General features: G+C 54.6%; 74 protein-coding genes (1 of these 74 cut by a window edge). 13 read left to right on the forward strand and 61 right to left on the reverse strand.

The features are described from left to right. Positions 1-242 precede the first annotated feature (242 nt). Positions 243-797 (forward strand): gamma carbonic anhydrase family protein, encoded by a 555-nt coding sequence (locus MKZ79_RS19030; protein ID WP_336144211.1) that lies wholly within the window; start codon positions 243-245, stop codon positions 795-797. On the opposite strand, the gene MKZ79_RS19035 is transcribed toward MKZ79_RS19030, so the two are convergent. The 6 genes from MKZ79_RS19035 to dprA are packed head-to-tail and all read right to left on the reverse strand — an operon-like array spanning position 773 to position 4557. Beyond that, positions 773-1024, reverse strand: a complete 252-nt coding sequence (locus MKZ79_RS19035) for a DUF1488 domain-containing protein (RefSeq protein ID WP_336144212.1) — start codon at positions 1022-1024, stop codon at positions 773-775. The two genes, MKZ79_RS19030 and MKZ79_RS19035, sit on opposite strands and share 25 nt — an antisense overlap. Continuing rightward, complete coding sequence (aroE, locus tag MKZ79_RS19040; protein WP_336144213.1) at positions 1021-1839, reverse strand: shikimate dehydrogenase; 819 nt, start codon at positions 1837-1839, stop codon at positions 1021-1023. The genes MKZ79_RS19035 and aroE overlap by 4 nt, the downstream gene beginning before the upstream one ends. A gap of 3 nt (positions 1840-1842) precedes the next feature. Beyond that, entirely contained in the window at positions 1843-2415 is a 573-nt protein-coding gene (gene tsaC / locus MKZ79_RS19045) for an L-threonylcarbamoyladenylate synthase type 1 TsaC (RefSeq protein WP_442897177.1), read from the reverse strand. Next, positions 2405-2962: a DNA topoisomerase family protein gene (locus MKZ79_RS19050; protein WP_336144214.1), complete on the reverse strand. Its 558-nt coding sequence runs from the start codon at positions 2960-2962 to the stop codon at positions 2405-2407. The genes tsaC and MKZ79_RS19050 overlap by 11 nt, the downstream gene beginning before the upstream one ends. 25 nt (positions 2963-2987) lie before the next feature. Continuing rightward, on the reverse strand, positions 2988-3461 hold the full coding sequence (smg, locus tag MKZ79_RS19055; RefSeq protein WP_336144215.1) for a DUF494 family protein Smg: 474 nt from the start codon (positions 3459-3461) through the stop codon (positions 2988-2990). Continuing rightward, a complete protein-coding gene (gene dprA, locus MKZ79_RS19060; protein ID WP_336144216.1) occupies positions 3433-4557 on the reverse strand; it encodes a DNA-protecting protein DprA in 1125 nt (374 codons plus the stop codon). Before dprA ends, smg begins: the two co-directional genes overlap by 29 nt. A 117-nt stretch (positions 4558-4674) precedes the next feature. Here dprA and def point away from each other — a divergent pair, with 117 nt between their 5' ends. From def to mscL, 5 genes are all read left to right on the forward strand, one after another. Then, positions 4675-5184, forward strand: a complete 510-nt coding sequence (gene def / locus MKZ79_RS19065) for a peptide deformylase (protein WP_336144217.1) — start codon at positions 4675-4677, stop codon at positions 5182-5184. 24 nt (positions 5185-5208) lie between these two features. Then, a complete protein-coding gene (gene fmt / locus MKZ79_RS19070) occupies positions 5209-6153 on the forward strand; it encodes a methionyl-tRNA formyltransferase (protein ID WP_336144218.1) in 945 nt (314 codons plus the stop codon). A gap of 43 nt (positions 6154-6196) precedes the next feature. Beyond that, positions 6197-7486: a 16S rRNA (cytosine(967)-C(5))-methyltransferase RsmB gene (gene rsmB / locus MKZ79_RS19075; RefSeq protein ID WP_336144219.1), complete on the forward strand. Its 1290-nt coding sequence runs from the start codon at positions 6197-6199 to the stop codon at positions 7484-7486. Between the two features lie 54 nt (positions 7487-7540). Further along, positions 7541-8917: a Trk system potassium transporter TrkA gene (gene trkA / locus MKZ79_RS19080; protein ID WP_336144220.1), complete on the forward strand. Its 1377-nt coding sequence runs from the start codon at positions 7541-7543 to the stop codon at positions 8915-8917. Positions 8918-9075: 158 nt separating this feature from the next. Further along, the gene (mscL, locus tag MKZ79_RS19085) at positions 9076-9486 is read left to right on the forward strand and encodes a large-conductance mechanosensitive channel protein MscL (RefSeq protein ID WP_336144221.1); all 411 of its coding nucleotides are present in this window, start codon (positions 9076-9078) and stop codon (positions 9484-9486) included. On the opposite strand, the gene MKZ79_RS21290 is transcribed toward mscL, so the two are convergent. From MKZ79_RS21290 to fkpA, 43 genes are all read right to left on the reverse strand, one after another. After that, a complete protein-coding gene (locus MKZ79_RS21290; protein WP_442897178.1) occupies positions 9419-9724 on the reverse strand; it encodes an alternative ribosome-rescue factor A in 306 nt (101 codons plus the stop codon). The two genes, mscL and MKZ79_RS21290, sit on opposite strands and share 68 nt — an antisense overlap. A 55-nt stretch (positions 9725-9779) precedes the next feature. Next, complete coding sequence (gene zntR / locus MKZ79_RS19095) at positions 9780-10202, reverse strand: Zn(2+)-responsive transcriptional regulator (protein WP_336144222.1); 423 nt, start codon at positions 10200-10202, stop codon at positions 9780-9782. Then, on the reverse strand, positions 10202-10573 hold the full coding sequence (locus tag MKZ79_RS19100) for a DUF1992 domain-containing protein (protein ID WP_336144223.1): 372 nt from the start codon (positions 10571-10573) through the stop codon (positions 10202-10204). The genes zntR and MKZ79_RS19100 overlap by 1 nt, the downstream gene beginning before the upstream one ends. Positions 10574-10690: 117 nt before the next feature. Then, the gene (gene rplQ, locus MKZ79_RS19105; RefSeq protein ID WP_120458461.1) at positions 10691-11074 is read right to left on the reverse strand and encodes a 50S ribosomal protein L17; all 384 of its coding nucleotides are present in this window, start codon (positions 11072-11074) and stop codon (positions 10691-10693) included. Positions 11075-11114: 40 nt separating this feature from the next. Next, positions 11115-12104, reverse strand: coding sequence for a DNA-directed RNA polymerase subunit alpha (locus MKZ79_RS19110; protein ID WP_002919219.1), 990 nt, complete (start codon positions 12102-12104; stop codon positions 11115-11117). 25 nt (positions 12105-12129) lie between these two features. Beyond that, positions 12130-12750 carry a 30S ribosomal protein S4 gene (gene rpsD / locus MKZ79_RS19115; protein WP_336144224.1) on the reverse strand — a complete coding sequence of 207 codons (621 nt, stop codon included), beginning with the start codon at positions 12748-12750 and terminating at the stop codon, positions 12130-12132. 32 nt (positions 12751-12782) lie between these two features. Further along, positions 12783-13172: a 30S ribosomal protein S11 gene (gene rpsK, locus MKZ79_RS19120; protein ID WP_034899652.1), complete on the reverse strand. Its 390-nt coding sequence runs from the start codon at positions 13170-13172 to the stop codon at positions 12783-12785. 16 nt (positions 13173-13188) lie between these two features. After that, positions 13189-13545: a 30S ribosomal protein S13 gene (gene rpsM, locus MKZ79_RS19125; RefSeq protein WP_048917626.1), complete on the reverse strand. Its 357-nt coding sequence runs from the start codon at positions 13543-13545 to the stop codon at positions 13189-13191. 135 nt (positions 13546-13680) lie between these two features. Beyond that, the gene (gene rpmJ, locus MKZ79_RS19130; RefSeq protein ID WP_004160566.1) at positions 13681-13797 is read right to left on the reverse strand and encodes a 50S ribosomal protein L36; all 117 of its coding nucleotides are present in this window, start codon (positions 13795-13797) and stop codon (positions 13681-13683) included. A gap of 32 nt (positions 13798-13829) precedes the next feature. Next, entirely contained in the window at positions 13830-15161 is a 1332-nt protein-coding gene (gene secY, locus MKZ79_RS19135) for a preprotein translocase subunit SecY (protein WP_124233601.1), read from the reverse strand. 7 nt (positions 15162-15168) lie between these two features. Further along, a complete protein-coding gene (gene rplO / locus MKZ79_RS19140) occupies positions 15169-15603 on the reverse strand; it encodes a 50S ribosomal protein L15 (protein WP_336144225.1) in 435 nt (144 codons plus the stop codon). Positions 15604-15606: 3 nt separating this feature from the next. Further along, positions 15607-15786, reverse strand: a complete 180-nt coding sequence (gene rpmD / locus MKZ79_RS19145; protein WP_004160569.1) for a 50S ribosomal protein L30 — start codon at positions 15784-15786, stop codon at positions 15607-15609. Between the two features lie 5 nt (positions 15787-15791). Further along, positions 15792-16292, reverse strand: a complete 501-nt coding sequence (gene rpsE, locus MKZ79_RS19150) for a 30S ribosomal protein S5 (protein ID WP_004160571.1) — start codon at positions 16290-16292, stop codon at positions 15792-15794. 14 nt (positions 16293-16306) lie between these two features. Next, positions 16307-16660, reverse strand: coding sequence for a 50S ribosomal protein L18 (gene rplR, locus MKZ79_RS19155; protein ID WP_004160572.1), 354 nt, complete (start codon positions 16658-16660; stop codon positions 16307-16309). A gap of 9 nt (positions 16661-16669) precedes the next feature. Beyond that, positions 16670-17203, reverse strand: coding sequence for a 50S ribosomal protein L6 (gene rplF / locus MKZ79_RS19160; RefSeq protein WP_246761067.1), 534 nt, complete (start codon positions 17201-17203; stop codon positions 16670-16672). A gap of 11 nt (positions 17204-17214) precedes the next feature. Continuing rightward, a complete protein-coding gene (gene rpsH / locus MKZ79_RS19165) occupies positions 17215-17607 on the reverse strand; it encodes a 30S ribosomal protein S8 (protein ID WP_336144227.1) in 393 nt (130 codons plus the stop codon). Between the two features lie 30 nt (positions 17608-17637). After that, on the reverse strand, positions 17638-17943 hold the full coding sequence (gene rpsN / locus MKZ79_RS19170) for a 30S ribosomal protein S14 (protein ID WP_052902737.1): 306 nt from the start codon (positions 17941-17943) through the stop codon (positions 17638-17640). Positions 17944-17957: 14 nt separating this feature from the next. After that, complete coding sequence (rplE, locus tag MKZ79_RS19175) at positions 17958-18497, reverse strand: 50S ribosomal protein L5 (protein ID WP_024966584.1); 540 nt, start codon at positions 18495-18497, stop codon at positions 17958-17960. Between the two features lie 14 nt (positions 18498-18511). Beyond that, positions 18512-18826 carry a 50S ribosomal protein L24 gene (gene rplX / locus MKZ79_RS19180; protein ID WP_024966583.1) on the reverse strand — a complete coding sequence of 105 codons (315 nt, stop codon included), beginning with the start codon at positions 18824-18826 and terminating at the stop codon, positions 18512-18514. Between the two features lie 10 nt (positions 18827-18836). Beyond that, a complete protein-coding gene (rplN, locus tag MKZ79_RS19185; RefSeq protein ID WP_004160583.1) occupies positions 18837-19208 on the reverse strand; it encodes a 50S ribosomal protein L14 in 372 nt (123 codons plus the stop codon). Positions 19209-19513: 305 nt separating this feature from the next. Next, positions 19514-20905: an 8-oxoguanine deaminase gene (locus MKZ79_RS19190; protein ID WP_336144386.1), complete on the reverse strand. Its 1392-nt coding sequence runs from the start codon at positions 20903-20905 to the stop codon at positions 19514-19516. 308 nt (positions 20906-21213) lie between these two features. Next, positions 21214-21468, reverse strand: a complete 255-nt coding sequence (gene rpsQ / locus MKZ79_RS19195) for a 30S ribosomal protein S17 (protein WP_152320863.1) — start codon at positions 21466-21468, stop codon at positions 21214-21216. Then, positions 21468-21659, reverse strand: coding sequence for a 50S ribosomal protein L29 (rpmC, locus tag MKZ79_RS19200; RefSeq protein ID WP_025902044.1), 192 nt, complete (start codon positions 21657-21659; stop codon positions 21468-21470). The genes rpsQ and rpmC overlap by 1 nt, the downstream gene beginning before the upstream one ends. Then, entirely contained in the window at positions 21659-22069 is a 411-nt protein-coding gene (gene rplP, locus MKZ79_RS19205) for a 50S ribosomal protein L16 (RefSeq protein ID WP_002438716.1), read from the reverse strand. The genes rpmC and rplP overlap by 1 nt, the downstream gene beginning before the upstream one ends. 12 nt (positions 22070-22081) lie before the next feature. Continuing rightward, a complete protein-coding gene (gene rpsC, locus MKZ79_RS19210) occupies positions 22082-22780 on the reverse strand; it encodes a 30S ribosomal protein S3 (RefSeq protein WP_002919766.1) in 699 nt (232 codons plus the stop codon). 17 nt (positions 22781-22797) lie between these two features. Then, complete coding sequence (rplV, locus tag MKZ79_RS19215) at positions 22798-23130, reverse strand: 50S ribosomal protein L22 (RefSeq protein ID WP_000447532.1); 333 nt, start codon at positions 23128-23130, stop codon at positions 22798-22800. 12 nt (positions 23131-23142) lie between these two features. Continuing rightward, complete coding sequence (rpsS, locus tag MKZ79_RS19220) at positions 23143-23421, reverse strand: 30S ribosomal protein S19 (RefSeq protein WP_013204132.1); 279 nt, start codon at positions 23419-23421, stop codon at positions 23143-23145. 16 nt (positions 23422-23437) lie between these two features. Beyond that, positions 23438-24259: a 50S ribosomal protein L2 gene (gene rplB, locus MKZ79_RS19225; protein ID WP_336144228.1), complete on the reverse strand. Its 822-nt coding sequence runs from the start codon at positions 24257-24259 to the stop codon at positions 23438-23440. A 17-nt stretch (positions 24260-24276) separates the two neighbouring features. Beyond that, the gene (gene rplW, locus MKZ79_RS19230) at positions 24277-24579 is read right to left on the reverse strand and encodes a 50S ribosomal protein L23 (RefSeq protein WP_034917494.1); all 303 of its coding nucleotides are present in this window, start codon (positions 24577-24579) and stop codon (positions 24277-24279) included. Next, positions 24576-25181 (reverse strand): 50S ribosomal protein L4, encoded by a 606-nt coding sequence (gene rplD / locus MKZ79_RS19235; protein WP_336144229.1) that lies wholly within the window; start codon positions 25179-25181, stop codon positions 24576-24578. Before rplD ends, rplW begins: the two co-directional genes overlap by 4 nt. Before the next feature lie 10 nt (positions 25182-25191). Further along, a complete protein-coding gene (gene rplC / locus MKZ79_RS19240) occupies positions 25192-25821 on the reverse strand; it encodes a 50S ribosomal protein L3 (RefSeq protein ID WP_336144230.1) in 630 nt (209 codons plus the stop codon). A 32-nt stretch (positions 25822-25853) separates the two neighbouring features. After that, the gene (gene rpsJ / locus MKZ79_RS19245; protein WP_001181005.1) at positions 25854-26165 is read right to left on the reverse strand and encodes a 30S ribosomal protein S10; all 312 of its coding nucleotides are present in this window, start codon (positions 26163-26165) and stop codon (positions 25854-25856) included. Positions 26166-26493: 328 nt separating this feature from the next. Beyond that, positions 26494-26967 (reverse strand): bacterioferritin, encoded by a 474-nt coding sequence (gene bfr / locus MKZ79_RS19250; protein ID WP_336144231.1) that lies wholly within the window; start codon positions 26965-26967, stop codon positions 26494-26496. Between the two features lie 83 nt (positions 26968-27050). Beyond that, positions 27051-27245: a bacterioferritin-associated ferredoxin gene (gene bfd / locus MKZ79_RS19255; protein WP_336144232.1), complete on the reverse strand. Its 195-nt coding sequence runs from the start codon at positions 27243-27245 to the stop codon at positions 27051-27053. Positions 27246-27399: 154 nt separating this feature from the next. Then, a complete protein-coding gene (tuf, locus tag MKZ79_RS19260; RefSeq protein WP_336144233.1) occupies positions 27400-28584 on the reverse strand; it encodes an elongation factor Tu in 1185 nt (394 codons plus the stop codon). A 70-nt stretch (positions 28585-28654) separates the two neighbouring features. Continuing rightward, complete coding sequence (fusA, locus tag MKZ79_RS19265) at positions 28655-30769, reverse strand: elongation factor G (RefSeq protein ID WP_336144234.1); 2115 nt, start codon at positions 30767-30769, stop codon at positions 28655-28657. A gap of 87 nt (positions 30770-30856) precedes the next feature. Beyond that, on the reverse strand, positions 30857-31327 hold the full coding sequence (gene rpsG, locus MKZ79_RS19270; RefSeq protein WP_125289829.1) for a 30S ribosomal protein S7: 471 nt from the start codon (positions 31325-31327) through the stop codon (positions 30857-30859). A 96-nt stretch (positions 31328-31423) separates the two neighbouring features. After that, positions 31424-31798, reverse strand: coding sequence for a 30S ribosomal protein S12 (rpsL, locus tag MKZ79_RS19275; protein ID WP_075182598.1), 375 nt, complete (start codon positions 31796-31798; stop codon positions 31424-31426). A 124-nt stretch (positions 31799-31922) separates the two neighbouring features. Next, positions 31923-32210 (reverse strand): sulfurtransferase complex subunit TusB, encoded by a 288-nt coding sequence (gene tusB / locus MKZ79_RS19280; RefSeq protein ID WP_336144235.1) that lies wholly within the window; start codon positions 32208-32210, stop codon positions 31923-31925. 7 nt (positions 32211-32217) lie between these two features. Further along, positions 32218-32577: a sulfurtransferase complex subunit TusC gene (tusC, locus tag MKZ79_RS19285; RefSeq protein ID WP_336144236.1), complete on the reverse strand. Its 360-nt coding sequence runs from the start codon at positions 32575-32577 to the stop codon at positions 32218-32220. Further along, positions 32577-32963 carry a sulfurtransferase complex subunit TusD gene (tusD, locus tag MKZ79_RS19290; protein ID WP_336144237.1) on the reverse strand — a complete coding sequence of 129 codons (387 nt, stop codon included), beginning with the start codon at positions 32961-32963 and terminating at the stop codon, positions 32577-32579. The genes tusC and tusD overlap by 1 nt, the downstream gene beginning before the upstream one ends. Beyond that, complete coding sequence (locus MKZ79_RS19295) at positions 32963-33685, reverse strand: helix-turn-helix transcriptional regulator (RefSeq protein WP_336144238.1); 723 nt, start codon at positions 33683-33685, stop codon at positions 32963-32965. Before MKZ79_RS19295 ends, tusD begins: the two co-directional genes overlap by 1 nt. A gap of 177 nt (positions 33686-33862) precedes the next feature. Next, a complete protein-coding gene (fkpA, locus tag MKZ79_RS19300) occupies positions 33863-34702 on the reverse strand; it encodes an FKBP-type peptidyl-prolyl cis-trans isomerase (protein ID WP_336144239.1) in 840 nt (279 codons plus the stop codon). A gap of 292 nt (positions 34703-34994) precedes the next feature. Between fkpA and MKZ79_RS19305 the strand changes: the two genes are divergently transcribed. Further along, positions 34995-35213, forward strand: coding sequence for a protein SlyX (locus MKZ79_RS19305; protein ID WP_336144240.1), 219 nt, complete (start codon positions 34995-34997; stop codon positions 35211-35213). A 55-nt stretch (positions 35214-35268) separates the two neighbouring features. On the opposite strand, the gene slyD is transcribed toward MKZ79_RS19305, so the two are convergent. The 4 genes from slyD to kefG all read right to left on the reverse strand — a co-directional run bounded on the left by slyD (position 35269) and on the right by kefG (position 38553). Continuing rightward, positions 35269-35817: a peptidylprolyl isomerase gene (gene slyD, locus MKZ79_RS19310; protein WP_336144241.1), complete on the reverse strand. Its 549-nt coding sequence runs from the start codon at positions 35815-35817 to the stop codon at positions 35269-35271. A 126-nt stretch (positions 35818-35943) separates the two neighbouring features. Continuing rightward, complete coding sequence (locus MKZ79_RS19315; protein ID WP_336144242.1) at positions 35944-36138, reverse strand: YheV family putative zinc ribbon protein; 195 nt, start codon at positions 36136-36138, stop codon at positions 35944-35946. 57 nt (positions 36139-36195) lie between these two features. Then, positions 36196-38001 (reverse strand): glutathione-regulated potassium-efflux system protein KefB, encoded by a 1806-nt coding sequence (gene kefB, locus MKZ79_RS19320; protein WP_336144243.1) that lies wholly within the window; start codon positions 37999-38001, stop codon positions 36196-36198. Further along, positions 38002-38553, reverse strand: a complete 552-nt coding sequence (gene kefG / locus MKZ79_RS19325; RefSeq protein WP_336144387.1) for a glutathione-regulated potassium-efflux system ancillary protein KefG — start codon at positions 38551-38553, stop codon at positions 38002-38004. It abuts the gene before it with no gap. 125 nt (positions 38554-38678) lie between these two features. Between kefG and MKZ79_RS19330 the strand changes: the two genes are divergently transcribed. Then, positions 38679-40589 (forward strand): ABC transporter ATP-binding protein, encoded by a 1911-nt coding sequence (locus MKZ79_RS19330; protein ID WP_336144244.1) that lies wholly within the window; start codon positions 38679-38681, stop codon positions 40587-40589. A gap of 6 nt (positions 40590-40595) precedes the next feature. Here MKZ79_RS19330 and tauD read toward each other — a convergent pair whose 3' ends face one another. From tauD to MKZ79_RS19355, 5 genes are all read right to left on the reverse strand, one after another. After that, positions 40596-41453, reverse strand: a complete 858-nt coding sequence (gene tauD / locus MKZ79_RS19335; protein ID WP_336144245.1) for a taurine dioxygenase — start codon at positions 41451-41453, stop codon at positions 40596-40598. Continuing rightward, positions 41450-42277 carry a taurine ABC transporter permease TauC gene (gene tauC / locus MKZ79_RS19340; protein ID WP_336144246.1) on the reverse strand — a complete coding sequence of 276 codons (828 nt, stop codon included), beginning with the start codon at positions 42275-42277 and terminating at the stop codon, positions 41450-41452. The genes tauD and tauC overlap by 4 nt, the downstream gene beginning before the upstream one ends. After that, positions 42274-43041, reverse strand: a complete 768-nt coding sequence (gene tauB, locus MKZ79_RS19345; RefSeq protein WP_336144247.1) for a taurine ABC transporter ATP-binding subunit — start codon at positions 43039-43041, stop codon at positions 42274-42276. Before tauB ends, tauC begins: the two co-directional genes overlap by 4 nt. Positions 43042-43050: 9 nt before the next feature. Beyond that, positions 43051-44028: a taurine ABC transporter substrate-binding protein gene (gene tauA, locus MKZ79_RS19350; protein WP_336144248.1), complete on the reverse strand. Its 978-nt coding sequence runs from the start codon at positions 44026-44028 to the stop codon at positions 43051-43053. 185 nt (positions 44029-44213) lie between these two features. Then, positions 44214-44816 (reverse strand): LysE family translocator, encoded by a 603-nt coding sequence (locus tag MKZ79_RS19355; protein WP_336144249.1) that lies wholly within the window; start codon positions 44814-44816, stop codon positions 44214-44216. An 83-nt stretch (positions 44817-44899) separates the two neighbouring features. On the opposite strand from MKZ79_RS19355, the gene MKZ79_RS19360 reads away from it, so the two are divergent. From MKZ79_RS19360 to MKZ79_RS19380, 5 genes are all read left to right on the forward strand, one after another. Further along, positions 44900-45934 (forward strand): hydrolase, encoded by a 1035-nt coding sequence (locus tag MKZ79_RS19360; protein ID WP_336144250.1) that lies wholly within the window; start codon positions 44900-44902, stop codon positions 45932-45934. Then, positions 45891-46106: a YheU family protein gene (locus MKZ79_RS19365; protein WP_336144251.1), complete on the forward strand. Its 216-nt coding sequence runs from the start codon at positions 45891-45893 to the stop codon at positions 46104-46106. The genes MKZ79_RS19360 and MKZ79_RS19365 overlap by 44 nt, the downstream gene beginning before the upstream one ends. A gap of 160 nt (positions 46107-46266) precedes the next feature. Continuing rightward, a complete protein-coding gene (locus MKZ79_RS19370; RefSeq protein WP_336144252.1) occupies positions 46267-47136 on the forward strand; it encodes a phosphoribulokinase in 870 nt (289 codons plus the stop codon). Positions 47137-47526: 390 nt separating this feature from the next. After that, entirely contained in the window at positions 47527-48159 is a 633-nt protein-coding gene (gene crp, locus MKZ79_RS19375; protein WP_034934863.1) for a cAMP-activated global transcriptional regulator CRP, read from the forward strand. Positions 48160-48217: 58 nt separating this feature from the next. Beyond that, positions 48218-50296 (forward strand): YccS/YhfK family putative transporter, encoded by a 2079-nt coding sequence (locus MKZ79_RS19380; RefSeq protein ID WP_336144253.1) that lies wholly within the window; start codon positions 48218-48220, stop codon positions 50294-50296. A 79-nt stretch (positions 50297-50375) separates the two neighbouring features. Here the strand turns inward: MKZ79_RS19380 and argD are convergent, their stop codons facing one another. The 3 genes from argD to MKZ79_RS19395 form a co-directional block, all read right to left on the reverse strand. After that, complete coding sequence (gene argD / locus MKZ79_RS19385; RefSeq protein WP_336144254.1) at positions 50376-51593, reverse strand: bifunctional acetylornithine/succinyldiaminopimelate transaminase; 1218 nt, start codon at positions 51591-51593, stop codon at positions 50376-50378. A gap of 85 nt (positions 51594-51678) precedes the next feature. Continuing rightward, positions 51679-52254 carry an aminodeoxychorismate synthase component II gene (locus MKZ79_RS19390; protein WP_336144255.1) on the reverse strand — a complete coding sequence of 192 codons (576 nt, stop codon included), beginning with the start codon at positions 52252-52254 and terminating at the stop codon, positions 51679-51681. A 33-nt stretch (positions 52255-52287) separates the two neighbouring features. Further along, positions 52288-52744, reverse strand: the 3' portion of a protein-coding gene (locus tag MKZ79_RS19395; RefSeq protein WP_336144256.1) for a putative adenosine monophosphate-protein transferase Fic. 104 nt of this gene lie beyond the right edge of the window; 457 of the gene's 561 nt are visible here — the last part of the coding sequence; its start codon lies off the right edge, out of view; its stop codon occupies positions 52288-52290.

Raw genomic sequence — 52744 nt, forward strand, 5'->3', positions numbered from 1 at the left:
GGCGGTTCAGCTTCCTGAACCTGCTGAGCCGCTGGTGTAAACCGTTGTGCCGTCTCAGTGGTTGCGCATTATAGGGATCCGTTTTAATTGCACAAGTCTTTTTTCGATCTTTCTTTTCGACCGTGTAATTTTCGCGCTTATCGTTTCGTTATCAAACAATGTGAGCGAAAATAGCACTATTTTACGGAAAACTACGACTGTCATAGTACGATCCAACGATCCTTCAGCAGAGAGAATTCGTTATGTCACAAAATTTACGTCCTTATAAAGATACAGTTCCGCAATGCGGCGCACGAGTGATGGTCGATCCGGCAAGTGTGGTGGTTGGCGATGTGGAGTTGGGTGATGATGTCAGCATTTGGCCGCTGGTCGCCATTCGCGGCGACGTTAATAAAGTTATCATCGGTAAACGCAGTAATATTCAGGACGGTAGCGTGTTACACGTCACTCATAAATCTGCTGCCAATCCGCAAGGCTATCCGCTGGTAATAGGCGAGGATGTTACCGTGGGCCATAAGGCCATGCTGCATGGCTGTCAGATAGGTAATCGTGTTTTAGTAGGAATGGGATCGATCTTACTGGATGGCGTCATAGTAGAAGAGGATGTGATGATTGGTGCAGGCAGTCTGGTGCCGCCCGGTAAGCGGCTGGAAAGTGGCTACCTCTATCTTGGCAGTCCGGTAAAACAGATCAGACCGCTTACCGAAGCGGAAATCAGCGGTCTGCTTTACTCTTCACATAACTATGTAAGCTGGAAAGACGATTATCTGGCTCAGGAGAGCCACATCCATCCCTGATCGTCCTCACTTTCGGCCTTGATTGCCTCTTCCGCCTCATCTTCCAAATCCCAGCGGTGCTGACGAAAGTTCTCCAGCGCCGTCTTTTCATTACCATACCGGCGAATCATAGACTCGTCGCTAATGGCGCAGAGGATCTGAAAGCCGTTAACCAGCGCCGGGAAGCAGATCGCTTTAGCCGTTTCGTCCCACCATTCCCTTTCAGGGAAAAGGATGGCCTGATTCATTGCTGCAGCTCTGCCTTTAATAAGGCAATCACCGGCTCAACGTCAGGTAGCGCGTCATGCCAAAGGAAGAAGGACCAGGCCGCCTGCCCTACCAACATGCCCAGACCGTCCGCCATTATCACGGCGCCCTGTTCACGACACCAGCGCAGGAAAGGCGTCGCGCCAGCCTGGTAGAACATATCGTAACAACGACTATGCTGATTAATTAATGAAGCAGGTATAGCAGGCACTTCGCCGCCAACGCCGCTGGAGGTCGCGTTGATAATCAGATCGAACGGCATCCCTTCCAGCTGCTCCGCAGGCAGAGCGACAATTTCACCAGCCTGCTGAAAGAGTTCAGCCAGCGTCTGAGCTTTTGCCAGCGTTCGGTTAGTAATAGTCAGACTACAGCCAGAAGAGAGCAAAGGCAGAATAACGCCACGCGCCGCCCCGCCCGCGCCCACCAGCAACACGCGATCGCCAGGCTTGATCATCGCCAGCCTTTCCAGATCGCTGAGCAGACCGATGCCATCGGTGTTGTCACCCAGCAGCCGTCCATCTTCCAACTTCTTTATAGTATTCACTGCGCCAGCCAGCGAGGCGCGCTCGCTCAATACATCCACCAGCCTGTAGGCCTGCTCTTTAAAAGGGAGCGTAACGTTAGCGCCTGCGCCGCCTTGCGCGACAAAATCCGCTATCGCCTGTGTAAAACCTTCTACTGGCGCACAGATACGACCATAAGGATGGGCGATATTCATCTGCTCCGCAAAGAGCTGGTGAATACGCGGCGACTTGCTGTGACTGACTGGATTGCCAAAAACTGCAAAATTCCGCATCGTTTATCCCTGTCGGATCAGTTCGCCGGTTAAAGCGTCGCGAATTTCGGAAGGATTGGTTCTGCCGCCCGTGTCTCCAGCCAGTACCGGGAAAGCTTCGCCGAACTGCTGATGAACCTCTGCTGCGCTGCGGCAAGGTGGAAGGCCGGTAAGATTGGCACTGGTTGAAACCAGCGGCCGGCCAAACGCCTCACACAGCTGGCGCACAAGAGGATGATCGCTGACCCGCACCGCCAGAGAATCAAAGCGCCCCGTCAGCCAGCGCGGCGTAGCGGCGTTGGCCGGCACGACCCAGGTTACCGGGCCAGGCCAAAAAGAGAACATTTTCGCTTTCTGTTCGGCACTCAGCTGCTTTTCATCAACGTATGGCTGCAGCTGCTGATAATCTGCCGCGATCAGTATCAGCCCTTTTTCAACCGGGCGCTGTTTTAACGCCAACAAGGCCATAACGGCGGCTTCGCTGTCGGGATTGCACCCAAGACCAAATACGGCCTCGGTTGGATAGGCGATCACTTCATCCTGCTGCAGATGCGTAAGGCAGGCGTTTAACGAACCTGCCGGAAAGTTATTCTTCAATGCTGTTTCCTGCTGTGACTGGCTTGCCGCAGGCTTTGCTGGCGCAGAAGCGCCTGACGCCGCGCGCGGTCTTTTTTTCAATTAAAAGAGGAAAATGGCAGAACTCGCATTCGCCCTCTACCGGCGTAAAGTTTACCGCAAACTGGCAGTCCGGATAACGCTCGCAGGCGTGAAAAGTTTTGCCATAGCGCGAGCGCCGCTGCACCAGTTTTCCCTGCCGACACTGCGGGCAGACCAGCGGAGTTTCGTCAGGTTTGTCGATCTGCTCGGTATGCGTGCATTCGGGATAGCGGCTACAGCCGATAAACATTCCGTAGCGGCCCTGACGCAAAGCCAACTCCGCCTGACAGACCGGGCAAAACTGCCCTTCAAGTATTTTAACGATGTGGCCATCGGCCTGATTTTTAAGGGGGCGAATATAATCGCATTCGGGATAAGCCGAACAGCCCAGGAAAGCGCCGTGCTTTCCTGAGCGAATGACCAGCTCCGCCCCGCACTGTGGGCAAGGTTCGTTTTTTCGCACAGCGAAAAGCGCTGTTTTATTCATAGCATTTACGACACGAAGAATTTCTTCAGTGCACTATTCCTTCATTGACGTCGAAAAGAAGTTCTTCCATTTGTTGATAGGCGTTTTCACATCCGGGAATGTTAAACAGCACCATCAATACCACCCATTTGAGATCTTCGAGATCGAACTCCAGCGTATCCAGCGCCATGATGCGCTCGATAACCATCTCCCGGGTCTCCAGATTCAGCACCTGAATTTGTTCCAGGAACAGAATGAATCCCCGACAGTTGGCATCTAACCGCTGGCTCTCTTCCTCGGTGTAGATCCGCATGGAAAGCGGATCCGCCGCCAGCATAAAAGGCGCCGTCAGCCCATCCTGATAATCCGCCAGCTTTTCCAGCCAGTTCAACGCATTATAAATATCTTCACGATGAAAACCGGCATCGGTTAAATCGTCCGTCAATTTATCCTGATCGACGCGCATCTCTGCTTCGCTATGGATATACGTTTCAAATAAATACATCAGTACGTCGAACATGGCTTGCCCTCCTCAATCGGACATAGCCGCCGGGTACAGCTGTAATCCAACCTGCTAACTCCAGCTCAAGCAGCTTAGCTACGATGACTGGCACAGGTTGGCAGGCTCGTTCAGCGACGACGTCAACAGGTGTTACCTCATCTCCTACGTTAGCCAACACCTCGGGAAATGGCAATGCACTAATGTCTTCGTCAGCAGAATATATTGTGGAATTTTCCATCAGCGGCAACCATTGCAGATCGCTTTGCAGCTGCTCCAGGATGGTATTGGGGTGGTCGGTTAGCAGCGCGCCCTGCTGGATAAGCCAGTGCGTACCTTCGCTACCGGGATTGCCGAGTGCGCCAGGCAGCGCGTAGACGTCGCGGTTTTGCTCCAGAGCCAGCCTGGCGGTGACCAGGGAGCCGCTCTTCAGAGCTGCTTCCACCACCAGCACGCCAAGGCTAAGACCGCTAATAATTCTGTTACGCCAGGGAAAATGCCAGGCAAGCGGCGCGGCGGCAAGAGGAAACTCAGAAACGAGCGCGCCGCCGGCAGCGACAATCTCTTTTGCCAGCAAGAGATGCTGACGAGGATAAATATGCTGTAAGCCGCTGCCTAATACCGCCAGCGTTTTTCCTCCCACTTCTAAAGCGGCACGATGGGCGACACCATCTATCCCCAACGCCAGGCCACTGGTAATAGTAATGCCGCTCAACGCCAGCGTCTGCGCGAAACAGGTTCCCCAGTTCCTGCCGTAAGCAGAGCAGTTACGGCTGCCGACGATAGCAATCTGCGGCGTCATAAGTAGCGACGGATCGCCCTGCACAAAAAGCGCGGCGGGAAAATCAGGGATATTTTTGAGTAAAGCAGGATAAGCGTTACTGTCGCAGGGGATATAGTGATGATTCTCTTGCTCCAGCCATGCCTGCGTCTTTTCAATGGCCGTTTTATCGAAGGCGAGAAACGCCCCGCTCTGTTCAGGCGTAAGCCCCGCCTGGAGTAACGCTTCTTTATCGAAGACTGCAGTTTGCCGCAGCCTGGCCGCGATATCTTCACGCCGCGCACCCGATAACTGTTTTACGGCTGACAGACGCAGCCAAACTTCCGTTGTCGTCATAGTGCCATCCCTGCCCTGTGCTCTGGTTACGTAGCGGGAATGCTGTCAATCACAAGGCGAAATGTCTACAATAAGAGGAATAAATCTCCTATTCCTTGAACACAAATCTGGAAAGTTATGTCCGTTTTGCAGGTATTACATTATCCCGACGATCGTCTTCGCATCGTCGCTAAGCCCGTTGCCGAAGTTAACGCCGATATTCAGCGTATCGTGGATGATATGTTTGACACCATGTACGCCGAAGAAGGCATTGGTCTGGCGGCGACGCAGGTAGATATCCACCAGCGCATTATCGTTATCGACGTTTCTGAAAACCGCGACGAGCGCCTGGTGCTGATTAATCCGGAGCTGCTGGAAAAAAGCGGCGACACCGGCATTGAAGAAGGCTGTCTTTCTATCCCGGAACAGCGGGCGCTGGTGCCGCGCGCCGAAAAAGTTAAAATTCGTGCGCTGGATCGCGAAGGCAAAAGCTATGAGCTGGAAGCAGACGGCCTGCTGGCTATCTGTATTCAACATGAAATGGATCATCTGGTCGGCAAGCTTTTCATCGATTATCTGTCGCCGCTAAAACGCGATCGCATCCGCAAAAAGCTGGAAAAGCTCTATCGCCAGAGTGCCCAGGACTGATCACCATCTGAAGAAGGGAACCCCGTGTCCGACTCTTTGAATATTATCTTTGCCGGCACGCCTGACTTTGCAGCGCGTCATCTCGACGCGCTGTTGTCTTCCAGCCACAAAGTAGTAGGCGTTTTCACTCAGCCCGATCGGCCGGCCGGCCGCGGCAATAAGCTAACGGCCAGCCCGGTTAAACAGTTGGCTGAGCAGCATGGCATTCCTGTGTTCCAGCCGAAGTCCCTGCGTCCCGAAGAGAATCAGCGACTGGTCGCCGAGCTCCAGGCTGACGTCATGGTCGTGGTGGCTTACGGTCTGATCCTGCCTGCTGCCGTGCTCGCTATGCCGCGTCTTGGCTGCATTAACGTACACGGCTCTTTGCTGCCTAAATGGCGTGGCGCGGCGCCCATTCAGCGCTCGCTCTGGGCTGGCGACGCGGAAACCGGCGTAACTATCATGCAGATGGATGTTGGGCTGGATACCGGCGATATGCTGTATAAGCTTGCCTGCCCGATTGAGCCTTCCGATACCAGCGCCAGCCTCTACCAGAAGCTTGCCGAACTTGGGCCGCAGGGGATGCTGACGACGCTTGAGCAGCTTGCCAGCGGTAGCGCGAAGCCGGAAGTGCAGGATGAAGCGCTGGTTAGCTATGCCGAAAAGCTTAGTAAAGAAGAAGCTAAACTGGACTGGACGCTCTCTGCTGCCCAACTGGAACGCTGTATCCGCGCCTTTAACCCGTGGCCAGTCAGCTATTTCACCATTGACGACCAGCCGGTGAAGGTCTGGAAAGCTTCAGTGCTGCCGCACGTCGCAAAACAGCCTGGCGAAATCGTTCAGGCGGATAAAAACGGCATCCAGGTGGCTACCGCCGATGGCGTACTGAATATCGAAGAGCTACAGCCTGCCGGCAAAAAAGCCATGAAAGCGCAGGATCTTCTTAACTCCCGCCGTGAATGGTTTAACCCCGGCACTCTTCTTGCCTGACCTTTCGCCCGGCCTCGCGTCGGGCGATTTTTAAAGCGATCCTATGAAAAAAAATACCAATCTGCGCAGCGTGGCTGCCATGACTATTGAAAAAGTAGTCGAGCAGGGAGAGTCGTTAAGCAACGTGCTCCCTGCCGCGCAAAAATCGCTGCCGGAGAAAGACGCCGCGCTGCTGCAAGAACTTTGCTACGGCGTCCTGCGCACGCTGCCGCAGCTGGAATGGGTTATCGGTCAGCTGATGGAACGTCCGCTAACCGGAAAACAGCGTGCCGTACATTTTCTGATTATGGTTGGCCTTTATCAGCTGATGTTCACCCGTATTCCTGCACATGCCGCGCTGGCGGAAACGGTGGAAGGCGCGATTGCGCTCAAACGACAGCAGCTCAAAGGGCTGATTAACGGTGTACTGCGGCAGTTCCAGCGTAAACAGGACGAGCTGACTACGGCGATGGCTGAGGGCGAACAGCGGCATCTGCATCCGAAATGGCTGCTGACAAGGCTGCAGCCCGCCTGGCCGGAGCAATGGCAGCAGATCGTGGAGGCTAATAATCAGCGTCCGCCGATGTGGCTGCGGGTAAACCGACAGCATCATAGCCGTGAAGCCTGGCTGAAGCTGCTGCAGGAAGCGGGCAAAGATGCCGAACCTCATCCGCTTCACCCCGATGCGTTGCGGTTGGAAACGCCCTGCGCCGTGTCGCAGCTGCCCGGCTTCGATCAGGGTTGGGTGACGGTACAGGATGCTTCCGCGCAGGGTTGCGTCGCGCTTCTGGGGCCGCAAAACGGCGAAAGTATTCTGGATCTTTGCGCCGCACCGGGCGGGAAAACTACGCATATACTGGAAGCGGCGCCTGAAGCCAAAGTAATGGCCGTTGATATCGACGCGAAGCGCCTGGCCAGAGTCAGCGAAAATCTGCAGCGCCTGAATATGACCGCCGAAGTGAAGATAGGCGACGGCACGACTCCCGAAAAGTGGTGCGGCGACAGGCTGTTCGACCGCATTCTGTTGGATGCGCCCTGCTCGGCGACCGGCGTGATCCGCCGCCATCCGGATATCAAATGGCTGCGCCGCGATCGCGATATTCAGGAGCTGGTCACCGTTCAGCAACGTATCCTGGAAGCTATCTGGCCGCATTTGAAATCAGGCGGTACGCTGCTCTACGCCACCTGCTCCGTGCTGCCGGAAGAGAATCATCTGCAGATCGCGGACTTCCTGACTCGCCATAGCGATGCCACGCTAACGGAAACGGGTGATGTAAAACAGCCCGGGATTCAGGTTTTTCCTGATGCTCAGGGCGGCGACGGCTTTTACTATGCGAAACTGATAAAGAAATAACGTAGCGGCCGGTTTTCCCGGCCCGATCCTTTCTCCTGAACAGACTGAAGCACAATGAAAATCATCATTCTTGGCGCCGGTCAGGTCGGCGGCACGCTTGCCGAAAACCTGGTAGGTGAAAACAACGATATTACCGTGGTGGATACGGATTCCGGCCGCCTGCGTCAGCTACAGGATAAATACGATTTACGCGTTGTGCAGGGCCACGGTTCGCATCCGCGCGTGCTGCGTGAAGCGGGCGCGGAAGATGCCGATATGCTGGTTGCGGTAACCAGCTCGGACGAGACGAATATGATCGCCTGCCAGGTGGCCTATTCGCTTTTCAATACGCCGAACCGTATCGCCCGTATTCGCGCGCCAGACTATTTGCGTGATGCGGAGAAGCTTTTTATTCCGGAAGCGGTGCCGATCGATCATCTGATCTCGCCCGAACAGCTTGTTATCGACAACATCTATCGTCTGATCGAATATCCAGGCGCGCTGCAGGTAGTTAACTTCGCCGAGGGCAAGGTCAGTCTGGCAGTGGTCAAAGCCTATTACGGCGGGCCTTTGGTAGGAAATCCACTGGCGACCATGCGTGAACATATGCCGCATATCGATACGCGCGTTGCCGCTATTTTTCGTCAGGATCGTCCTATTCGGCCGCAAGGCTCGACTATTGTGGAAGCCGGCGACGAAGTCTTTTTTATCGCTGCCAGCCAGCACATTCGCGCAGTGATGAGCGAATATCAGCGTCTGGAAAAACCTTATAAACGCATCATGATTGTAGGCGGCGGCAATATCGGTTCGGGCCTAGCGCAGCGCCTGGAGAAGAACTACAGCGTGAAGCTGATTGAACGCAATCAGCAGCGCGCCGCCGAGCTGGCCGAGCTGCTGCAAAATACGATTGTGTTCTATGGCGACGCTTCAGATCAGGAGCTGCTGGCCGAAGAGCATATCGATCAGATAGATCTTTTTATCGCGATAACCAACGATGATGAAGCGAATATCATGTCGGCCATGCTGGCGAAAAGGATGGGCGCGAAAAAAGTGATGGTGCTGATTCAGCGTAAAGCCTATGTGGATCTTGTGCAGGGCAGCGTGATCGATATTGCCATTTCGCCGCAGCAGGCCACTATTTCCGCGCTGCTGAGCCACGTTCGTAAAGCGGATATTGTTGGCGTTTCCTCACTGCGTCGCGGCGTTGCGGAAGCGATCGAAGCGATCGCCCATGGCGATGAAACCACGTCGCGCGTGGTTGGACGAACCATTGACGACATCAAGCTACCGCCGGGCACTATTATAGGTGCGGTCGTCCGCGGCGACGACGTGATGATCGCCAACGATAATCTGCGCATCGAACAAGGCGATCATGTGATCATGTTCCTGACCGATAAGAAATTTGTTCCTGACGTGGAAAGGCTGTTCCAGCCAAGCCCCTTCTTCTTATAGCCTTCCAAACAGGAATGTCTGTTCGCGGCCAGGGATTGGCGAGCTAATACTCTTACCGCTGCTGTTTTCGGCAGCCATCGCGCTTTTCTCCCTACCTGATATGGCAAAAGCCGGTTCGTTTGTTAGACTTACCAATTGGCACAGGAAAGGAGAAAACAATGAGTTTATTCAAAGAATTTCGCGATTTTGCTATGCGCGGCAACGTGGTCGATCTGGCGGTCGGCGTAATCATCGGTGCCGCATTCGGTAAAATTGTCTCTTCATTGGTGGCGAATATTATTATGCCACCGCTGGGATTATTGATTGGCGGGATCGACTTCAAACAGTTTGGCTGGGTATTGAAACCCGCCGCCGGTGATACGCCAGCGGTTGTCATGCAATATGGTATCTTTCTGCAGAACGTATTTGATTTTGTAATTGTCGCTTTCGCCATTTTCCTGGCTATCAAGCTGATGAACAAGCTGCATAAAAAGAAAGAAGTAGAAAAACCAGCGCCTAAAATCAGCGCTGAAGAAACGCTGCTGACGGAAATCCGCGATCTGCTGAAGCAGAAAAACGGTCAGGTATAAAACCGACGCTACGATAAGAACCGCCTTCCACGGCGGTTTTTTTCTGCCCTGAAAGCAGAAGGCCAGTGGTAAAGTCCGCTTTACCACTGGCCTCCCGGGCTGCGTGTTTTGCTTTACGCCGGTAGCTACCTTTGCCTTTTTTATTGGCTTCGATCCTCGCCCTGAACAGCGGATCGTGCAGGAGAGCCTCAAGCGCGTTATCGCGAATAGTGCCTTTTTGGTGCTGATATTTGGTCATCATGGTTACCTTTTAATTAATCCGGCAATGAATATAGAAGCAGTAAGGCTAAAAATCAATCCGCTTCCGGCGCCAGCGCGCCTTTTTCCAGCGTCTCCAGAATAGAACAGTAAACGCTGCTGTGAGCCGTGCCGCAACAGGCATCGTTGAGCCGCTTTAGCGATCGCTGCATACGCTGCAGTTCAGCAATCATACCTTCCACTTCCTGTAGCCTTGCCTGCACAATGGTTTTCGATTCCTGACAGGTGTGATGCTCGGGATCGACGCGGATCGACAGCAGCTCGCGAATAGCCTCCAGGCTGAAGCCCAGCTGTCTGCCGTAGCGAATAAATCTAAGACGCTGCAGATCGTTTTCACTATAAAGGCGAAAGCCGCCTTCCGTGCGGATCTCGTGCTCCATCATCTGCTGTTTTTCGTAATAACGGATCGTGTCGGGTGTAACGTCCGCCAGTTTCGCCAGCTGACCAATTTTGTACACTATTTATCTCCAAAAAGCCGCTGCTGCAGCCGTTCGCCATACTCATTTCTGAGAAAGTCGGTGCTCATTCCGGCCTGGCGCAATTTGCTTTCAAGCAGCGCAAGGCGCCTGGCATGTTGCGAATACCGCTCATCCTCTGGTTGGATACCGGCAAGCAGTTCATTCAGTTCAACCGCTTCGCGTCGCATCTCCAGCTCGGGCGGCAGATAGCCAGCGTTTTTCAGCAAACGGTAGCCGGCCCGAAGTTCAGGCGGAACATGGCTGTCATCATCCAGCTCCAACTTTTTACCGCTGCCGGGAAGATTGTCGAATTCGCCCTTTTGTTGGGCTTCAGAGATGTGTTGCTCTACCAGTTGGTCAAATAACCACATAGCGACCTCGCGGAACGAGAAGGGAGCAGACAGGATAGCGCGTTAAGAAAAAGAGGGGAAATTACGGATATAAAAAAACCGGGCCAGAAGCCCGGTTTTTCCAGATTGCGGCAGAAATTACTCTGCTGCTTCTGCTTGAGCTTCTGGACGATCAACCAGCTCGATGTAAGCCATCGGAGCGTTGTCACCAGCGCGGAAGCCACACTTCAGAATACGAGTGTATCCACCGGCACGGCTCGCGAAACGCGGGCCCAGCTCGTTAAACAGTTTTGCCACGATCTCGTTATCACGAGTGCGGGCGAATGCCAGACGACGATTAGCTACGCTGTCGGTCTTGGCAAGAGTAATCAGCGGCTCAACTACACGACGCAGCTCTTTCGCTTTAGGCAGGGTCGTCTTGATGATTTCATGACGAACCAAAGAGCCTGCCATATTGCGGAACATAGCCTGGCGATGGCTGCTGTTGCGGTTCAGTTGACGACCACTCTTACGATGGCGCATGACCTTATCCTTCTCAGTGAAACCTTAACCTGTGATCGGGTTATTCATCAGCGATGCTAGCGGGCGGCCAGTTTTCCAGGCGCATGCCCAGAGACAGACCACGAGAAGCCAGCACGTCTTTAATCTCGGTAAGAGATTTTTTACCAAGGTTAGGCGTTTTAAGCAGCTCAACCTCGGTACGCTGTACCAGATCACCGATGTAGTGGATAGCTTCTGCCTTAAGGCAGTTAGCAGAGCGGACAGTCAATTCCAGATCGTCAACAGGGCGCAGCAGGATCGGATCGAATTCTGGTTTCTCTTCTTTCACTTCCGGCTGACGTACATCACGTAAGTCAACGAAAGCTTCCAGTTGTTCAGCCAGAATGGTTGCCGCACGGCGGATCGCTTCTTCAGGATCGATAGTGCCGTTGGTTTCCATTTCGATGACCAGCTTGTCCAGGTCAGTACGCTGTTCTACACGCGCTGCTTCAACATTGTAGGCAATACGCTCTACAGGGCTGTAACAGGCGTCGACCAACAGACGACCGATCGGGCGCTCATCTTCTTCCGAATGAATTCGGGCAGAAGCCGGCACATAACCACGACCGCGCTGAACTTTGATACGCATGCTGATAGCCGCGTTCTCGTCAGTCAGGTGGCAGATCACGTGCTGCGGCTTGACGATTTCGACATCACCATCATGGGTGATATCGGCTGCAGTCACAGGGCCAATGCCAGATTTATTCAGAGTAAGAATAACTTCATCTTTCCCCTGAACTCTTACCGCCAAACCTTTCAGGTTGAGCAGGATTTCCAGGATATCTTCCTGTACACCCTCTTTGGTGCTGTACTCATGCAGTACACCATCAATTTCAACCTCGGTCACCGCGCAACCCGGCATTGATGAAAGCAGAATACGGCGCAGTGCGTTACCAAGAGTATGGCCAAAGCCACGCTCTAAAGGCTCAAGGGTCACCTTGGCGTGCGTCGAACTCACTTGCTCGATATCTACCAGGCGCGGTTTTAGAAACTCTGTCACAGAACCCTGCATTGTGTCCTCTCTTTGGTACTAAGCTTTACTTAGAGTAAAGCTCGACGATCAGGTGTTCGTTAATGTCCGCAGACAGATCGGTACGTTCAGGCTTGCGCTTGAAAACACCTTCCATCTTAGTTGCATCAACTTCCAGCCAGGTTGGCTTTTCACGCTGCTCAGCCAGCTCCAGAGCGGCTTTCACGCGAGACTGCTTTTTGGCTTTCTCACGGATGCTAACAACGTCATTCGGAGTTACCTGATAAGAAGCGATGCTAACAACGCGACCATTTACCATGATGGATTTGTGGCTAACCAGCTGGCGTGCTTCTGCACGAGTGGCGCCAAAGCCCATACGATAAACAACGTTATCCAGACGACCTTCCAGCAGAGCTAACAGGTTTTCACCGGTATTGCCTTTCAGACGTGCTGCTTCTTTATAATAGTTACGGAACTGACGCTCCAGCACGCCGTAGATACGACGAACTTTTTGCTTTTCACGTAACTGTACGCCATAGTCAGACAGACGCGGTTTACGCGCACCGTGCTGGCCAGGGGCTTGTTCAATCTTGCACTTGGTATCAATCGCGCGAACGCCAGACTTCAGGAAGAGGTCTGTACCTTCACGACGGCTCAGCTTGAGCTTAGGACCCAAATATCTTGCCATTTTCTTTCTCCAACATTCCTAAAAAACGGGCGTTATACGCGACGTTTTTTCGGCGGACGACAACCGTTGTGAGGGATCGGAGTCACATCAGTAATATTCGTGATGCGGAAACCAGCAGCGTTCAGAGCACGAATCGTTGATTCGCGGCCTGGACCTGGACCCTTAACCATAACTTCCAGGTTCTTAATACCGTACTCTTTCACGGCGTCTGCGCAACGTTCAGCGGCAACCTGTGCAGCGAACGGCGTAGATTTACGAGAACCACGGAAACCGGAACCACCGGCTGTTGCCCAACCCAGCGCGTTACCCTGACGATCGGTAATGGTCACGATGGTGTTGTTGAAAGATGCATGGACATGAGCCACGCCATCAGAGACTTGCTTTCTTACACGCTTGCGTGCACGAACTGGTGCCTTTGCCATTATTCAATCACCCCGATTATTTCTTGATCGGTTTACGCGGACCCTTACGGGTACGTGCGTTGGTCTTGGTACGCTGACCGCGCACTGGAAGACCACGACGATGACGTAAACCACGATAGCAACCAAGGTCCATCAGACGCTTGATGCTCAGGGTGACTTCACGACGCAGATCGCCTTCAACAACAAACTTTGCAACTGCGTCACGCAGAATGTCGATTTGTTCTTCAGACAGCTCACTGATCTTAACATTTTCAGCGATTCCCGTTGATGCACAGATAGCCTGTGAGCGGGTCTTGCCGATGCCGAAGATCGCGGTTAAAGCGATAACGGTATGTTTATGATCAGGAATGTTAATGCCTGCTATACGGGCCACTATGCACTCCTACTATTTAAATATGCGCCCCATGCTGAAAAGCCCGTTTTCAGGATACTCAAATGGAAACGCATAGACATACAAAAGATTGGCTGGCTAATCTAGCCAGCTCAACCCGACTTTGCAAGAAAAATATTAGCCCTGACGCTGTTTATGCTTAGGCTCGGCGCTGCAAATCACACGTACGACACCGTCACGACGGATGATTTTGCAGTTACGACATAATTTCTTGACGGAAGCACGAACTTTCATTTTTACTCTCCGTAACTTCTCAAGCGCCTGAATTAACGGCCGTAGCCTTTCAGGTTTGCTTTCTTCAATGCAGACTCGTATTGACTGGACATCATCAGAGTTTGCACTTGAGCCATAAAGTCCATGATGACAACAACTACGATCAGCAGTGAGGTACCGCCGAAGTAGAATGGAACTTTCATCGCATCACGCATGAACTCCGGGATTAGGCAGATGAAAGTAATGTAGAGCGCACCCACTAACGTGAGACGAGTCATTACTTTATCGATGTACTTCGCCGTCTGTTCTCCCGGACGAATTCCTGGTACAAATGCACCAGACTTCTTCAGGTTATCTGCTGTTTCACGCGGGTTGAAAACCAACGCCGTGTAGAAGAAACAGAAGAAGATGATTGCAGTCGCATAGAGTAACACATAAAGCGGTTGACCGGGCTGCAAATACATTGAAATAGTCGTCAGCCAGTTCCAGCCGGTTCCGCCCCCGAACCATGAAGCTATGGTCGCCGGGAACAGGATAATGCTGGAAGCGAAGATTGCCGGGATAACCCCTGCCATGTTCACTTTCAACGGTAAATGTGTGCTCTGCGCAGCATAGACACGACGGCCTTGCTGACGTTTCGCATAGTTCACCACAATGCGGCGTTGACCACGCTCAACGAAAACAACGAAGAAGGTCACTGCAAATACAAGAACTGCAACCAACAGCAACAGGAGGAAGTGCAGGTCGCCTTGCCGCGCTTGCTCGATGGTATGGCCAATGGCCGGCGGCAAACCCGCAACGATACCAGCGAAGATTATGATTGAGATACCGTTGCCGATACCGCGTTCAGTAATCTGTTCACCCAGCCACATCAGGAACATAGTTCCGGTGACCAGGCTGACAACAGCGGTAAAGTAGAAGGCAAAGCCTGGATTTAACACCAGGCCCTGCATTCCAGGCATATTCGGCAGACCGGTAGCAATACCGATAGACTGAAATATGCCCAGTACCAGAGTACCGTAACGGGTGTACTGGCTAATCTTACGACGGCCAGCCTCCCCTTCTTTCTTTATTTCTGCCAGCGCGGGATGAACCACGGTCAGCAGCTGGATAATAATCGAGGCCGAAATATACGGCATAATACCCAGAGCAAAGATAGAAGCACGGCTCAGCGCACCACCAGAGAACATGTTGAACATCTCAATGATGGTGCCACGCTGTTGCTCAAGCAGTTTGGCAAGTACAGTGGCATCGATACCAGGGATTGGAATAAAAGAGCCAATGCGGAAAACAATCAGCGCACCAATCACAAACAGAAGTCTGCGTTTCAGTTCGCCAAAACCACCTTTGGCACTTTGAAAATCTAATCCCGGTTGCTTAGCCATCTGCTACTTATTCCTCAATTTTACCGCCAGCAGCTTCGATTGCAGCACGAGCGCCTTTAGTGACACGCAGACCGCGAACCGTTACCGGTACAGTGACTTCGCCAGACAGGATAACCTTAGCGAATTCGATCTGAATACCGATAATGTTGGCTGCTTTCAGCGTGTTCAGGTCGACGATCCCGCCTTCAACTTTCGCCAGGTCAGACAGACGAACTTCTGTCGTAACCATAGATTTGCGAGAGGTGAAACCGAATTTCGGCAGACGACGGTACAGTGGCATCTGGCCACCTTCGAACCCGCGACGTACGCCACCGCCAGAACGAGAGTTCTGACCTTTGTGACCACGACCACCGGTTTTACCGAGGCCAGAACCGATACCGCGACCCAGACGCTTGGAAGCGTGTTTAGACCCTTCGGCCGGAGACAGAGTATTTAAACGCATCTGTTACTCCTCCACTTTAACCATGTAGGAAATCGCGTTAACCATACCGCGTACAGCTGGCGTGTCTTCACGCTCTACGGTGTGGTTAATACGACGCAGACCCAGGCCAAGCAGCGTTGCCTTGTGTTTCGGCAGACGTCCGATCGAACTACGGGTTTGAGTAATTTTAATAGTCTTAGCCATGGTCATTACCCCAGAATGTCTTCAACGGATTTGCCACGCTTGGCAGCGACCATTTCTGGGGAATTCATGTTGGCCAGGCCATCCAGCGTTGCACGAACCACGTTGATCGGGTTAGTGGAACCGTAGGCTTTAGCCAGAACGTTATGAACCCCAGCGACTTCCAGAACGGCGCGCATTGCACCGCCGGCAATGATACCGGTACCTTCAGAAGCCGGCTGCATGAACACACGAGAACCTGTGTGCACACCTTTAACAGGGTGCTGCAGGGTGCCGTTGTTCAGCGCGACATTGATCATATTGCGACGAGCTTTTTCCATCGCTTTCTGGATCGCTGCTGGAACTTCACGCGCTTTACCGTAACCAAAACCGATGCGACCGTTACCGTCGCCTACCACTGTCAGAGCAGTGAAGGAGAAAATACGACCACCTTTAACGGTTTTCGATACGCGATTTACCGCGATCAGCTTTTCCTGCAGTTCGCCAGCTTGTTTTTCGATGTGTGCCATCTTACACCTCTACCTTAGAACTGTAGGCCAGCTTCACGGGCAGCATCTGCCAGTGCCTGGACACGACCATGATATTGGAAACCAGAGCGGTCGAAAGAAACACCAGTGATGCCTTTTTCGATTGCGCGCTCAGCGACTGCTTTACCAACAGCGGCGGCGGCGTCTTTGTTTCCGGTGTACTTCAGTTGCTCACTGATTGCTTTTTCTACTGTAGAAGCAGCAACCAGAACTTCAGAACCGTTAGGAGCAATTACCTGTGCGTAAATATGACGCGGGGTACGATGTACCACCAGGCGAGTTGCACCCAGCTCTTTGAGCTTGCGGCGTGCGCGGGTCGCACGACGGATACGAGCAGATTTCTTATCCATAGTGTTACCTTACTTCTTCTTAGCCTCTTTGGTACGCACGACTTCGTCGGCGTAACGAACACCCTTGCCTTTATAAGGCTCAGGACGACGGTAGGCGCGCAGATCGGCTGCAACCTGACCAATCAGCTGTTTATCAGCGCCTTTCAGCACGATTTCAGTCTGAGTTGGACATTCAGCAGTGATTCCCGCTGGCAGCGCGTGTTCAACCGGGTGAGAAAAGCCCAGGGCCAGACTCACAGCGTTGCCTTTAACGGCCGCACGATAACCTACACCAACCAGCTGCAGCTTCTTAGTGAAGCCTTCGGTAACACCGATAACCATACTGTTCAGCAATGCACGAGAAGTACCAGCCTGTGCCCAACCGTCTGTGAAACCTTCGCGCGGAGCGAAAGTCAGAGCGTTGTCAGCATGCTTAACTTCAACAGCATTATTGAGAGTACGAGTCAGCTCGCCGTTTTTACCTTTAATCGAAATAACCTGACCGTCGAGTTTTACCTCTACGCCGGCAGGAATGACGACAGGTGCTTTAGCAACACGAGACATTCTTTCCTCCGTTAAGCTACGTAGCAGATAATTTCGCCACCAAGACCAGCCTGGCGCGCTGCACGATCGGTCATAACACCTTTAGAGGTAGAAATAACAGCGATACCCAGTCCAGCCATTACTTTTGGCAGTTCGTCTTTGCGCTTATAGATACGCAGACCTGGACGGCTTACACGCTGAATGCTTTCTACCACAGCCTTGCCCTGGAAATACTTAAGAGTCAGTTCCAGTTCTGGCTTGGTGTCGCCTTCGATTTTAAAATCTTCAATATATCCTTCTTCCTTCAGCACGTTGGCAATTGCCACTTTCAGCTTGGAGGAAGGCATGGTGACCGCAACTTTGTTCGCGGCCTGACCGTTACGGATACGGGTCAGCATATCCGCGATCGGATCTTGCATGCTCATCTGTCTTTACTCCCGTGATTCAATTGGTAATTACCAGCTAGCCTTTTTCAAGCCAGGTACTTCACCGCGCATGGCGGCTTCACGCAGCTTGATACGGCTCAACCCGAATTTGCCCACATAACCATGTGGACGGCCAGTTTGGCGGCAGCGGTTACGCTGACGAGACGGGCTGGAATCACGCGGCAGAGTTTGCAGCTTGAGAACCGCATTCCAACGATCTTCGTCGGAAGAGTTCACACTAGAGATGATAGCTTTTAATTCCTCGCGTTTAGCGCGGTATTTATCAGCCAGTTTTACGCGAACGACTTCGCGTGCCTTCATCGATTGCTTAGCCATGAAGTAACCCTACCTTACTTGCGGAACGGGAAGTCAAAGGCAGCCAGCAGAGCACGGCCTTCATCGTCAGATTTCGCAGTAGTGGTAATGGTAATATCCAAACCACGAACGCGATCGACTTTGTCATAGTCGATTTCTGGGAAGATGATCTGCTCACGAACGCCCATGCTGTAGTTACCACGACCGTCGAATGACTTAGCGGACAGGCCACGGAAGTCACGGATACGTGGAACAGCAATAGAGATCAGACGCTCAAAGAACTCCCACATGCGTTCGCCACGCAGAGTTACTTTACAGCCGATCGGATAGCCCTGACGGATTTTGAAGCCTGCAACAGATTTGCGTGCTTTGGTGATAAACGGCTTTTGACCGGAGATTGCTGCCAGATCGGCTGCTGCGTTATCCAGCAGTTTCTTGTCAGCGATCGCTTCACCAACACCCATGTTCAGGGTGATCTTCTCGACCCGAGGGACTTGCATGACAGAATTGTAGTTAAACTCAGTCATGAGTTTCTTAACTACTTCGTCTTTGTAGTAATCATGCAGTTTCGCCATCGTACTACTCCAAATTACTTGATAGTTTCGCTGTTAGACTTGAAGAAACGGACTTTTTTGCCGTCTTCGAATCTAAAGCCTACACGGTCAGCCTTGCCAGTTGCAGAGTTGTAAAGCGCAACGTTGGAAACCTGAATAGCGGCTTCTTTTTCAACGATGCCACCTGGCTGGTTCAGAGCCGGAACCGGCTTCTGGTGTTTCTTGACCAGGTTAATACCTTCAACAATGACCTTACCGGAAGACAGGACATTCTTAACTTTACCGCGCTTACCTTTATCTTTGCCGGTCAGCACGATAACTTCGTCATCGCGACGGATTTTAGCTGCCATTTTTCGCTCCTTAGAGTACTTCTGGTGCCAGAGAGATAATTTTCATGAACTTTTCAGTACGAAGTTCACGAGTTACCGGCCCAAAAATACGCGTTCCGATAGGCTGCTCGCTGTTATTGTTTAAAATAACGCATGCATTACCATCGAAGCGAATGACAGAACCGTCCGGGCGACGAACACCCTTCCTGGTGCGCACCACTACCGCCTTCAGCACATCACCTTTCTTAACCTTACCGCGAGGAATCGCTTCCTTGATGGTAATTTTGATGATATCGCCTACGCCTGCGTAGCGACGGTGCGAGCCACCCAGAACCTTGATACACATTACGCGACGTGCACCGGAGTTGTCGGCGACGTTCAGCATAGTCTGTTCTTGGATCATTTTAGTGCTCCGCTAATGTCAACTACTACTTCGGGACCTGATTCAGGTCGTATAAAAGCCCCATTATTGAGGGCGCAGCATTATAACACCGCAGCTCGCATATGGGTAGAAAAAATAAACGACTCATATCGAGTCGATATTTGAACCTCTGATTTGAGGAACGCGACATTCTAAGGAATTGTTCATCCGGTAGCAATCGTAATCTGCACACTTCTTCACCCTGATCGCGCTTTAAAGCTGCTATTTGGGAAGTGTCTCGATAAAAAGGCGGCTTTCGCGCCGCCCTTCACCGCGATTTCTTCATTTTATGGATAGAGCCTGGCGGCCAGCGCGTTGTGCTGAGCCAGGATTTTGCCTGAATCCAGCTGCGTCATACGCCCCTTCTCCACCACTATCCGGCCATTGATTATGCTCCAGGCCACCGTTCCTGGGTTACAGAAGACCAGTGCGGCCAGCGGATCGTGCATGGCACCCGCCAGCCCAGGCTGATTGAGATCGAAAACGGCGATATCCGCCATCATGCCGGGAGCAATGACGCCGACATCATCGCGGTTTAGCACTTTCGCGCCGCCCAGTGTTGCCAGCTCAAGCGCCTGTCTGGCCGTCATGGCGTCGGGCCCGAATCCAACCCGCTGCAGCAGCAACGCCTGACGCACTTCCGCGATCATATCCGCCGTATCGTTGGAAGCGGAACCATCCACGCCCAGACCTATAGTCACGCCTGCATCCAGCATCGTCCTGATCGGCGCGATGCCGGAAGCCAACCGCATATTGGAACAGGGGCAATGCGCTATCCCGGTACCCGTACGGGCGAAAAGCCTGATACCGTAGTCGTCCAGTTTCACACAGTGAGCATGCCAGACGTCGTGCCCTACCCAGCCCAGCTCTTCAACATACTGCGCCGGCGTGCGATTGAATTTCTCCTTGCTGTAGAGCACATCATTTTCATTTTCCGCCAGGTGCGTATGCATAGAGACTTTATAGCTGCGCGCCAGACTGGCTGATTCCCTCATCAGATCCTGAGTAACTGAGAAGGGCGAACAGGGCGCCACTACGATACGCAGCATCGAACCGCGGCTGGCGTCGTGATAGCGTTCAATCACTCGCTGGGTATCCTTAAGTATCGCCGCTTCCTCCTCTACCAATGAGTCCGGCGGCAATCCTCCTTTACTCTGCCCCAGACTCATACTGCCGCGGCTGGCGTGGAAGCGCATCCCTACTGTGGCGGCGGCTTCGATGCTGTCATCCAGCCGGCAGCCGTTAGGATAAAGATAAAGGTGATCGCTGGAAGTGGTGCAGCCGGAAAGGATGAGTTCAGTCATCGACATCATGGTGGAGATGCGGATCATTTCCGGGGTAATTTTTTGCCAGATGGGATAAAGGTTGCTAATCCACTTAAAGAGTTCGCCGTCCTGCGCAGGCGGGATCACGCGCGTCAGGCTCTGGTACATATGGTGATGAGTGTTGATTAGCCCTGGAATGACAATATGTCCGCGCAAATCGATCACTCTGTCGGCGGTATCCGGCAATTCCTCTGTTTTTCCTACCGCCTGAATAAGGTTGTCCTTGATCAGTACGCTGCCGTTTTTAATCTCTCGTCGATCTTTATCCATAGTGGCAATCAACGCGGCGTTCTTAAGCAGCAGCGTGCGTCCGGATTGTGGCGAATGAGCATGGCTGTTCGCAGACGATTGCATTGCGTCGGCGGCCAGCAGCCGGGAAGAGGCGGCGAGCAGCGGTAATGTCAGCAGTAGCCGACGAGTCTGGTCTGGTTGATTTTGCATAAGAGCTTTCCCTAACTTTTTCCCGAGGCAGGGCTTTGCTACACGCGCCCTGTGTAAGCATATTCAGCGCGGCTGAACATAAGAACATCTTAAGAATTATTAGAGGCATCAACCTGATCGCGATCAGCATCAGGAAAAAAGAGAGGCGTTGTGGCGAGGAATTGCTGAAGGCAGAAAAGAAAAAACCCCCGCAAGCGGGGGTTTTTACAGAGAAGAAGTTCTTACAGAACCGCTTTCTCTACAACGCGAACCAGGGTCCAGGACTTGGTCTTGGACAGTGGACGGCATTCGCGGATTTCAACCACGTCGCCGATACCACATTCATTGTTCTCGTCATGTACGTGCAGTTTAGTCGTACGCTTAATGAATTTACCGTAGATTGGGTGTTTCACGAAACGCTCGATAGCTACAACAATGGATTTCTCCATTTTGTCGCTGGTCACACGACCCTGCAGAGTACGGATTTTATCGGTCATTACGCACCCGCCTTCTCAGTCAGTAAAGTCTTAACGCGTGCAACATCACGACGCACTTGCTTCAACAGATGAGTCTGTTGCAGCTGGCCGGATGCTGCCTGCATGCGCAGGTTGAACTGCTCACGCAGCAGGTTAAGCAGCTCAGTGTTCAGCTCTTCAACGCTTTTCTCACGCAGCTCTGTTGCTTTCATTACATCACCGTCTTAGTTACAAAGGTGGTTTTGATAGGCAGTTTTGCTGCTGCCAGCTTGAATGCTTCACGGGCCAGCTCTTCCGGAACACCGTCCATTTCATACAGGACTTTACCAGGCTGGATCAGGGCAACCCAATACTCTACGTTACCCTTACCTTTACCCATACGCACTTCCAGCGGCTTCTCAGTAATTGGTTTGTCCGGGAATACACGGATCCAAATTTTACCTTGACGCTTAACTGCACGGGTCATAGCACGACGTGCGGCTTCGATCTGACGAGCAGTCAGACGACCACGGCCAACAGCTTTCAGACCGAAAGTACCGAAGCTAACATCCGTACCCTGCGCCAGACCACGGTTGCGGCCTTTGTGCACTTTACGGAATTTTGTACGCTTTGGTTGTAACATCAGCGACTCTCCTTACTTACGGCCTTTACGCTGCTGCTTTTTAGGTTGAGCAGCCGGTTCCGGTTGTTCAACAGCAGCCATACCACCCAGGATCTCGCCTTTGAAGATCCATACCTTAACGCCGATTACACCATAAGTGGTGTGCGCTTCAGAGGTGTTGTAGTCAATGTCAGCACGCAGGGTGTGCAACGGCACGCGGCCTTCACGGTACCATTCGGTACGCGCGATTTCAGCACCGCCCAGACGGCCACTAACTTCAACTTTAATACCTTTAGCGCCCAGACGCATTGCGTTCTGTACAGCACGCTTCATCGCACGACGGAACATCACGCGACGCTCCAGCTGTGAAGTGATGCTGTCAGCAACCAGTTTAGCGTCCAGTTCCGGTTTACGGACTTCGGCGATATTGATCTGTGCAGGCACGCCAGCGATATCCGCTACGACCTTGCGCAGTTTTTCTACGTCTTCGCCTTTCTTACCGATCACGATGCCAGGACGAGCGGTGTGAATGGTCACACGGATGCTCTTAGCCGGACGCTCGATAACGATACGAGAGACGGACGCTTTAGCCAGTTCTTTAGTCAGGAACTGACGTACTTTAAAGTCGCTGTCCAGGTTGTCAGCGAATTCTTTGGTATTGGCGAACCAGGTAGAGTTCCAGGGTTTAACAATACCCAGGCGAATACCATTAGGATGTACTTTCTGACCCATTGCTAGTCTCCAGAGTCTCAGCGATCGGACACAACCACAGTAATGTGGCTGGTGCGCTTCAGGATGCGATCTGCACGACCTTTTGCACGCGGCATAATGCGCTTCATGCTTGGGCCTTCGTCTACGAAGATCTTCGTGACTTTCAGATCATCAATGTCCGCGCCATCGTTGTGTTCGGCGTTAGCAATGGCAGATTCCAGTACTTTCTTGACCAGTACAGCCGCTTTCTTGTTGGTGTAGGTCAAAATGTCCAGAGCCTGCGACACTTTCTTACCGCGTACAAGATCTGCTACCAGGCGAACCTTCTGGGCAGAAGAACGAGCGTGGCGATGTTTAGCGATAGTTTCCATCTCTTCCTCCTGTTAGCGTTTCTTGGCTTTCTTATCAGCAGTGTGACCGCGATAAGTACGAGTCGGTGCAAATTCACCCAGTTTGTGACCGACCATTTCGTCGGAAACAAAGACAGGAACGTGCTGACGACCATTATGGACAGCGATGGTCAAACCGATCATGTTAGGGAAGATCGTTGAACGACGGGACCAGGTGCGCAAAGGCTTCTTGTCTCCGCTTTCCACCGCTTTCTCTACCTTCTTCAGCAAGTGCAGGTCAATAAAAGGACCTTTCTTGAGAGAACGTGGCATGGCTTATCCTCTAAAATTATTTGCTACGGCGACGTACGATAAATTTATCAGTACGCTTGTTGCTACGGGTCTTCTTACCTTTAGTCTGCAGGCCCCAAGGTGAAACAGGGTGCTTACCAAAGTTACGACCTTCACCACCACCGTGCGGGTGATCGACTGGGTTCATCGCAGTACCGCGAACGGTAGGACGAACACCGCGCCAACGAGCTGCACCGGCTTTACCCAGAACGCGAAGCATGTGCTCTGCGTTGCCGACTTCGCCCAGGGTCGCGCGGCAGTCGGATTCGACTTTACGCATTTCGCCAGAACGCAGACGCAGGGTAACGTAAGAACCTTCACGCGCAACGATCTGCACGTAAGTACCAGCTGAACGGGCAATCTGACCGCCTTTGCCTGGTTTCATCTCTACGTTGTGTACGGTGGAACCCACTGGGATGTTGCGCATCGGCAGGGTGTTACCCGCTTTAATCGCCGCATCAACGCCAGACTGAATCTGGTCGCCAGCTTTCAGGCCTTTAGGGGCCAGGATGTAACGGCGCTCGCCGTCTTTGTACAGAACCAGCGCGATGTTCGCGGAGCGGTTCGGATCGTACTCAAGACGTTCAACGGTAGCCGGGATACCATCTTTGTTGCGTTTGAAGTCAACAATACGGTAAGCCTGCTTATGACCACCACCGATATGACGGGTAGTGATACGACCATTGTTGTTACGGCCACCGGATTTGCTGTTCTTTTCGATCAGCGGGGCAAATGGTTTGCCCTTGTGCAGCTCCGCGTTCACCACTTTAACTACGTGACGACGACCCGGAGATGTCGGTTTACATTTAACAACTGCCATTGTTCTTCTCCTCCGACTTACTCAGCGCCGCCGACGAAGTCCAGATTCTGGCCTTCTTTCAGGGTGACGTAAGCTTTTTTCCAGTCGTTACGACGACCAATACGCTGTCCGTGACGCTTAACTTTCCCTTTAACAACCAGGGTGTTTACGTCCTCTACTTCCACTTCGAAAAGCTTCTGTACAGCGGCTTTGATTTCTGCTTTGGTCGCGTCTTTAGCAACTTTGAGAACGATGGTATTGGTTTTTTCCATCGCAGCAGACGCTTTTTCAGATACGTGCGGCGCGCGCAGTACTTTCAGCAGACGTTCTTCACGGATCATGCCAGCATCTCCTCAACTTGCTTAACTGCATCAGCAGTCATAACGACTTTGTCGAAGGCGATCAGGCTAACTGGGTCGATACCCGCTGCATCACGTACGTCAACCTTGTACAGGTTGCGAGCGGCCAGGAACAGGTTCTCTTCCAGTTCGCCAGTGATGATCAGCACGTCTTCCAGCGCCATGTCTTTCAGTTTCTCTACCAGCAGCTTGGTTTTAGGTGCTTCCAGAGAGAACTGCTCGACAACGATCAGACGATCTTGACGTACCAGCTCGGACAGGATGCTTTTCAGCGCGCCGCGGTACATCTTTTTGTTAACTTTTTGACTGTGGTCCTGTGGCTTTGCAGCGAAGGTCACGCCGCCTGAACGCCAGATCGGGCTCTTTGCAGAACCTGAACGCGCACGGCCGGTGCCTTTCTGACGCCATGGCTTTTTGCCGGAACCAGTTACTTCAGCACGGGTTTTCTGACCGCGGGTACCTTGACGGGCACCTGCTGCGTAAGCAACAACAACCTGATGTACCAGCGCTTCGTTGAAATCACGACCGAAGGTAGTTTCGGAAACAGTCAGCGCGCTTTGCGCGTCTTTCAATACTAATTCCATTGCTATCCCCTTACGCCTTCACAGCTGGTTTAACGATCAGGTCGCTACCGGTCGCGCCGGGAACTGCACCTTTAACCAGCAGCAGGTTGCGCTCAGCGTCAACACGTACTACGTCCAGGCTCTGAACGGTTACGCGCTCATTACCCAGCTGGCCTGCCATTTTCTTGCCTTTGAACACTTTGCCCGGAGTCTGGTTCTGACCGATAGAACCCGGAACGCGGTGGGACAAGGAGTTACCGTGGGTAGCATCCTGAGTACGGAAGTTCCAGCGCTTAACAGTACCGGCAAAACCTTTACCTTTGGATGTGCCAGTTACGTCAACTTTTTTCACGTCAGCGAAAACGTCAACGTTGATGCTCTGGCCTACAGTGAATTCTTCGCCTTCAGCGGTACGGAATTCCCACAGACCACGGCCAGCTTCTACGCCAGCTTTAGCAAAATGGCCTGCTTCAGGCTTAGTCACGCGGTTTGCTTTTTTAGCGCCGGTGGTTACCTGGATAGCAGTGTAGCCGTCGTTAGCCAGGTCTTTAACCTGAGTCACGCGGTTTGCTTCAATTTCGATCACGGTTACTGGGATAGATACGCCGTCTTCAGTGAAGACGCGGGTCATGCCCACTTTTTTACCGACTAAACCAATCATTGTTTCAACCTCTCAATCGCTCAATGACCTGATTAACCCAGGCTGATCTGCACGTCAACACCTGCAGCCAGATCCAGACGCATCAGAGCATCAACCGTTTTTTCAGTTGGCTCAACGATGTCAACCAGACGCTTGTGAGTGCGAATTTCATACTGATCGCGCGCATCTTTGTTGACGTGCGGGGAGATCAGAACGGTAAAGCGCTCTTTGCGGGTCGGCAGAGGAATTGGACCACGAACCTGCGCACCAGTGCGCTTTGCAGTCTCAACGATTTCTGCGGTCGATTGATCGATCAGACGATGATCAAACGCTTTAAGACGGATACGGATTCTTTGGTTCTGCATGAGACCAGAGCTCCAATTATTTATAAACGAAAAAAATTACTACCCGCACCCATTACGATTGATGGGGGAGTGTAATCGTCTGCACATAACTCCCCGATTGGGAGTATTGTCAGGGAGCTCATGGCTCGCCTGCGGCTCAAATCGAACCGGGCCGTCATTTCTGACAGGCCCGCGCATTATACGTACATAGCGCGGCTTTGCAACACATTTCCTGGATTGGTCGTGCGGCGGGCATAAAGATAGCGGGGAATAAAATGGCGTCAGGCGAAAAAAAGCCGCTGAAGTTATTGTTTCAGCGGCGTCTGTTTTTTGAACCCCATCTCTACTGCTACTCCGGTTTTATCTGTGACTGCAAATAATTCTGGATACCGATTTTGCTAATCAGCTCAAGCTCCGTTTCCAGGAAGTCGATATGGTGTTCTTCATCTTCCAGAATGACGATCATCATATCGCGGCTGACATAGTCATGAACCTTATCAGCATAAGCGATGGCTTCGCGCAGATCTCTGGCGCCTTCCAGCTCCAGCGTCAGATCTGAACGCAGCATTTCTTCAACGTCCTCGCCGATGCGCAACCGCCCCAAATCCTGCAGGTTCGGCAGCCCTTCCAGAAAAAGTATGCGCTCGATATATTTGTCCGCATGCTTCATCTCGTCGATTGACTCGTGATACTCAACATCGTTCAGGCGCATCAGTCCCCAATTTTTGAACATTCGCGCGTGCAAAAAATACTGGTTGATAGCAACCAGCTCATTTCCAAGCAGTTTATTCAAATAGCTTATGATTTTGGCATCGCCCTTCATTTTGCATCCTCCGCTTCCGGTTAATCAGATCGTAGATGCGTTGTCAGGGAAGTCAAAAAAGCAGGACAAAATGCAGGGACTTATCAGGCGATCTCTTTATAGAGCGGCGCGTTGGGCAGCTCTTCGTTCATGATGTCGCGCGCCTGGCGCAGGCATTTGCCGCACTGTTTACCGACCGGTATTAGCTGGCGCAGCTGCTGAATCGATTTGGGCTGATAGCGGCGAACCACTTCGCGAAGCGTTTTATCGCTAATGGCGTTGCAAAGACAGACGTACATGGTTTTATCCCGGCGCTGAGAACAACCATATTGTAAATGAGAATCGTTTTTATTTCAATCTGAACGCGCTGCGGCTCTATCCCCTCAGAGCAAATTGCAGACATAAAAAAAGAGCACCGAAGTGCTCTTTTTATCAGCTTTAAATTATCAACAATTAAGAGATAACTTTAGCAACAACGCCCGCGCCAACGGTACGGCCGCCTTCGCGGATTGCGAAACGCAGACCATCGTCCATGGCGATTGGGTGGATCAGGGTAACAACCATTTTGATGTTGTCGCCTGGCATTACCATTTCCACGCCTTCTGGCAGTTCGATGGTACCGGTCACGTCAGTAGTACGGAAGTAGAACTGTGGACGGTAGCCTTTGAAGAACGGAGTATGACGGCCGCCTTCGTCTTTAGACAGGATGTAAACCTCAGACTCGAACTTGGTGTGTGGCTTGATGGTGCCTGGCTTAGCCAGAACCTGACCACGCTGGATATCTTCGCGCTTGATACCGCGCAGCAGGATACCGCAGTTCTCGCCCGCACGGCCTTCGTCCAGCAGCTTACGGAACATTTCAACGCCGGTACAGGTTGATTTCACGGTATCTTTGATACCAACGATTTCAACTTCTTCGCCCACTTTAACGATACCGCGCTCTACACGACCGGTAACAACGGTACCACGGCCGGAGATAGAGAACACGTCTTCGATTGGCAGCAGGAACGGCTTGTCGATAGCGCGCTCTGGTTCCGGGATGTAGTTATCCAGGTGACCAGCCAGCTCGATGATTTTCGCTTCCCACTCAGCGTCGCCTTCCAGCGCTTTCAGCGCGGAACCGTGAACGATTGGGGTGTCGTCGCCCGGGAAGTCGTACTGTGACAGCAGGTCACGGACTTCCATCTCTACCAGCTCCAGCAGCTCTTCGTCATCAACCATGTCGCACTTGTTCAGGAACACGATGATGTAAGGAACGCCAACCTGACGACCCAGCAGGATGTGCTCACGGGTCTGCGGCATTGGGCCGTCAGTCGCAGCAACAACCAGGATAGCGCCGTCCATCTGCGCAGCACCGGTGATCATGTTTTTCACATAGTCGGCGTGGCCTGGGCAGTCAACGTGCGCGTAGTGGCGAGTCGGGGTGTCGTACTCAACGTGAGAAGTGTTGATGGTGATACCACGAGCTTTTTCTTCTGGCGCGTTATCGATCTGGTCGAATGCACGAGCAGAACCGCCGTAGGTTTTAGCCAGTACGGTGGTGATAGCAGCAGTCAGGGTAGTTTTACCGTGGTCAACGTGGCCGATAGTACCAACGTTGACGTGCGGTTTGGAGCGTTCAAATTTTTCTTTAGCCACGGCGATATTCCTTACTTTCTGTGCTCTCCCCTGTGGAAAGGAGAGCACGGGATCAATTGGTTAAACCCGATTATTTACCACGGGCTTCAATAACAGCCTGAGCGACGTTGTTTGGCGCGTCATCATACTTCAGGAATTCCATGGAGTAAGATGCACGGCCTTTGGTGATTGAACGCAGCTGCGTCGCGTATCCGAACATTTCAGACAGCGGCACTTCAGCGTGGATCACAACGCCAGTCACGTTGGATTCCTGACCGCGCAGCGTACCACGACGACGGCTCAGGTCACCGATAACGTCACCAGTGTTCTCTTCAGGCGTTTCAACTTCAACCTTCATGATTGGCTCAAGCAGCACAGGTTTTGCTTTCTTAAAGCCATCTTTAAAGGCGATAGACGCCGCCAGTTTAAACGCCAGCTCAGAGGAGTCAACGTCATGGTAAGAACCAAAGTGCAGACGGATACCCATGTCAACTACCGGATAACCCGCCAGCGGGCCAGCCTTCAGCTGCTCCTGAATACCTTTATCAACCGCAGGGATGTATTCGCCAGGAATCACACCGCCTTTGATGTCGTTGATAAATTCGTAGCCTTTCGGGTTTGAGCCCGGCTCCAGTGGGTACATGTCGATAACAACATGACCGTACTGACCACGACCACCAGACTGCTTGGCGTGTTTACCTTCGATATCCGTTACTTTAGAACGGATAGCTTCGCGGTAAGCAACCTGAGGTTTACCTACGTTCGCTTCAACGTTGAATTCACGCTTCATACGGTCAACGATGATGTCGAGGTGCAGCTCACCCATACCAGCGATGATAGTCTGGTTAGACTCTTCGTCAGTCCATACGCGGAATGACGGGTCTTCTTTCGCCAGACGACCCAGAGCCAGACCCATTTTTTCCTGGTCAGCTTTGGTTTTTGGCTCTACGGCGATGGAGATTACCGGCTCAGGGAATTCCATACGCTCCAGAATGATGACGTTGTCCGGGTCACACAGGGTGTCACCGGTGGTTACGTCTTTCAGACCGATTGCCGCAGCGATGTCGCCTGCGCGAACTTCTTTGATCTCTTCACGCTTGTTGGCGTGCATCTGTACGATACGGCCAAAACGCTCACGTGCAGATTTCACTGAGTTCAGCACGGTGTCGCCGGAGTTAACAACACCGGAGTACACGCGGAAGAACGTCAGGTTACCCACAAACGGGTCAGTTGCGATTTTGAACGCCAGAGCAGAGAAAGGCTCGTCGTCGGTCGCATGACGCTCAGCTGGGGTATCTTTACCGTCGTCCAGCATACCGTTGATCGCAGGAACGTCGGTTGGTGCCGGCAGGTAGTCAACTACCGCATCCAGCATCGCCTGAACGCCTTTGTTCTTGAACGCAGAACCACAGGTAACCAGAATGATTTCGTTGTTCAGAACGCGCTGACGCAGAGCAGTTTTGATCTCTTCTTCAGTCAGTTCTTCACCGCCCAGATATTTCTCCATCAGCTCTTCAGAGGCTTCAGCTGCGGATTCAATCAGGTTCTGGTGCCATTCTTCAGCCAGTTCCTGCATGTTCGCAGGGATCTCTTCGTATTCGAAGGTCACGCCCTGGTCTGCATCGTTCCAGTTGATGGCTTTCATTTTCACCAGGTCGATAACGCCGGTGAAGTTTTCCTCTGCGCCGATAGCCAGCTGCAGTGGAACAGGGTTAGCGCCCAGACGAGATTTAATCTGGCCGACAACCTTCAGGAAGTTTGCACCCATGCGGTCCATTTTGTTAACGAACGCGATGCGTGGAACTTTATATTTGTTCGCCTGACGCCATACGGTTTCAGACTGTGGCTGAACACCACCAACCGCACAGTAAACCATTACTGCGCCGTCAAGAACACGCATGGAACGTTCTACTTCGATGGTGAAGTCAACGTGTCCCGGGGTGTCGATGATGTTAACGCGGTGCGGCTCGAACTGCTTAGCCATACCTGACCAGAAAGCGGTAGTCGCTGCGGAGGTAATGGTAATACCACGCTCCTGCTCCTGCGCCATCCAGTCCATGGTGGCTGCGCCATCATGAACTTCACCGATTTTGTGGTTTACACCGGTGTAGAACAGGATACGTTCGGTAGTTGTCGTCTTACCGGCGTCGATGTGTGCACTGATACCGATGTTACGGTAGCGTGAAATGGGTGTTGTACGAGCCATTTGATTCCTCTGATTCTCGGACGTTCAAAGTTAAAGCCCAGCGGGGTCAACTGAACGCCCGCTGGGTTAATAACAACTACAGAGCTGTTACCAGCGGTAGTGTGCGAACGCCTTGTTGGCTTCGGCCATACGGTGAACGTCTTCACGTTTCTTCACTGCGGTACCTTTGTTTTCCGCAGCATCAGAAAGTTCGTTCGCCAGGCGCAGAGCCATTGATTTATCACCGCGTTTACGAGCAGCTTCAACGATCCAACGCATTGCCAGAGCATTACGACGAACCGGACGGACTTCAACTGGTACCTGATAAGTAGAGCCACCAACGCGACGGGATTTAACTTCCACGGTTGGGCGGACGTTGTCCAGGGCTACTTCGAATGCTTCCAGTTCGCCTTTACCAGCACGCTGAGCCAGGGTCTCAAGTGCAGTATAAACGATTGATTCAGCAGTAGATTTTTTACCATCTACCATCAGGATATTTACAAATTTGGCCAGCAGCTCTGATCCGAACTTAGGATCTGGCAGAATTTTACGCTGACCAATGACGCGACGACGTGGCATGGAAATACTCCGTTGTTAATTCAGGATTGTCCAAAACTCGATGAGTTTATTATGACATTTAAGATAAAACGTTTGGCCTTACTTAACGGAGAACCATTAAGCCTTTGGCTTCTTCACGCCGTACTTGGAGCGAGCCTGCTTACGGTCTTTAACACCTGAGCAGTCCAGCGCGCCACGAACGGTGTGGTAACGCACACCTGGCAGGTCTTTTACACGACCGCCACGGATCAGGATCACGGAGTGCTCCTGCAGGTTGTGACCTTCACCGCCGATGTAGGAGGTGACTTCAAAACCGTTGGTCAAACGCACACGGCAAACTTTACGCAGTGCGGAGTTTGGTTTTTTAGGGGTAGTGGTGTACACACGAGTACATACGCCACGTTTCTGCGGGCATGCTTCCAGCGCAGGCACGTTGCTCTTTGCAACTTTGCGTGCGCGTGGTTTGCGTACCAGCTGGTTAACTGTTGCCATTAAATAGCTCCTGGAATTTGCTTTTGCTTCGTAAACACGTAATAAATCGCCTCGTAAGATAACGAGGACGCGGAATTTTAGGGCTGAGCAGAAAAGGTGTCAAGAAATAACCAGGATATCGTACTCACCAGGCTATTTGTTGAGTCTGTTTTACCGTCAGCGCGACGAACTCAGTATAGCTTACTGCGGTCGCGATGGATGAAATTTGAGCAGAAAGCCCGCGAGCCATGACATCTTCTTGCAGCACGTAGAGTGAAATGGGGGCGAGACGCAGCGATTCAAGGGCCTGGCTGCCTTCCAGCGCCGCCAGCACGCCGTCCTGCAGCAGCAGCACATCGTCGCCTGCCGCCAGCAGCCGCAGCATGGCGTTGAAATCGCACTGAAAAGGCGAATGGATCAGCGTATGCAGCATACTTTCCTCAGAAAGAAATAATTCGATCGTAGTTTTCCAGCTCCGCCCGCAGCGCGGACGGCGTCAGCACCTCGACCGGCAGCGCTTTCAGCCTTGCGGCGTCGATGCCGCGTTCGGCCAGCGCCGCAGAACAAACATAGAAATTTTCTAAATCGTACAGCGGCAGCACGCCGAAGGTAGCGATGTAGTTGCGCGCCAGCACTTTTTCCGGCTGCTGACCGTCCAGCAGCTGCAGCACGCCGTCGCTAACAAAAAACAACGCGATCTCTTCACTCAGCGCCGAGATGGCCATGACGGCGTCCAGCCCTTCCCTGCCCGCGCTGGAGCCGTGCGGCGCCTTACTGAATATAAAAGCGACGCGTTTCATTAAAATTGCACCATACGTTCGCTGCTTAAGGCGGCTTCCGCCAGCGCGCCCAAGCCAGAAAGCTGAAAGCCTTCGGCCAGGTTGGCGGCAGAAAGCCCCAGATTTTTCGCTTCCTGCTCGTCGGCAATGCCGCGACGCAGCGCGGCGGCCACACAGATGTTCAGCGCGACATTGTGTTCTCGCTGTAACTTCTGCCAGGCCTGCGTCAGATTAAACTCGTCGCTGGCCGGCGAGGTGAGCGCGCTGGCATTGAGGACGCCTTCCCGATAGAAAAACACGCTCTCCAGCTCGTGGCCTGCCGCCAGCAGCGCCTGAGCGAACAGCAAGGCAGAGCTGGCGTGCTGCGTGCCATAGGCCGGGCCGGTAACCAACAGCGTGAAACGCATCAGCGCTCGCCGCCCTGGAAATCGCCGTTTTTAAACTGGCGGATATAGAGATAAACCGTGTGTTTGGAGATATTCAGGCGATCCGCCACCTGGTTGATAGCGTCCTTGATGTCAAAGATGCCCTTCTCATAAAGGTTCAGCACAATCTGACGGTTTTTAGCGTTGTTGGAGATGTTGCGGTCGTTGCTGACCTCTTCGATGGTAAACTCCAGCGTCTGCATGACCAGATCTTCCACCGACGACGCGAAGTTGACGGAAGAATCCATCTCCTGGGTTTCCGGCGGGATAAAGGTCGCCATGATCTGCGAGAAAGGCACGTCCAGGTTCATGTTGATGCAGAGCAGGCCTATTACGCGCTGTTTGCCGTTGCGGATAGCGATAGTCACTGATTTCATCAGCACTCCGCTTTTGGCGCGGGTGAAGTAAGCGCGCGAGACGTTGCTTTCCGCGTCCGTCATGTCATGCAGCATGCGCAGTGCGAGGTCGGTAATCGGCGAGCCGATTTTACGTCCCGTATGTTCGCCGTTGGCGATCCTGACGGCGGAGCACTTTAAATCTTCCAGCGAATGCAGCACGATTTCACAATGCGAGCCAATCAGCATCGCCAACCCGTCAACGACGGCCTCGTAGGATTTAAGAATATCGAAATCGCTTTGTTCGAAGGGATGCTGCTCCAGTAATTCCAGATCGTTCACATCACCGGTAAAAATTGAACCAGACATTAAGACTCCACCCTTAAAAGAGCCTGCGGCATGCGGCCGACGCAGGTTCGTTTCGAAGAGGCGTCAGTCTAGCAAATATCGGAAACGCCTGTCCTGGCCTTTGTCATGTATTTCTTGTGGGAATAGCGCGAGGGTAAAGCGGGAGAAGACGCCGCCACAAGCGTGGCGGCGAGGGGATTACTTGGTCTGGCTTGCGGCTGGCGCTTCAGTCGGTGCCTGCGCGTTAGCGTCGGCTTTAGCGGCCGGTTTGATATCCAGCAGCTCGACGTCGAAGACCAGCGTAGAGTTGGCCGGAATGCCAGGCACGCCGTTTTTACCGTAGGCGAGCTGTGGCGGGATAACCAGCTTGATCTTGCCGCCTTTCTTCACGTGCTTCAGGCCTTCAGTCCAGCCCGGGATAACACCATCCAGACGGAACGAAAGCGGCTCGCCGCGCGTGTAGGAGTTATCGAACTCAGAACCGTCGATCAGCGTGCCCTTGTAGTTAACAACAACGGTATCGCTGTCTTTTGGCGCGTCGCCGGTACCTTCTTTCTCAACCTGGTAAAGCAGGCCGGATTCGGTTTTCTTCACGCCTTTTTCTTTAGCGAATTTAGCAGCGAACGCTTCGCCTTTTTCAGTGTTCTCTTTAGCGTCTTTTTCCATCTTCGCCTGAGCGGCGGTTTTCACGCGGCCTTCGAACGCCTGCAGCGTCTGCTCGATCTCTTGATCGGAAAGCTTGCTCTTATTGGCGAAAGCATCCTGAACGCCGGCAATCAGCTGCTGCTGATCCAGCTTGATGCCCAGCTTCTCCTGCTCTTTCAGGGAGTTTTCCATATAGCGGCCAAGAGACGCGCCCAGCGCATAGGCAGACTGCTGATCTTCGTTGGTAAAGGCGGCATTCTTCGGTGCCTGCTGCGGCGCCTGAGCGGCTGGAGCTGATGGCGCGGCAGCGGTTTCGGCCGCGGATGCCAGCGGCGCGTTCAGCGCGACGGCCATGGTGGTGGCTAACAGTGTGACTTTAAACAGTGATTTCATCCATTTCTCCAAAACCGAAGCCTCTCACCTCGGAAATCGTTTTACAGACAGAGCCTGTACTATAACAACCGTGCGCGAGAAAACAGCATCCTCTCGCAATGTAAACTAACTACTTCCGACCGCTTGTCTGTCCGAAAGTTTCACCATGAAGATGCAGGCAATACCGGCATTTTTCAACGGCGACGGCGAAATTAAAGCGGGTATGCCTGTCTCGGGCCGATTTTTGCCGTTAGAATCGGAACAATCCAGCCAGATAACGCGGCCCGAGCGGCGGCAAGAGGAAACAAGAAATATGCAACAATCAGTGTTTGAGCAGCGTCTGGAGCTGCTGGAGAGCCGCCTGGCCTTTCAGGAGCACACCATAGACGAGCTGAACCAGACGGTGGTTCACCACGAGCTGGAGATGGCTCGCCTGCGCGAGCAGATGCGTCTGTTGACCGACAAACTGAAAGCCGCAGCGCCGTCGATGATCGCGTCGCAGTCAGAAGAGACGCCGCCGCCGCACTACTGACGCCGGCGCAAAATAAAAAGGCCGCCCGAAGGCAGCCTTTCACGCTTTGTCGCCGTTAGTGGCTGCAGCCGCAGCCGCCGGTGCCACAACCGCCTTTACCGTGGTCGTGGTCATGATCGTGGTCGTGATGATGGTCGTGCTCGCCGTGAACGTGGCCGTGAGCCAGTTCTTCTTCGGTCGCTTCACGCAGCGCCACAACTTCCACATTGAAGTTCAGGTTCTGGCCAGCCAGCATATGGTTGCCGTCAACCACTACATGGTCATCTTCCACTTCAGTGATTTCAACCGGTACCGGCCCCTGATCGGTTTCCGCCAGGAAACGCATGCCAACCTGCAGCTCGTCAACGCCCATAAAGACATCTTTCGGTACGCGCTGCACCAGGTTGTCGTCGTACTGGCCGTAAGCTTCGTTAGCCGGGATATGCACTTCGAACTTGTCGCCGGCTTCGTGATTTTCCAGCGCCTTTTCCAGACCAGAAATCAGGGAACCATGACCGTGCAGATAGTCCAACGGTGCGGTCACCGGAGACTCATCAACCAACACACCGTCTTCTGTACGTACCTGGTATGCCAGGCTGACTACCAGGTCTTTTGCTACTTTCATGATTACTCCTAACCGTTGAGAGCTTGAAACATCGGCGGATTTGCCGGCAAGCTCTGAGTTTGCGCTGATTGTAATGAATTTCAACGCCGCTGTAAGTTACAGCTTAAAAAAAGCTGAGCGATAACGCTACTCGGGATGAAAAATTCCGATCACTTGCTCGTTAGTGCGAACTTCATCACGAACGTGCTTATCCGCTTCGCGCATCTGGTGGCCGCACTTAACGCATTCAACCACATCGACATTGTTTTCAACCCACAGAGCAAGGGTATCTTTAGCCTGGCACTTTGGACAAGTCGCGTCGGCAATAAATCTTTTACGCATAGGTTACCCGATTAAATAAAAAGCAGTGTTCCGCAAGCGCAAGGCTGTCGCCGCGCCCTACTCATATTCGTCCCAACCGTCGAACTGGCGTTTTTCATGCCGCATTTCGGCCTGGAAAATATCCTCCAGCTCGCGCCTCGCCTCTTTCACGCGGGAAATCTGCTGGCTGTCGCCATGATTCGGCATCAGCTCGCGCAGCATACGCATATCCAGACGGCGGAAATGCTGCTGCGCGCGAAACGCCTGATGAGGATGCATACCCAGCGAAATTAACGACTTACGTCCCAGCTCCAGCGCACTGGAAAAGGTTTCGCGCGAGAACTGCGTTACGCCAGCCTGCAGCAGCTCGTGCGCCTCCACGCGTCCTCTGGCTCGCGCCAGAATTTGCAGATGCGGGAAATGATGCTGGCATAGCCGGACGATTTCCATCGCGTCTTCCGGGCCGTTGCAGGTAATCACGATCGACTGCGCCGTTTCCGCACCCGCCGCGCGCAGCAGCTCCAGCTCGGTGGCATCACCATAGTATACTTTGTAGCCATATTTGCGCATCAGGCTCACCGCGCTGATGTCCCGTTCCAGCACGGTAATGCGCTTTTCATTGGCCATCAGCAGACGCGCCACCACCTGGCCGAAGCGGCCGAAGCCCACCACGATCACCTGCGGCTTGTCGTCTTCGACAAAAGGTTTCTCTTCGTTGTCGTCGCCATCGTTAAAGCGCTTCGCCAGAATTTTATCCACGCTTTGCATCAGCAGCGGCGTGGTCATCATCGACAGCGTGACCGTGACCAGCAGCATCGGCATCTGATCGCCGCTGAACAGTTTGGCCGAAGAGGCGGCCGAGAAGAGCACGAAAGCGAATTCGCCGCCCTGACTCAGCACCGCCGAGAACTGCAGCCGCTCCGAACTGCGCAGGCCGAAGATACGCGACAGCAGATAAAGCACGAGCGCTTTAACCATTACCAGCACGATCACGCCAGCCAGGATTTCGAGAATATGGGTGTAGAGCACGCCCAGATTCAGCGCCATGCCGACGGAGATAAAAAAGAGTCCCAGCAGCAGCCCCTTGAACGGATCGATCGCCACTTCCAGCTCGTGGCGATATTCACTCTCCGCCAGCAGGATCCCGGCAATAAAGGTGCCCAGCGCCATCGACAGGCCCAGCGCATCCATAAACAGCGCCGAGCCGAGCACCAGCAGCAGCGAGGCGGCGGTAAAAACTTCCCGCACGCCGGAAGCGGCGATAAAGCGGAAAATAGGCCGCAGCAGGAAGCGCCCGCCAATCAGCATGCCGGCAAAAGCCAGCACCTTCATACCGACTTTCATCCAGTCGGTATGGCCGCTGTCGCTGCCCGCCAGCAGCGGCACCAGCGCCAGCGCCGGGATCACCGCCAAATCCTGGAACAGCAGCACCGAAAAGCCCAGCTGGCCCGATTCGTTGCGCTTCATGCCTTTGTCGCTCATCAGCTGCAGCGCCATCGCCGTCGAGGACATCGCCAGGCCCAGACCGCCAATCGTCGCCGCCTGCCAGGAGAAATCGGTCAGCCAGAGCAGGCCGCCCAGAATCGCCGCGCTGAAAATCACCTGCGCCGCGCCGACGCCAAAGATTGAGCGCCGCAGCTCCCAAAGTTTGGAAGGGTTCAGCTCCAGACCGATGATAAACATCAGAAACACCACGCCCAGCTCGGAAAAATGCAGAATCTCTTCGACGTCGCTGATAAAACCCAATCCCCACGGCCCGATAGCGATACCGGCCAGCAGATAGCCCAGCACCGCGCCGATGCCGAGTCGGGCCGCGATCGGGACGGCGATCACCGCCGCAAAAAGATAGACCACGCCGGCGGTAAGCAGGGTTTGCCCTTCCATTCAGACGCCTCCATAAGGCAAAGGTGACGCCAGCCAGTCGCCGTAGGCTCGCGCATAATTTTTCATGACTTCCGGCGTCTGCCGCCGCGCCCAGTAGACGATCATCGGCGTCAGCCAGTGCATCCGGCACAGCTGCGCGGTCAGTTCAAACGGCCGCATAATCTCCGACATCGGGTAGCGATTCAGGCCATCCTGGTGATAGGCGGCTTCCGGTTCGCCGGTAGTGATCACGCTGCGCCAGTATTTTCCTTCCAGCACGTTGCCGTCCGGCCCGCTGGCGAAGCCGCGCGACAGCACGCGATCCAGCCACTCTTTCAGCAGCGCCGGGCAGCTGTAGGTGTAAAGAGGATGTTGAAAAACAATGACATCGTGCTCGCGCAGCAGCTGCTGTTCATGATGAATATCGATAAAAAAGTCGGGATAGTGCGCGTACAGGTCATGAACAGTGACATTGGGCAACGCTTTTGCCGGCTGCAGCAAAACCCGATTGGCAATCGAATCCTGCGATTCCGGATGCGCGTAAAGCAGCAAAACTTTGGGCGGCTGCGACATCAATCCCCTCCAAATCGTCGTCACGGCGGGGAAATTCCGCTACCATGCTCGACACCGCGGAATGGTGCATTCCGCAAAGCATTTATGATGATTTAATTTAACATATTCTGGTTACTACGGCGCTTATGATTCTCTTCTCATCGTTACAAATACGACGCGGCGTGCGCGTCCTGCTGGATAACGCTACCGCCACCATCAATCCCGGACAGAAAGTGGGTCTGGTGGGCAAAAACGGCTGCGGTAAATCCACGCTGCTGTCGCTGCTTAAGAACGAGATAAGCGCCGATGCGGGCAGCTTCACCTATCCGGGCAACTGGGCGCTGGCCTGGGTCAACCAGGAGACGCCGGCGCTCGATACGCCTGCCATCGACTACGTGATCGACGGCGACCGCGAATATCGTCAGCTGCAGGCGGAGCTGGCGAAAGCCAATGAGAACGACGACGGCCACGCTATCGCCACGCTGCACGGCAAGCTGGACGCCGTTCAGGCCTGGACGATACAGTCGCGCGCCGCCAGCCTGCTTAGCGGTTTGGGCTTTTCGCAGGAGCAGCTGCAGCGACCCGTTAGCGCCTTCTCCGGCGGCTGGCGTATGCGTCTGAACCTGGCGCAGGCGCTGATCTGCCGCTCCGATCTGCTGCTGCTGGACGAACCGACCAACCACCTCGATCTGGACGCGGTGATCTGGCTGGAGCGCTGGCTGAAAAGCTATCAGGGCACGCTGATCCTGATTTCCCACGACCGCGACTTCCTCGATCCCGTGGTGGATAAAATTCTGCATATCGAACAGCAGTCGATTTTCGAATACACCGGCAACTACAGCTCGTTTGAGATCCAGCGCGCCACCAAACTGGCGCAGCAGCAGTCGATGTTCGAGAACCAGCAGCAGAAGGTGGCGCATCTGCAAAGCTTTATCGATCGCTTCAAGGCTAAAGCCAGCAAGGCGAAACAGGCGCAGAGCCGCATCAAGATGCTGGAGCGTATGGAGCTAATCGCGCCCGCGCACGTCGACAATCCCTTTACCTTCAGCTTCCGCGCGCCGGAAAGTTTGCCCAATCCGCTGCTGAAAATGGAGAAGGTCAGCGCGGGCTATGGCGAGCGCATTATTCTGGATTCGATCAAGCTCAACCTGGTGCCCGGTTCGCGTATTGGTCTGCTTGGCCGTAACGGCGCGGGCAAATCCACGCTGATCAAGCTGCTGGCCGGCGAGCTGGCGCCTTTGCGCGGCGATATCGGCCTGGCGAAAGGCATTAAGCTGGGCTACTTCGCCCAGCATCAGCTGGAATTCTTACGGGCGGATGAATCGCCGCTGCAGCATTTGGCTCGCCTGGCGCCAAAGGTGCTGGAGCAGCAGCTGCGCGACTATCTGGGCGGCTTCGGTTTTCAGGGCGACAAGGTAACCGAGCAGACCGAGCGTTTCTCCGGCGGCGAAAAAGCGCGGCTGGTGCTGGCGCTGATCGTCTGGCAGCGCCCTAACCTGCTGCTGCTGGACGAACCGACCAACCACCTCGATCTCGATATGCGCCAGGCGCTGACCGAGGCGCTGATCGATTTCGAAGGCGCGCTGGTGGTGGTTTCGCACGACAGACATCTGCTGCGCTCCACCACCGACGATCTCTATCTGGTGCATGACGGCAAGGTCGAAGCTTTCGACGGCGATCTGGAAGATTACCAGCAGTGGCTGAGCGATTTGCAAAAACAAACCGCCGCCGCAGCCGCAGCCGCCGAGCCAAAAGCGGAGAGCGGCAACAGCGCGCAGGCCAGAAAAGACCAGAAGCGTCGCGAAGCCGAGCTGCGCACGCAAACGCAGCCGCTGCGCAAGCAGATCGAGAAGCTGGAAAAGCAGATGGAGAAACTGAACGGCCAGCTTGCCGACGCGGAGAACAAACTGGCGGATAGCGCCATTTACGATCAGAGCCGCAAAGCGGATCTCACCGCGGCGCTGCAGCAGCAGGCCGAGGCGAAATCCGCACTGGAAGAGTGTGAGATGGCGTGGCTTGACGCGCAGGAGCAGCTGGAAGCGATGCTGGCTTCCTGAAGCGGTTTACACCGCATCCGCCCGGTAAAAAGGCTTGTCCCCTAAAATCGTGGCGCGATGCATAATGCGCCGTGCGGGCAGATAGTCCGCATTGGCGTAATGCTGCGTTACACGATTATCCCAAATCGCCACATCGTCCTGCTGCCAGCGCCAGCGCACCTGAAACTCCGGTTTGGTGATATGCGCGAACAGGAAGTTCAGCAGCGCGTCGCTCTCTTTCTCGCTTAGCCCGACAATACGCGTAGTAAAACCTTCGTTAACAAACAGCGCCTGCTTGCCGCTGACCGGATGCGTACGGATAACCGGATGCAGCAGCGGCGGATTCTTCGCTACCGCCTGCTGCCAGCGCTGATGCTCCTCTTCGCTGTTGCGGTATTTAAACTCCTGAAACGATTTTTTAAAGTCATGCTCCGCCTGAAGTCCGCTAAGCAGAACTTTAAACGGCTCTGACAGCGCGTTGTAAGCCGCAATGCCGCTGGCCCAAAGCGTATCGCCGCCGGTTTCCGGTAGCTGCTTCGCCGCTAAAATCGCGCCAGCCGGCGGCGTTTCGATAAAAGTGACGTCGGTGTGCCAGTTGTCGTTGTCCGGCGGATTATTGTCATGCGTGTCCAGCACGATGATCTCTTCCACATCCGGCGCGTGCGGGTAAACGGGATGGATGTGCAGATCGCCGAAGCGTGCCGCCAGCGCGCGCTGCTGAGCGGGCGTCATCGGCTGATGACGAAAGAAAAGAACCTGATGGCGGATCAGCGCGTGATAGAGCTGCTCGAACTGGGTATCGCTGAGCGGACGGCTGAGATCCACGTCAGTCACCTGTGCGCCGATATAAGGGCCAAGCGCGGTAATAGTCAGACGTTCATTCATAATGTTGCTCCATGCCAGGGAGTTAAACGGCGCTGTAAGGCTCGCAGCCCCAGCTCAAGGGAAAAAGCGATCAGGGCGATAACGGCAATGCCCGCCAGCACCACATCGGTCGCCAGGAATTCGCCAGCGGACTGCACCATAAAGCCCAGGCCGCGCGTGGCGGCAATCAGCTCGGCGGCCACCAGCGTCGACCAGCCGACGCCAAGCCCGATACGCAAGCCGGTCAAAATTTCCGGCAGCGCGCCGGGCAGCACCACGAACCAGAGCGTCTGCCAGCGATTCGCGCCCAGCGACTGTGCAGCCCTGAGCCGTACCTGCTGCGCGCTCTTCACGCCCGCCAGGGTCGACATCACCACCGGCGCGAAGATCGCCAAATAGATCAGCAAAATTTTCGAGGTTTCGCCGATGCCGAACCAGATCACCATCAGCGGCAGATAAGCCAGCGGCGGCACCGGACGATACAGCTCAATTAACGGATCGAGAATGCCGCGCGCGGTCTTGCTCAGGCCCATCAGAATACCGGTCGGCACGCCGATCAGCGTTGCCGCCAGCAGCGCGATCAGGATACGGGTCAGGCTGGCCGCCAGATGCTGCCAGAGCGTCGCGTCCATAAAACCCTGCGGGCTGGCGACCACCAACAGCTGACGGAAAACCTGCTGCGGCGCAGGCAGGAACAGCGGCGCGATCAGACCGGAAGCCGTTACGGCCCACCAAACCGCCAGCAGAACCAGCACGGTAGCCAGGCTCAGCGTAATCTGTCGGCTAAACGGCCAGCGCAGGCCGGGACGACGCGCGACGGCTTTCTCCGTAGTTAGCAGACTCATGAGAACACCTCTCGCTGTTGGAAGACCTGGCTCAGCACATATTCGCGCTTAGCGATAAATTCAGGATCGGATTTGATCGCGCGGCATGCTTCGCCTTCGGCATAGCGGCGACCGAACGGCAGCCGCAGCCGCTCGATAATTTTCCCCGGCCCTGGCGAAAGCAGAATCAGCTCGCTGGCCAGAAACACCGCCTCTTCGATATCGTGCGTGATCAGCAGCACCTGCTTGCCGCTGTCGCGCCACAGGTTCAGCAGCAGCTCCTGCATCTGCTCGCGGGTAAAGGCGTCCAGCGCGCCGAACGGCTCATCCAGCAGCAGCAGTTGCGGATCGGCGGCCAGCGCTCTTGCAATGCCGACTCGCTGCCTCATACCGCCGGAAAGCTGCCAGATAAATTTCTTTTCCGCGCCGTTCAGCCCCACTTTCTTCAGCATCTGTCGGGCCGTTGCGTGACGCGTCGCTTTATCTGCGCCGGCCAGCTGCAGACCAAAGGCGACGTTGTCCAGCACGTTGCGCCAGGGCAGCAGACCTTCATGCTGAAAAACCACGCCGCGCTCGGCGCCAGGCCCGACGACGCGCTGGCCGTCCAGCGTAATGCTGCCTTTTTCCGGCCTGAGAAAGCCCGCAATCAGATTCAGCAGCGTGGTTTTGCCGCAGCCGGAAGGGCCAAGCACCACCACCAGCTCTTTTTCGGCAATGGTCAGATTGATATCTTCAAGCGCGAGGTGGCCGTCATAGCGGGTTGTAAGCTGCGAAACGGAAAGCATGGCGGCTCCTTACTGCGCGAGATTTTTAACGAAGCGGTCGGTGACAAAGCCGCTGTAGTCGCTGGCGACCTGCGGCACTTTGCCCTGCTCTTTCAGAAAGCGCGCGGTGTCGCCGATCGCTTTATCGACCGGCTGGCCCAGCTGCTCAACCTGCTGCTGCGCCGTCAGATAGGTGTTGCCTTTCACCAGATCTGGAACCTGCTCTTCCGGCACGCCGCTCAGGCGTGACAGCTTGCTAAGGTTGTCGCCCTCTTTCAGCCACTGTTCCGGGTTATCAAGATAGGCTTTCTGCGCCGCCAGCGCGCTGCGGGCGAAAGCGGTCACCACGTCCGGATGCTGCTGCGCGAAATCTTTGCGCACTACCCACACATCCAGCGTCGGCGAACCCCATTTGCCGACCAGGGAAGAGTCCGTCAGCACCTTGCCCTCTTTCTCCAGCTCATTGATGGCAGGCGCCCAGACGTAGGCGCCGTCGATATCGCCGCGCTGCCAGGCCGCGATAATGGCAGGCGGCTGAAGGTTAACGATTTGCACCTGATTTGGCTTAATGCCCCAGTGTTTAAGTGCAGAGAGCAGGCTGTAATGCGTGGTGGAGATAAAAGGCACGGCGATGCGTTTGCCGATCAGGTCTTTGGGATCTTTAATGCTCTTTTTGACCACCAGCGCTTCGGAGTTGCCAAGCTGCGAAGCGAGCAGGAACACCTCGATCGGCACCTGCTGGCTGGCGGCGACGGCGAGCGGGCTGGAGCCGATATTGCCAATCTGCACGTCGCCGGAGGCCAGCGCTCTGACCACGCTGGCACCGCTGTCGAATTTACGCCAGTCGACCTTAGCGCCGCTGGTTTTGGCGAAGGCGTCATCGGCCTGCGCGACCTTAGCCGGTTCCGCCGAGGTCTGATAAGCCACGGTAACGTCAACGGCCTGCGCGCTCAGCGCGGAGAGAGAAAGGGTTGCGGCTAACAGGGAAAGAGTGAATTTACGCGCCATGCTTTGCTCCGGTCGTTATTGTTATAAAGGTGAATAACGCCTTTGTAACCGAGAGCCGTAACCGCAATAAAGTAATTAAAAATTATCGGTTATAACGATAAATCCTTAGAAGAAAAGCCGCATTGCATTGCCGAAAAGCGGCAGAGCGAAGCCGGCTTCAGGCGCCGGCTTGCGCGCAAGTTTGCTCAGCGCCAGATTAGCAGCACGCAGGCGGCGGTCAGCAGTCCCATTGAAACGTTGAAGAGGGTCCAGGCGCGACGGCTATGCAGAATGCGGCCAATCAGCGAGCCAAAACCGAGCCAGATTAGGCCGGAAACCAGATTGACCAGCGCCAGGGCGAAACTTATGGCGATAACGGAGCCGCGATAAGCTTCGCCCGCCAGGCTGAAGCTGGCGACCGCGCCCAGCGCCATCAGCCAGGCTTTAGGGTTGATCAGCTGCAGCAGGCCGCCCTGCCAGAACGGCATCGGCGCGGCTGGCGCTTCGCCCGTCTCCAGCTTTTCATATTTTGCCGTGGCGATTTTCCATGCCAGCCAGAGCAGATAAAGGCTGCCGGCGATTTTCAGGAACAGATGCAGAGAGGGATAAAGCAGAATCAGGCCGCCTATGCCGAACGCGACCAGCAGCAGCATGATCTGCATCCCGAGCATGATGCCGATCAGCAGCCACAGCGAGCGCAGAAAACCAAAGTTGGCGCCCGAGGCGGTGAGTAACATATTATTAGGGCCTGGCGTGATAGCGGCGACCCACAAAAAGCCCAGCATAGACAAAAACAGTTTCAGTTCCATATGAAACGGGCGCTCCTGACCCAAGACGAAAACGAACCTGTCGAAGCTAACAGTATGACAGGAATCCTGGAAGCCTTTTAAAAATGAATTTTACGCCTGCTTCGCAAGAGACTTTTCGCCCGCTGGCGGGAATGAGCAACGCGCACCTGCAAACCGTGCTGCCGCGGCTGGTGCGCCGCCGGGTTATTCTGCGGCCGCACTGGCAGCGCCTGACGCTGCCGGACAGCGATTTCATCGATCTGGCGTGGAGCGAAGATCCGGCACAGGCCAGCCATAAGCCGCGCGTGGTGCTATTCCACGGTCTGGAGGGCAGCTTTCACAGTCCCTATGCGCATGGGCTTTTGCAAGCCTGTCAGCGGCACGGCTGGCTGGGCGTGGTGATGCATTTTCGCGGCTGCGGCGGCGAACCGAACCGGCTGCGGCGCATCTATCATTCAGGCGAAACCGAAGACGCCAGCTATTTTTTGCGCTGGCTGCGTGAACGCTGGGGCGAAGCGCCTACGGCCGCCGTCGGCGTTTCTCTCGGCGGCAATATGCTGGGCTGCCTGATGGGTAAACAGGGCGAGGATTGCCTGTTGGATGCGGGCGTTATCGTCTCCGCGCCGCTGATGCTGGAGCCCTGCAGCCAGCGGCTGGAGCAGGGATTCTCGCGTTTCTATCAGCGCTATTTGCTAAACTTGTTGAAGCAGAATGCCGCCCGTAAACTCAACGCCTGGCCCGGCACGCTGCCTGTGGATCTGACGCAGCTTAAAGCGCTGAAGAGACTCAGGGAGTTTGACGACGCCATCACCGCCAGAGCGCATGGTTTTCTGGACGCGACGGATTACTATCGCCGCTGTAGCGCCCTGCCGCTGCTGCCCGGCGTGCGCAAACCTTTACTGATCATTCATGCTAAAGACGATCCCTTTATGACCGAAGAAGTGATCCCTGCCGCAGGCACCTTGCCCGCCTGCGTGGAGTATCAGCTGACGCAGCATGGCGGACATGTGGGATTTGTGGGCGGAACGCTCTTGAGGCCGCAAATGTGGCTGGAGCAGCGTATTCCGCAATGGCTTTCAACCTGGCTGGACAACGATGATTATTCCCTGGAAAGAACTGGACCCGGAGACGCTCGCTAACCTGATCGAAGCTTTTGTGCTGCGCGAAGGCACTGACTATGGCGAACAGGAGCGATCGCTGGAGCAGAAGGTCAACGACGTTAAGCGTCAGCTCACCAACGGCGAAGCCGTGCTGGTGTGGTCGGAACTGCACGAAACCGTCAACATTATGCCAAAAGGGCAGATTCGTTAAGCGCGGCAGGCTGGCTGGCACCTGTGAATTTTTTGCGCCATCCGGCACTTTGTTGTTATTAATTAACCCTTTTTCGCGCCATCGCCGAAGGCGCGGATGATGACACGCCATAGCGAAACGTGATAACAATGGCGGAATAACGCTCACAGGAAACCCGACTATGTCCGCCAAACATCCCGTGATTGCCGTGACCGGTTCCAGCGGCGCGGGCACCACCACCACCAGCCTGGCCTTTCGCAAGATTTTTCAGCAGCTCAGCCTGCACGCGGCGGAAGTGGAAGGCGACAGCTTCCACCGTTTCACCCGGCCGGAAATGGATATGGCGATCCGCAAAGCGCGCGATATGGGCCGTCATATCAGCTACTTCGGCCCCGAAGCCAACGACTTTTCGCTGCTGGAGCAAACTTTCGCGGAATATGGCCGCAGCGGCAGCGGCCAGTCCAGAAAATACCTGCATACCTACGACGAAGCGGTACCGTGGAATCAGGTGCCCGGCACTTTTACGCCGTGGCAGCCGCTGCCGGAACCGACCGACGTGCTGTTTTACGAAGGTCTGCACGGCGGCGTAGTGACGCCGCAAAATAATGTGTCGCAGCATGTCGATCTGCTGGTTGGCGTGGTGCCGATCGTCAATCTGGAGTGGATTCAGAAACTGATCCGCGATACCAGCGAACGCGGCCACTCGCGCGAGGCGGTGATGGATTCCGTAGTGCGCTCAATGGAGGATTATATCAACTTCATTACGCCGCAGTTTTCCCGAACCCATATCAATTTTCAGCGCGTGCCGACCGTGGACACCTCCAATCCTTTCGCCGCGCGCGGCATTCCTTCGCTCGACGAAAGCTTTGTGGTGATCCATTTTCAGGCGCTGGAAAATATCGACTTCCCCTATCTGCTGGCGATGCTGCAGGGCTCTTTTATCTCCCATATCAATACGCTGGTGGTGCCGGGCGGCAAAATGGGGCTGGCGATGGAGCTGATTATGGGGCCGCTGGTCAAGCGGCTGATGGAAGGCAAAGCGATACAATAGCTTTCCGCCCGTGCACGGCCTGCCAGCACGCTGAGGATTCTCCCAAAAAAGGCCGGGATCGCCGCCGGTTCTGTAGAGGTAAGTTTAACAACTTCCTCTAATTCATTCAGTTAAGCGACTGTCAGCTTCGATCGCTAAAACGGCAGCGCGGCAGATTTCCCGCTATGCTGAAGCGAGACAACAGAAGACACTCATGCAAAGCTGTGCTACAAACAAGGCTGTATTTCGTCAGTACTCTACAGACCAGACGAAACGGGACGACATAACGAGCCCGGCGCTCGACAGAGAGCCGAATAACTTTCCTGCATGGGAAGCGCTTGACTATTTCAACGCCTGTCAGGGAACTCTGCCCCTGTATTTAGGCAAGATAACAACAGAGGATAACAGCGAATGGTTCTCGGCAAACCGCAAACAGACCCGACACTTGAATGGTTCCTGTCACATTGCCATATTCATAAGTATCCATCCAAAAGCACGCTGATCCACCAGGGCGAGAAAGCGGAAACCCTTTACTACATCGTCAAAGGCGCGGTAGCGGTGCTGATCAAGGATGAAGAAGGCAAAGAGATGATCCTGTCTTACCTTAATCAGGGCGATTTTATCGGCGAGCTTGGCCTGTTCGAAGAGGGTCAGGAGCGCAGCGCCTGGGTGCGCGCAAAAACGGCCTGCGAAGTGGCAGAAATTTCCTATAAGAAGTTTCGCCAGCTGATTCAGGTTAACCCGGAAATCCTGATGCGTCTCTCTTCGCAGATGGCGCGCCGTCTGCAGGTCACCTCCGAGAAAGTAGGCAATTTAGCTTTCCTTGACGTGACGGGCCGCATCGCGCAAACGCTGTTGAACCTGGCTAAACAGCCGGACGCCATGACCCATCCGGACGGGATGCAGATCAAAATCACCCGTCAGGAGATCGGTCAGATCGTCGGCTGCTCGCGCGAAACCGTTGGCCGTATCCTGAAGATGCTGGAAGATCAGAACCTGATCTCGGCGCACGGCAAAACCATCGTGGTCTACGGCACACGCTAAGCCGCTCTGTTTGTATGGCGCAACGATGCTGTTGCGCCTTTTCAGCCGGTACAGAGTGATGTGGCGCCGAATCATCTATCATCCCGAAGTCAATTACGCCCTGCGGCAAACGCTGGTGCTTTGCCTGCCTGTCGCCGTCGGCTGGCTGCTGGGCAATCTGCAAAACGGCCTGCTGTTCTCGCTGGTGCCGGCCTGCTGCAATATCGCCGGTCTGGATACGCCGCATAAACGCTTCTTTAAACGCCTGCTAATCGGCGGCGGCCTCTTCGCCTTCAGCAGCTTTCTGGTGCAGTATCTGGGCGACTACGCCGTTCCGCTGCCCGTTATCCTCTTCTCTATGGCCATGCTGCTGGGCGTCACTGGCGAAATCAGTCCGCTGCACGGCAGGCTGCTGCCCGGCGCGCTGATCGCCGGCATATTCACGCTGAGCCTGGCCGGACGCATGCCCATCTGGCAGCCGCCGTCGCTCTATATTCTGGGCACGGTCTGGTACGGCCTGTTTAACTGGTTCTGGTTCTGGCTGTGGAAAGAGCAGCCGATGCGGGAGACGCTGAGCCTGCTCTATCGCGAGCTGGCCGACTACTGCGAAGCGAAATATACCCTGCTGACGCAGCTCGCCGATCCGGAAAAAGCGCTGCCGCCGCTGCTGGCGCGCCAGCAGAAAGCGGTCGATTTGATCAACACCTGCTATCAGCAGATGCATATGCTCGCCGCGAGCAACGATAATCATCACAAACGACTGACCCGCGCGTTTCAGGTGGCGCTGGATTTACAGGAGCATATCGCCGTTAGCCTGCACCAGCCGGAAGAGGTGCAGAAGCTGGTGGAGCAGAGCCATGCCGAAGCGGTGATCCGCTGGAACGCGCAAACCATCGCCGCCAGGCTGCGCGAGCTGGCGGACGATATCCTTTATCACCGCCTGCCTGAACGATTCAGCATGGAGAAGCCGCTTCAGGCGCTGGAGAAAATTGCCCGCCAGCATCCCGCCAATCCGGTCGGCAACTTTTGCGCCTGGCACTTCAGCCGCATCGCGCGCGTGCTGCGCACCCAGCGTCCGCTCTATCAGCGCGATCTGATGGCGGATCGGCAAAAACGCCTGCCGCTGCTGCCCGCTATCAAAAGCTATCTGTCGCTGAAATCCGCCGCGCTGCGTACCGCAGGTCGCTTTGCGGTGATGCTCGCTTTCGCCAGTTCGCTGGCGCTGTTCTTTAATCTTCCCAAGCCTTACTGGATTCTGATGACGGTGATGTTCGTCAGCCAGAACGGCTACAGCGCAACCAGAGTGCGCATCCAGCACCGCGCGCTGGGTACCCTGGCCGGTCTGGTGATAGCCGCGCTCACGCTGCGTTTTCAGGTGCCGGAATCGGCGGTGCTGCTGGTGATGCTGACGCTGACGCTGGCGGGTTATCTGGTAATCCGCAAATACTACGGGCTGGCGACGATTGGCTTTACCGTCACGGCGGTTTATTCGCTGCAGCTGCTGTCGCTGAACGGCGCCGATTTCCTGCTGCCGCGCCTGCTGGATACGCTGATGGGCTGCCTGATCGCTTTCGGCGGCATGGTCTGGCTGTGGCCGCAATGGCAAAGCGGCCTGCTGCGACAAAATGCCCATGACGCGCTGGAAACCTATCAGGAAGCGCTGCAGAAGCTGCTGGGCGACGAGCAGGATCCGCAAAAGCTCGCCTGGCAGCGTATGCGCGTCAACCAGGCGCATAACGCGCTGTTCAACTCGCTGAATCAGGCGATGCAGGAGCCAGGCTTCAATGCCAGCTATCTGGCGGATATGAAACTGTGGGTTACGCATAGCCAGTTTATCGTCGAGCATATCAACGCCATGACCATTCTGGCGCGCGAACATACCATGCTGACGCCGCAGCTGGCCGAGCGCTACCTGCAGGCGTGCGAGATAGCGCTGCAGCGCTGTCAGCAGCGGCTGGAGTATGACGGCCCAAGCTCAGAGAGCAACGTGCTGGATACGCAGGTAGAGTTTCATCGCGGCGCCACGACGATCCTGGAAAGGCATGTAAAAAGGATCCTGAGCCATCTGGCGGTGATGCACACCATCTCTTCGCTGGCCTGGAGCAACCGGCCTCATCATGGCCGCTGGCTGTCGCGACATCTGCGAAAATCGGCGTAGGTGCGCCTTTCAGGATGTAAGAGGGGTTGGGATGCGGCCCTGAAGTAAAACCGGAAGCGAGCGGCTTCCGGCTTTTACCTTAAGCCAGCACTTTTTTCACGGCGGCGGCGAAGCGGCTCATGCCCTCTTCGATGTCGGTCGGCTCAATCACCAGCGACGGCACGAAGCGGATGACATCCGTACCGGCATTCAGGATCATCACGCCTTCCGCCGCGGCGGCGTTGAGAATATCGCGAGCTTTGCCCGCATGTTGCGGCTTCAGCGCCGCGCCGATCAGCAGGCCTTTGCCGCGAATATCGCTGAACAGATCCAGCTGCGCATCCAGCGCTTTCAGCGCGACGACAAACTGTTCGCGACGCGCTTCCACGCCGTTAAGCACTTCCGGCGTATTGATGATATCTAACGCTGCTTCCGCCACCGCGCACGCCAGCGGATTGCCGCCGTAGGTGGTGCCGTGGACGCCTGGCGCCATGACCGAGGCGATCTCGTTGCTGGTCAGCATGGCGCTGACCGGGAAGCCGCCGCCCAGCGCTTTGGCCGAGGTCAGGATATCGGGCCGTACGCCGTAATGCTCATACGCAAAAAGCTTGCCGCTGCGGCCCATGCCGCTCTGCACCTCATCCAGCACCAGCAGCGCCTGGTGTTTGTCGCACAGCTCGCGCAACCCTTGCATAAACTCCTGAGTAGCGGGCATCACGCCGCCTTCGCCCTGAACCGGCTCCACGACAATAGCGCAGGTGTGATCGTCGATAACCGCTTTCACCGCGTTGAGGTCGTTAAAAGGCACGTGAACGATATCGGCCGGTTTCGGGCCGAAGCCGTCAGAGTATTTCGGCTGGCCGCCTACGGAGACGGTAAACAGCGTCCGACCGTGGAAAGCGTTATGAAAGGCGATGATTTTGCTTTTAAACGGCGAATGACGTTTGGTGGCATAGTAACGGGCCAGCTTAAACGCCGCCTCGTTGGCTTCCGCGCCGGAGTTGGCAAAGAACACGCGTTCAGCGAAGGTGGCGGCAATCAGCTTGCTGGCAAGGCGCAGCGCGGGCTCGTTGGTGAAAACGTTGCTGGTATGCCACAGGGTTTCGCCCTGGGTTTTCAGCGCTTCCACCAGCGCCGGGTGGCAGTGTCCCAGCGCGGTAACGGCGATGCCGCCGGAAAAATCGATATACTCTTTGCCCTGCTGATCCCAGACGCGGCTGCCTTTTCCTTTGACCGGCACAAACTGCGCTGGTGCATAAACAGGCAAAATCACTTCGTCAAACGTCGAGCGCGTTACCGCTAATTTTTCCGCTGCCATTGCCAACCTCTTCTTTTTTACGTTACGTAGCCGTGAAATTATAATCACAAAATATGCATAAAAAATCACTTGAAGGCAAACGAATTTATTGCCTGAGAAAATTCTCCAGCAGCTGATGTCCCTGCTCGCTGAGAATGCTTTCCGGATGAAACTGCACGCCTTCCAGCGGCAGCGTGCGGTGACGCAGACCCATGATCTCGTCCCGCTGGCCTTCCCGCATCGACCAGGCGGTTACTTCAAACTCAGCCGGCAGCGAATCGGCTTCGACAATCAACGAGTGATAGCGCGTAACCCTTAGCGGATTATTCAGCCCGGCGAACACGCCGCTCTCATTATGCTCAATCAGCGAGGTTTTACCGTGCATTACTTCACGCGCCCGCACGACGCGAGCGCCAAAAGCCTGCGCTATCGCCTGATGCCCGAGGCAGACGCCAAGAACAGGGATTTTCCCGGCGAATTCGCGGATCGCCGCCAGCGAAATCCCGGCCTCGTTCGGCGTGCAGGGGCCAGGCGAGATCGCCAGCCTTTCAGGCCGCAGCGCGCTAATCTGCTCCAGCGTCAGCTCATCGTTGCGCCGTACCTGAACCTCAGCGCCCGCTTCACAGAAATATTGGTAAAGATTCCACGTAAAAGAGTCGTAGTTGTCGATCAACAGCAGCATGAACGCTCCGAAAAAAAAGAAAACGCCGCTATTCTACGCGTTTTCCTCCCGCTCGCTGATTACTTTGCCGAAAGCAGCCTCCAGCAGCGATAAATCGCCCGCCAGGCTTGCCTTAACCGCCGCCTGCCAGCTTTCGGCGTCAATGCGGCTCCACTGGATATCGCAGCCGGCATGGATAATCAGCTGCTCGAAGAAAAGGCGCTGGGCGCGACCGTTGCCACGCAGGAAAGGATGCAGCACGGTCAGCTCGCAGTAGTACCAGGCCAGCCTTTCCGCCATGCGATCCAACGGCAGGTCGGCCAGGCCGTTCTCCTCTTCCAGCGCCTGCATCAGCGCGTTGCCCTCTTTCTCAATATATTCAAAATGGCAGCAGGGCGTATCGCCGATAGCGATATCGACCTCGCGCAGCTCGCCCGCGTCATCCAGCACGTCGTGAAAAAGCGCGCGATGCATGGCGCGCAGGTGCGGTAAACCGGGATTATGCGTACCC

This window comes from Erwinia sp. CGal63 (genome assembly GCF_037026505.1).
Taxonomy (GTDB): domain Bacteria; phylum Pseudomonadota; class Gammaproteobacteria; order Enterobacterales; family Enterobacteriaceae; genus Erwinia.

Excerpts from the sequence above, each read along its gene's own strand:
- MKZ79_RS19030 (WP_336144211.1), top strand. The coding sequence starts at position 243 with ATGTCACAAAATTTACGTCCTTATAAAGATACAGTTCCGCAATGCGGC.
- MKZ79_RS19035 (WP_336144212.1), bottom strand. The coding sequence starts at position 1,024 with ATGAATCAGGCCATCCTTTTCCCTGAAAGGGAATGGTGGGACGAAACG.
- aroE (WP_336144213.1), bottom strand. The coding sequence starts at position 1,839 with ATGCGGAATTTTGCAGTTTTTGGCAATCCAGTCAGTCACAGCAAGTCG.
- MKZ79_RS19050 (WP_336144214.1), bottom strand. The coding sequence starts at position 2,962 with ATGAATAAAACAGCGCTTTTCGCTGTGCGAAAAAACGAACCTTGCCCA.
- smg (WP_336144215.1), bottom strand. The coding sequence starts at position 3,461 with ATGTTCGACGTACTGATGTATTTATTTGAAACGTATATCCATAGCGAA.
- dprA (WP_336144216.1), bottom strand. The coding sequence starts at position 4,557 with ATGACGACAACGGAAGTTTGGCTGCGTCTGTCAGCCGTAAAACAGTTA.
- def (WP_336144217.1), top strand. The coding sequence starts at position 4,675 with ATGTCCGTTTTGCAGGTATTACATTATCCCGACGATCGTCTTCGCATC.
- rsmB (WP_336144219.1), top strand. The coding sequence starts at position 6,197 with ATGAAAAAAAATACCAATCTGCGCAGCGTGGCTGCCATGACTATTGAA.
- trkA (WP_336144220.1), top strand. The coding sequence starts at position 7,541 with ATGAAAATCATCATTCTTGGCGCCGGTCAGGTCGGCGGCACGCTTGCC.
- mscL (WP_336144221.1), top strand. The coding sequence starts at position 9,076 with ATGAGTTTATTCAAAGAATTTCGCGATTTTGCTATGCGCGGCAACGTG.
- MKZ79_RS21290 (WP_442897178.1), bottom strand. The coding sequence starts at position 9,724 with ATGACCAAATATCAGCACCAAAAAGGCACTATTCGCGATAACGCGCTT.
- MKZ79_RS19100 (WP_336144223.1), bottom strand. The coding sequence starts at position 10,573 with ATGTGGTTATTTGACCAACTGGTAGAGCAACACATCTCTGAAGCCCAA.
- rplQ (WP_120458461.1), bottom strand. The coding sequence starts at position 11,074 with ATGCGCCATCGTAAGAGTGGTCGTCAACTGAACCGCAACAGCAGCCAT.
- MKZ79_RS19110 (WP_002919219.1), bottom strand. The coding sequence starts at position 12,104 with ATGCAGGGTTCTGTGACAGAGTTTCTAAAACCGCGCCTGGTAGATATC.
- rpsD (WP_336144224.1), bottom strand. The coding sequence starts at position 12,750 with ATGGCAAGATATTTGGGTCCTAAGCTCAAGCTGAGCCGTCGTGAAGGT.
- rpsK (WP_034899652.1), bottom strand. The coding sequence starts at position 13,172 with ATGGCAAAGGCACCAGTTCGTGCACGCAAGCGTGTAAGAAAGCAAGTC.
- rpmJ (WP_004160566.1), bottom strand. The coding sequence starts at position 13,797 with ATGAAAGTTCGTGCTTCCGTCAAGAAATTATGTCGTAACTGCAAAATC.
- secY (WP_124233601.1), bottom strand. The coding sequence starts at position 15,161 with ATGGCTAAGCAACCGGGATTAGATTTTCAAAGTGCCAAAGGTGGTTTT.
- rplO (WP_336144225.1), bottom strand. The coding sequence starts at position 15,603 with ATGCGTTTAAATACTCTGTCTCCGGCCGAAGGGTCTAAACACGCTTCC.
- rpmD (WP_004160569.1), bottom strand. The coding sequence starts at position 15,786 with ATGGCTAAGACTATTAAAATTACTCAAACCCGTAGTTCGATCGGACGT.
- rpsE (WP_004160571.1), bottom strand. The coding sequence starts at position 16,292 with ATGGCACACATCGAAAAACAAGCTGGCGAACTGCAGGAAAAGCTGATC.
- rplR (WP_004160572.1), bottom strand. The coding sequence starts at position 16,660 with ATGGATAAGAAATCTGCTCGTATCCGTCGTGCGACCCGCGCACGCCGC.
- rplF (WP_246761067.1), bottom strand. The coding sequence starts at position 17,203 with ATGTCTCGTGTTGCTAAAGCACCTGTCGTCATTCCTGCCGGCGTAGAG.
- rpsH (WP_336144227.1), bottom strand. The coding sequence starts at position 17,607 with ATGAGCATGCAAGATCCGATCGCGGATATGCTGACCCGTATCCGTAAC.
- rpsN (WP_052902737.1), bottom strand. The coding sequence starts at position 17,943 with ATGGCTAAGCAATCGATGAAGGCACGCGAAGTCGTTCGCGTAAAACTG.
- rplE (WP_024966584.1), bottom strand. The coding sequence starts at position 18,497 with ATGGCGAAACTGCATGATTACTACAAAGACGAAGTAGTTAAGAAACTC.
- rplX (WP_024966583.1), bottom strand. The coding sequence starts at position 18,826 with ATGGCAGCTAAAATCCGTCGCGATGACGAAGTTATCGTGCTGACCGGC.
- rplN (WP_004160583.1), bottom strand. The coding sequence starts at position 19,208 with ATGATCCAAGAACAGACTATGCTGAACGTCGCCGACAACTCCGGTGCA.
- MKZ79_RS19190 (WP_336144386.1), bottom strand. The coding sequence starts at position 20,905 with ATGCAATCGTCTGCGAACAGCCATGCTCATTCGCCACAATCCGGACGC.
- rpsQ (WP_152320863.1), bottom strand. The coding sequence starts at position 21,468 with ATGACCGATAAAATCCGTACTCTGCAGGGTCGTGTGACCAGCGACAAA.
- rpmC (WP_025902044.1), bottom strand. The coding sequence starts at position 21,659 with ATGAAAGCAACAGAGCTGCGTGAGAAAAGCGTTGAAGAGCTGAACACT.
- rplP (WP_002438716.1), bottom strand. The coding sequence starts at position 22,069 with ATGTTACAACCAAAGCGTACAAAATTCCGTAAAGTGCACAAAGGCCGC.
- rpsC (WP_002919766.1), bottom strand. The coding sequence starts at position 22,780 with ATGGGTCAGAAAGTACATCCTAATGGTATTCGCCTGGGTATTGTTAAA.
- rplV (WP_000447532.1), bottom strand. The coding sequence starts at position 23,130 with ATGGAAACTATCGCTAAACATCGCCACGCTCGTTCTTCTGCCCAGAAG.
- rpsS (WP_013204132.1), bottom strand. The coding sequence starts at position 23,421 with ATGCCACGTTCTCTCAAGAAAGGTCCTTTTATTGACCTGCACTTGCTG.
- rplB (WP_336144228.1), bottom strand. The coding sequence starts at position 24,259 with ATGGCAGTTGTTAAATGTAAACCGACATCTCCGGGTCGTCGTCACGTA.
- rplW (WP_034917494.1), bottom strand. The coding sequence starts at position 24,579 with ATGATCCGTGAAGAACGTCTGCTGAAAGTACTGCGCGCGCCGCACGTA.
- rplD (WP_336144229.1), bottom strand. The coding sequence starts at position 25,181 with ATGGAATTAGTATTGAAAGACGCGCAAAGCGCGCTGACTGTTTCCGAA.
- rplC (WP_336144230.1), bottom strand. The coding sequence starts at position 25,821 with ATGATTGGTTTAGTCGGTAAAAAAGTGGGCATGACCCGCGTCTTCACT.
- rpsJ (WP_001181005.1), bottom strand. The coding sequence starts at position 26,165 with ATGCAGAACCAAAGAATCCGTATCCGTCTTAAAGCGTTTGATCATCGT.
- bfr (WP_336144231.1), bottom strand. The coding sequence starts at position 26,967 with ATGAAGGGCGATGCCAAAATCATAAGCTATTTGAATAAACTGCTTGGA.
- bfd (WP_336144232.1), bottom strand. The coding sequence starts at position 27,245 with ATGTACGTCTGTCTTTGCAACGCCATTAGCGATAAAACGCTTCGCGAA.
- fusA (WP_336144234.1), bottom strand. The coding sequence starts at position 30,769 with ATGGCTCGTACAACACCCATTTCACGCTACCGTAACATCGGTATCAGT.
- rpsG (WP_125289829.1), bottom strand. The coding sequence starts at position 31,327 with ATGCCACGTCGTCGCGTCATTGGTCAGCGTAAAATTCTGCCAGATCCT.
- rpsL (WP_075182598.1), bottom strand. The coding sequence starts at position 31,798 with ATGGCAACAGTTAACCAGCTGGTACGCAAACCACGCGCACGCAAAGTT.
- tusB (WP_336144235.1), bottom strand. The coding sequence starts at position 32,210 with ATGCTGCATACGCTGATCCATTCGCCTTTTCAGTGCGATTTCAACGCC.
- tusC (WP_336144236.1), bottom strand. The coding sequence starts at position 32,577 with ATGAAACGCGTCGCTTTTATATTCAGTAAGGCGCCGCACGGCTCCAGC.
- tusD (WP_336144237.1), bottom strand. The coding sequence starts at position 32,963 with ATGCGTTTCACGCTGTTGGTTACCGGCCCGGCCTATGGCACGCAGCAC.
- MKZ79_RS19295 (WP_336144238.1), bottom strand. The coding sequence starts at position 33,685 with ATGTCTGGTTCAATTTTTACCGGTGATGTGAACGATCTGGAATTACTG.
- fkpA (WP_336144239.1), bottom strand. The coding sequence starts at position 34,702 with ATGAAATCACTGTTTAAAGTCACACTGTTAGCCACCACCATGGCCGTC.
- MKZ79_RS19305 (WP_336144240.1), top strand. The coding sequence starts at position 34,995 with ATGCAACAATCAGTGTTTGAGCAGCGTCTGGAGCTGCTGGAGAGCCGC.
- slyD (WP_336144241.1), bottom strand. The coding sequence starts at position 35,817 with ATGAAAGTAGCAAAAGACCTGGTAGTCAGCCTGGCATACCAGGTACGT.
- MKZ79_RS19315 (WP_336144242.1), bottom strand. The coding sequence starts at position 36,138 with ATGCGTAAAAGATTTATTGCCGACGCGACTTGTCCAAAGTGCCAGGCT.
- kefB (WP_336144243.1), bottom strand. The coding sequence starts at position 38,001 with ATGGAAGGGCAAACCCTGCTTACCGCCGGCGTGGTCTATCTTTTTGCG.
- kefG (WP_336144387.1), bottom strand. The coding sequence starts at position 38,553 with ATGTCGCAGCCGCCCAAAGTTTTGCTGCTTTACGCGCATCCGGAATCG.
- MKZ79_RS19330 (WP_336144244.1), top strand. The coding sequence starts at position 38,679 with ATGATTCTCTTCTCATCGTTACAAATACGACGCGGCGTGCGCGTCCTG.
- tauD (WP_336144245.1), bottom strand. The coding sequence starts at position 41,453 with ATGAATGAACGTCTGACTATTACCGCGCTTGGCCCTTATATCGGCGCA.
- tauC (WP_336144246.1), bottom strand. The coding sequence starts at position 42,277 with ATGAGTCTGCTAACTACGGAGAAAGCCGTCGCGCGTCGTCCCGGCCTG.
- tauB (WP_336144247.1), bottom strand. The coding sequence starts at position 43,041 with ATGCTTTCCGTTTCGCAGCTTACAACCCGCTATGACGGCCACCTCGCG.
- tauA (WP_336144248.1), bottom strand. The coding sequence starts at position 44,028 with ATGGCGCGTAAATTCACTCTTTCCCTGTTAGCCGCAACCCTTTCTCTC.
- MKZ79_RS19355 (WP_336144249.1), bottom strand. The coding sequence starts at position 44,816 with ATGGAACTGAAACTGTTTTTGTCTATGCTGGGCTTTTTGTGGGTCGCC.
- MKZ79_RS19360 (WP_336144250.1), top strand. The coding sequence starts at position 44,900 with ATGAATTTTACGCCTGCTTCGCAAGAGACTTTTCGCCCGCTGGCGGGA.
- MKZ79_RS19365 (WP_336144251.1), top strand. The coding sequence starts at position 45,891 with ATGATTATTCCCTGGAAAGAACTGGACCCGGAGACGCTCGCTAACCTG.
- MKZ79_RS19370 (WP_336144252.1), top strand. The coding sequence starts at position 46,267 with ATGTCCGCCAAACATCCCGTGATTGCCGTGACCGGTTCCAGCGGCGCG.
- crp (WP_034934863.1), top strand. The coding sequence starts at position 47,527 with ATGGTTCTCGGCAAACCGCAAACAGACCCGACACTTGAATGGTTCCTG.
- MKZ79_RS19380 (WP_336144253.1), top strand. The coding sequence starts at position 48,218 with ATGTGGCGCCGAATCATCTATCATCCCGAAGTCAATTACGCCCTGCGG.
- argD (WP_336144254.1), bottom strand. The coding sequence starts at position 51,593 with ATGGCAGCGGAAAAATTAGCGGTAACGCGCTCGACGTTTGACGAAGTG.
- MKZ79_RS19390 (WP_336144255.1), bottom strand. The coding sequence starts at position 52,254 with ATGCTGCTGTTGATCGACAACTACGACTCTTTTACGTGGAATCTTTAC.